Genomic DNA, 57,519 nt, shown 5'->3' with positions numbered 1-57,519 from the left:
GAACTCGTCGAGGTCGTGGACCTCGTTCTCGTCGTCCGGGTTGGCCTTGAGGGGGTTGGCGGTCACGAGTTCTCCGTTTCCTGCCTGGCGGCGAGAGAGAAGGGGAAGGTGGCGCCCTCGGCCACCTCGCCGGCGAGTTGCCGGCGGATGAGCTTTCCGGTGCTGGACCGGGGGATGCGGTCGGTGAACACGATGCGGCGCGGGAGGGCGTTGGCGGACACGACGGTTTTCAGGTGCCGGTAGATGCCGTCCTCGCTGCTGTTCGGTGACACCACCACGGCGGTGACGGTCTCGCCCTCCACGGTGTCGGGGACGGCGACGCAGGCCGCGTCCCGCACGCCGCCGATCTGGAGCAGCGCGCGCTCCAGCTCCTCCAGGGAGACGGCCTCGCCCCGCACCTTCGCCATGTTCTTGCAGCGGCCGGTGATGACCACGAAGGGGTCGGGGCTCTCCGGTGACTCGACCTGGTAGCCCAGGTCTCCGGAGCGGAACCAGCCGCCGCTGAACGCCTCCCGAGTGGCGTCGGGGTTGCCCGCGTACCGGGACATGACGTTGTGCCCGCGCATCCGGATCTCGCCGGTCTCGCCGGTCCGGGCGCGTTCGCCGGACTCGGTGAACACGGCGACCTCGTTGCCGTACATCGTGGTGCCGATGGAGGGGATGTCGGTGTCGAGCATGAGCCGCCGGTACTCGCCATCGGAGAGGTCCACCGGCACCGTGGCGGAGAAGTTGGTGGTCTCGGTGAGTCCGTAGCCCTGCACCACCCGGGTGCCGAACGTGCGCCGCACCTCGGCGCAGGTGCGTGCGGACAGCGGCGCGGCGGCGGTGAGGAAGTACTCGAAGCCGGCGGGGAGGCGGGGCTCGCGCCAGGTCTGCAGGAGCGAGTCGAGCACGCTGGGCACCGCACTGGCGAAGCGCGGGCGGTACCGCTCGACCTGGCCCGGGTACTTGAACGGGCTGAACGCGCGGGCCAGCACGGTGTGGGAGCCGGAGAACAGCGGGGAGAGCAGCGTGGTGTGCACCCCGTTCGCGTGGTGGATCGGCAGGAAGCCCAGGATGCGCTCGCCGGGGCGCACCCGGTGGTGGCGCACGAACGCCTCGGCGTTGGCGGCGGCGTTACGGTGGGTCTGCGCCACGATCTTGGAGGCCGCCGTGGAGCCTGACGTGCCGAAGAACAGGGCGTCGGTGTCGGGCAGCACCCCGGGCAGGGCCCCGTGCCCGTGGGCGTCATCCGCCAGCCGGGCCGGGTCGGGCACGGTGACGGCGCCGGGCGGCAGGTCCCGTTCCTCGGCCACCGCGGGCGGGCACAACACGACCGTGGCGGACTGGCTGTCGCTCTGCTCCCGTGCGCGTCCGGCGGGGTCGCCGGGGTTGAGCAGCAGGCAGCCGGCGCCGGCCCGCAGGATACCGAGGAGGGCGGCGACGGAGACGGGTTCGTTGACCGGCATGAGCGCCACCACGTCGCCGGGTGCCACGGCGTGCTCGTGCCGGAGCCAGCGGGCCAGGCGGGCGCTCCAGGTGTCGATCAGCCCGAAGGTGAGCGTGGTCTCGGTGCCGTCCGTGGCGACGGCGGTGAGGTAGGGGGCATGGGGCGTCTCACGGGCGCGTGCCGCGAGCGCCGCCAGTACCGTGGGGTGGCGAGCGATGTCCTGGCCCGGCGGTATGCCGAGGTAGGTGTGGACGGCTTCGTGGACGTTCGTCGTGTCGGTCATGCGTCGCCCTCGGTGAGGCCGTGGACGGCGGCGGCGACCGAGCGCACGGAGGCGAAGGTGTCGGCCGTGATCAGCGCGGCGGGGAAACGCACGCCGAGGGTGCGCTCGATGTCGACGATCAGGCCGACGATGCCCAGCGAGTCCACACCGCGGTCGTGCAGTCCGGTGTCGGGGTCCCCCGCCGCCCCGTCGGCCCCCGCCCTGACGCGCCGCGTGACCAGTTCCTCGATTACGTCTGTCAGATCCTGCTGCATGATAATGCCTGGTTTTCTCTCGGTCGAGTGACGGCGAATAAGACCGGGCTCAGCGGTCCAAGCGGTCCAGAATTTAGATAGGTCTGCCGGGAAAGACAACAGAGGCCCGGCGTTCACGGGCACGGCGACACCGGTCAAACACTGTTTCGGGCATTTTCCTCTAGTGACGCCCGGGCTGTTCGACCTACGATCCTCCGCAGTTGAACAGCCCTGCGGTATCGCCGCTTCCCGACAAGAGGACAAATGTCGTCACCATCACCACTGAGGCTTTACAATTCCATGGGCCGCGCGCTTGAGAAATTCGACCCGAAGGGGGAAGAGACCAGCATTTTCAGTTGCGGCCCGCTGGTCTTCTCGCATCCCCACCTCGGCATGCTGAGAGGCGCGCTCGGCTTCGACGTGCTGCGGCGTACCCTGCGCTGGAAAGGCTTCCCGAGCCGGCATGTCTTCATGATCACCGACGTGGACAAGGGACGGGCGGACTTCAGGCCCACGGTCCCCGACGAGCTGGCCTCGGCGTCCACCCCGCCCTCCCTGGGCGACATCGGCTCCTTCTACACCCAGGTCTTCCAGGACGACCTGGCGACGCTGAACTTCCTGCCGGCTGACCACTACGCGCGCTCCTCGCAGTACATACCCGACATGATCGACTACGCCCGGGTGCTGGCGGCGAAGGGGTACGCCTACCCGACGGAAACGGGCCTGTATTTCGACACCGCGCGCGCCGCGGGGTACGGAGTGCTGGGAAATCTGAACGTGTCCGCGCAGCGCGAGGGCATAAGCTCTGAACGGCCGGCCGGACTGCGCAACTCCACCGACTTCGCGCTCTGGCGGATCGCGGACCCCGCCCACTCCCGTATGGGCTGGGACTCACCGTGGGGCTGGGGTCTTCCCGGCGCGCACCTGGGCTGCTCCGCGATCAGCGCCACGCTGCTCGGGGACCACGTCGACATCCACACCGGCGGTAAACACCACCGCCAGCTCCACCACGTCAACGAGATCGCGCAGAGCGAGTCCTACCTGGGCGACGGCGAACCGTGGGTGGGTTACTGGCTCCACCACGACATGCTCACGTTCGGGGCGCTGCCCATGGTCCGCGGAAGCGCCCCGACACTCGGGGACATCACCGGCTCGGGCGTGCACCCGATGGCCTGCCGGCTGTTCCTGCTCGGCGGCCACTACCGCAGTCCGCAGGCGGTGACGGCCGACGCGTTCCAGGCGGCGCAGACCACACTGCGCCGCCTCGTCGCGCGTCTGGACCCCGACGACCTGCCGCCCCACGGCGTCGACACCTATGAGGAGGCGCTGGCCCGGATTCCCGCCGCTGACACCGCCGCGGTGCGGCTGCTCGACCGGTTCGACGCCGCCGTCTGTGACGACCTCAACTCCCCCAAGGCACTGGCCGCGCTGCACGAGGCTGTGCGCTCCGCCGACGTGACCCCGCAGGGGCGCCGGGTGCTGCTCGCCGCCGCCGACTCCGTCCTGGGGCTGCGGCTGCGGTCCCTCTCCCCGGCCGACCTGACTCCTCCGAAGCCCATGGTCCCGGCGGTAGCGCACGCCTGACGGCACCCGCACGCACCACCCGTTCCGCCGCTTCCCACACCCAAGGAGACATCCCATGGACATGACCCGAGCACTGGAAGACCTCGGAGTCACCCGCACCCCGCTGGACGCGTCGACGAGCCGGCAGCTGGACGAGGACGGCTTCGCCTTCCTGCCCGGCGTGCTGACGCCGGAACTGACCGGACGACTGCGCGACCGGCTGGACGCCCTGCTGGCGGCCGAAGGGGATCGCGCCGGCACCGAGGTCGGCCAGGAGGCGGGTACCGCCCGGATGTCCGACCTGGTCAACAAGGGCGAGGTGTTCGACGTCTGCTTCACCCACCCGCTGGTCCTGGCGGCCGTCCACCGGGTGATCGACGAGTTCAAGCTGTCCTCGCTCAGCAGCCGGGCGGCCCTGCCGGGCCAGGGCCATCAGGCGCTGCACGCCGACTGGCCGGGCGCCGATCTGCCGCCCGGCGACTACCAGGTCTGCAACACGATGTGGCTGCTGGACGACTTCACCGAGGAGAACGGTGCCACCCGGCTGGTACCGGGCTCACACCGCTGGGGCAAATCCCCCGCGGAGGGCATGGCCGACCCCACCGCGCCGCACCCCGACGAACAGCTCGTCATCGCCCCGGCGGGGTCGCTGCTCGTCTTCAACGGCCATCTGTGGCACGGCGGCACGCTGAACCGCTCGAACCGGCCGCGGCGCGCCATGCACGCCTACTTCACCCGCCGCACCAACCCCCAGCAGCTGGACCAGGCCGCGTTCGCCCGCCCGGAGACCCTGGCCCGGCTCAGCCTCGCGGCCCGGTTCGTGCTGGACATCTGAGGAGCTGCGTACCGCATGCGCATTCACCACCGCACCGTGGGCACGACGGCCGGCCACGCCCGCCAGGGGCCGCGCCAGGTCCACGCCTACAAACTGGACAACGGCAGCGGTCTGAGCGTGGAGGTGTGGACGTACGGCGCCACCCTCGTGTCCGTCCTCGTGCCCGACCGCGACGGCCGACGGAGCAATGTCGTACTGCGCCAGCCGGCGCTCGCCGACTACGAGGCCCGCAAGGGCAGCCCCTACCTCGGGTCGACGCTGGGCCGCTTCTCGCGCAGCGTCGACCGGGGCCGTTTCTTCCTCGACGGCGTGCCGCACCGGCTCGACCTCAACGACCGCGGCCACCACATGCACGGCGGCGCCTTCGGCTTCGACCGGCTGGTCTGGGACGCCGAGGCGGCGCACGACACCGGCTCGGTCGCCGTCCGGCTCCGCCTGCGCAGCCCGGACGGCGACCAGGGGTACCCGGGCGAACTGTCCGCCGAGACCACCTACCGGCTGTCCTCCGAGGGCGAGCTGAGCTTCGAGCACCGGGCCACCACGACGGCGCCCACCATCGTGGACCTCACCAACCACGCCTACTGGAACCTCGCCGGACGCGACCGCGTCGACGGCCACCGCCTCGCCCTGAACGCCGAGGGGATCATCCGGTACGGCGAGCGCATGGTGCCCGTCGCCGGCCCGCCGGACCCCGTCCGGGGGACCCCGTTCGACTTCACCCGCGCCAGGACCATCGGCGCGCTGCCCATCGACCGGTTCTTCGTGCTGGCCGACGCCACCTGGGCGGCCGAGCTGAGCGACCCGTCGAGCGGCCGGCACATGCGGGTGACCACCGACGCGCCGGGCCTGGGCATCTACACCGCCGACCGGCACGGCCAGTTCCGGGAGGGCGTCTGCATCCAGGCCAGCGCCCTGCCCGACGCCCCCAACCGGCCCGACTTCCCGCCGGTCAGGCTCGACCCGGGCGAGACCTATCTCAGCCGCACCACACACCGGTTCGGCATCGCCTGACCGGCCCGGACACCCCCATGGACAACAGACGAAGGTGACCCATGAAAGTTGGACTGCACATCCGGGACTACTCCTTTCCCGGCGGACCGGCGGCCACCGCACCGACCCTGGCCCGCATCGCCCGCCAGGCGGATCGGGCCGGATTCGCGTACATAGCGGTACCGGACCACTTCTTCCAGGTCAGCTCGGTGGGCCCGACGGAGCTCGACATGCTGGAGGCGTACAGCACGCTCGCCTTCCTGGCTGCGCACACCGAACACGCCCGTCTCCTGGCGCTGGTGACGGCCGTGACCTTCCGGGACCCCGGGGTGCTGGCGAAGACCGTGAGCACTCTGGACGTGCTCTCCGGCGGCCGGGCGATGCTCGGCGTGGGAGCCGGCTGGAACAAGGAGGAGGCGGCAGGGCTCGGCCTGCGCTTCCCTGAACTGCGCGCCCGGTTCGAGCAGTTGGAGGACCTGCTGCGGCTGTGCGCGCAGATGTGGGACGACGACGAGACCCCGTTCCTGGGCAGCCATGTGCGCGCCGAGCGACCGCTCAACCGGCCGCGCACCCTCAGCCGCCCGCACCCGCCGGTCCTCGTCGGCGGCGAGGGGGAACGCAGGACGCTGCGTCTGGTCGCCAAGTACGCGCAGGCGTCCAACTTCTTCTGGACGCCGCGCCTGCCGGGCAAGCTCACGGCGCTGCGGGAGCACTGCGAGCGCGAGGGCCGCGACTACGACGAGATCGAGAAGACCGTCTACTACGAGTTCGACCCGGGACCGCGCGGCGAACGGGTCGGCGTGATCCTCGACGACCTCGCCCGGATGGCCGACGCGGGCCTGTCCACCGTCTTCGGTCCGGTGCCCGACGCGCACACCGGGACGCCCCTCGACCTCATGGCCGAACACATCATCCCCGCCGCCGCGAAACTCTGAAACGGAGAAACCTCATGACCATCCACGCGGACACCGTGCGCTTCGGTGTCCACTCGGGCCAGCTGCACGGTAGTTGGGAGGCGTCGCTCGAACTGTGGCAGGCGGCCGAGGAACTGGGCTACGACTGGATCTCGCTCTTCGACTTCCTGCGCCCGCACGCCTACGCCCCCGACTGGCCCTGCTTCGAGGGTCCCACGCTGCTCGCGGGGCTCGCCGCCCGCACCAACCGCATCCGGTGCGCGATGCTGGTGTCCCCGATCACCTGGCGGCATCCCGCGATCATGGCGAACATCGCTTCGACCATCGACCACATCAGTGGCGGCCGGCTGGAGTTCGGCGTCGGCGCGGGCGGTACCGACCGGGGGTACCGGCAGTACGGCATCCCGTTCCCCGAGGGCCGGGTGCGCCTGAACATGCTGGAGGAGGCCTGCACGGTGCTGCGCAGCCTGTGGGACGAGGACAGCACCACGTTCCACGGCACGCACTACCGGCTCGACGACGCGCGGCTGGCGCCCAAGCCGCTGCAGGCGCACCTACCGCTGGTGGTCGGCGGGGATGGGGTGCGCCGCACGGCACGGATCGCGGCCCGCCACGCGGACACCTGGAACGCGCTGCCGGTCAGCCCCGAGGTGTACCGGGGCAAGCTGGACGCCTTCCTCAAGCACTGCGGCGAGGTGGGCCGGGACCCGGGCGTGGTCCGCAAGTCGATAACGTTCCGCGCAGTGGTCGGCGACTCGCCGGCGGAATTGCGGCACCGGTCGCCGGCTCAGATGGCCGGCACGCCCGACGACCTCCGCCGGCAGTATTTGAGCTTCGGGTCCCCCGACGACTGCTTCGACACGCTCAAGGTGTACGCCGACATGGGGGTGCGGGACTTCCTGCTCGCGGTCAAGGCGCCGGTCGACTGGAAGACGGTGACCCTGGTGGCCGAGCAGGTGGCACCGCGCTTGCGCGCGTACGTGGCCGGCGGCTGAGCACGCCCCGGACGGTCGATGGCCGTGTGTGCCGGGGTGTCCCGGCACACACGGCCATCGCCGGTTCAGGCGACCTCGACCCGGTACCTGGCGACCAGGTCCTCGTTGACCGCCAGCAGTTCCTCCTCGGTGTCCGCCCCCACCACCACCAGCACGCACCAGCCGGAGGGGTGCGAGACCTCGACGGTGTCACCGACGGCGCGGTACACGACGGCGTGCACCACGTGCGGGTGGGCCAGCAGCTCGTCCCGGTCGGGCAGCGCCACGATCTTCCCCGACTCGGCCGGCGTGATGGACAGCCCGCCGACGTAACGGAACGCCGGCCGCGACCAGGGCAGGTCCTCGCGCTCGCCGTCCAGCAACTCGTGCAGGACGGCACGCCCCTCGTGCACGCCGCACTTGGCCTCGGTGACCTCGGGGACGTGCGCGCCGCCCATCCGGGAGGCGACGTCGGAGACGACCAGCCGACCCGTCGACCGCTCCCGGAACACCTCCAGGTGGGTGGCGCCCCGGGTCAGCCCGACGGCCTTGTTGAACTGGGAGCTCAGGTCGCGCAGCCTGCCGTACAGCTCTGCATGGTCGTCCTCGGCCAGCAGGACCGAACCGTCGTAGGTGCTGTCCAGCCACGCCTTGAGCCGCGGCGCGACATAGCGGCTGACGTGGAAGAACCACGGCTCGCCCGCCCGCCACACGGCGTCGACGTGGTACTCGTCCCCGTCGATGAACTCCTCGGCGATGACATGGGGTGCGCCGACGCCCGGCTCCACGGTGAAGTCGGCCAGCACGCGCTCCAGCCGGGCGAGGTCGTCCACCTTGACGGTCGAGATCGTGCCCCAGCCGCTCGCCGGCTTGAGGACCAGCGGGAGACCGACGGCTTCGGCGATGGCCCGCGCGTCGCGGTCCCGCGGGTCCTGCGGCACGGCGACCCACCGCGCGACCTCCAGGCCCGCCTCCACCGCCCGGGCCTTGGTCACGCGCTTGTCCCGGGTGGCGAGGGCGATGCCGGGAGCGTAGTGGTCGAGGCCGAGTAGGTGCGCGGCGTACGCGGCGGCGTACTGGGTGAACTCCGCGAGGCTCACCACCTTGTCGATCCTGACGCCCCGGGTGGTCAGGTCGGCCACCACGGCGCTCAGCTCCTCCAGCGAGTCGTAGGACGAGACCCGGTACACGCCGGCGAACCGCTCCAGCGTCTGCTCGCTCAGGGCGCGGCAGCCCGGGGAGCCGTCCAGGACGGCGTAGACCTCGTCGGCCTGTTCCAGGACCATCTGATGCAGATTGTGGCGGAGCATCAGCACGTTCATCGGTGGTCGTTCCTTCTTCTCGGGTCGGTCTCGGGTGGTCGGGGGCGGTAGTCGGCGAGCGCGCGCAGGGCGGGTTCGAGGTCGTGCCAGCGGCGGGACGTGCTCAGCCGGACGATGCCGCCGGACAGGCAGAACGTGAGGATGCCCGGGAAGACGGACACGCCGGTCTGCCGCAGCAGATCGCGGAAGGCGAGGTAGGAGTCGTCGTGCCCGGCGACGGACAGCGCGAGGTTGATCGAGGACGCGGCCGGCGTCACGGTGAAGTGGGGCAGGCCGAGCCGCGCGGTGACCGTGTCCCGCAGCGCGGTGAGCGTGGCCTCGCGGTCGAGCCGGTCGGCGCGGTAGTTGTCGTAGGCGGCCTGGAGCGGCGCCAGCCGGAAGCCGTAGGTCGGCTCGAACTCCGCGAGGTGCCCGGGGCCGATCCGGTCCACGCCGCCGATCAGCCACGCCTCCATCCGGGCCAGCGTCTCGACCAGCGTGTAGAAGAACGAGGGCGGACCCCCGAACGTCGTTGAGGCGTACTCGTAGTACTCGTCGATGAACGCCTCGTCCGCGACCAGCCAGCCGACCTTCAGGCCGGGCGCCGACCAGTTCTTGGACAGGCTGCTGAAGCGGACGACGTTGGCTGCGGCCCGGGCGGGTGAGAGCCGGTCGCGGGCGCCGAGCCATTCGTGGCACTCGTCGAGGAGGATCATGGTGGACGGGGACGCGGCACGGATGAGTTCGGCCAGTTCGGCCTCGGGAACGACGGCGCCGGTCGGGTTCGCCGCCGTCTGGAGCAGCACGAACGGGGTATCCGGGCGGAGCGCCGCGATCAGCGGGCGCAGCGAGGAGACACCGCCGTGGGCGGTGAGCGGCACGAGCTGGACCGCGCCGCGGCGGGCGGCGGACTCCACCAGCGGGGGGTAGTTGGGGATGGCGCACAGCGCGGGGCCTTGCGGTCCGGTGCGGGTGAGCCGGATCTGGTCGATGACGGAGCTGATGGCGAAGGTCGCGCCCATGGTGATGGCGACGTTGCGCTCGTCGTAGACGGGGCGTCCCAGCCGTGCCGACTCGTAGCCGGCCACCGCCTGTCTGGCGGCCTCGCGTCCGCGGGAGTCGGAGTAGCCGTACCAGTCGCGGTAGAGCGCGTAGGAGAGGGCGTCCTTGAGCACGTCCGGCAGGCCCCACGCCTCCTCGTCCACCGAGCCGCCGGAGAGGATGACGCGTGCGCTGCCCGCGAGCCGGCCGTAGAGGTCGTCGCGGAAGTAGGAGTTGAAGAGTTCCTTGACGAAGCGCACGGTGGCGCGTGAGCCCAGCACGTCCTGCGGGGTCACATCCCGCCGCAGCCTGGCGGACCGCCAGCGTTCCGCGTGCTCGGGCCGGTCGCTGTACCGGCCCAGTTCGGCCTCCACGCGGCCCAGGTAGAGGTCGCGGAGTTCGAGCGGATCGCCGGGGTTCTCGGCCCGGCGGTAGACCTCCATCAGCCGCTCGTCGGGAGCGGGGTCGAGGGGCGGCGCCGTCATGGCGGGTTCGGTGGGCGAGGTGAGCAGGACGAGAGGCGGCACCGATCCCGATCCGGCGTCGAACGGCCGGGTTCCGGTGAACAGTTCCGAGGAGCCGGTGGCCGCCCAGTCGGCGGTGCGCTTCACGACGCCGTCACCCGCAGCCGCTTCAGGTGCCGGCGGCTGCCCGGCTCGAACCGTGCGCCTGCGGTACGGCCGTGGAAGTGGCGGGTGTTGTCGATGACGACGAGGGTGCCGCGCTCCCACTCCACGCCCACCGCGTGCTCGGCCGCGTAGAGGGCGGTGAGCAGGGACCGCAGGGCGTCGTCGACCTCCGCCCCGGTCACCGAGTCGTCGGAGCACTCCCATTCCAGCGTGTCGGAACCGAAGTCGCGGAAGGAGAGCACCGGCCGGCCGTCGACGTGGCGCAGCACGTGCGGGACGCCGGGGGCGTTGCGATAGCGGGTGGCGGCCAGGATCTGCCGCACGCGCGGGGTGAGGGACTCGGCCACGGCCGCCATGGGCACGAGGACGGTCTGCGCGCCCTTGCCGGGGCCCGGCTCGCAGCACATCAGGATGATGTAGCGGGGCTGCCCGGAGACGGGACGGCCGCTGCCCTCGCTGTGCAGCGTGAGCGCGCCCGCTGCGAACGGCTGGCGCGCGGGGTCGGGCGTGGCGGGCTCGGCGCTCACCAGGTTGAGGATGACGTCGTCCGTGACGAAGTCGCTTACGGACGGATCGGTCTCGGGCGTCGGCCTACCGAACGCGGCACCCAGGGCGCGGAACGCGGCGTCGTCCAGCGGCTCGGTCAACTGGAGCCGGCCGACGCCGTCCCGCTCCAGTTGCCGGGTGAGCCGGTCGACGAGGGCGGCCCGGTTGGCCGGCACCGGTCCCGGTGAGGACAGGGCGGGCAGTCGGCCACCGGATTCCAGGAGCGCCGCGCGCAGGGGTACGTGCCCGTCCGAAGCACGCTGAAGGAATGTTCCGATCAGTTCCAGGGCGACGGCCTCGGAGAGCAGGTTGACGACGTTGGCACGGGCCGAGGCGCCGACGACGGTGACGGTCCAGCTCAGTGCCGCTGCGGCGGTGGCGTACAGGGCCGGGGGCAGGTGTCCGTCGAGGGCGCTCTGGACGAGCACGCGCAACGCCACCGCGAACGCGCCGGTGGCCAGGATGTCGGCGCAGGTCAGGGCCAGGTAGGTGGCGACGGAGCGGCGGTGCAGACTCCAGGACAGCAGGTAGAGGTGGCGTAGCGCGCGGGTGCGGTTCATCGGGCGGCCACCTCGTCGGGGGTCGTGGACGGCTGCGGGGCGTCGGTGGCGAACCGGTCGGCCTGCACCCGGAACATGCGGGCGTAGGCGCCGTCCAGTGCCATGAGCCGGTCGTGCGTCCCGGACTCGGCGATGCGGCCGTCGGACAGCACGGCGATCCTGTCGGCCTGCCGGACTGTGGCGAGCCGGTGCGACACCAGGAGCACGCTCGCGCCCCGCGCCGCCTCTCTGACCCACCCCAGCTGCTCGGCCTCGGCCCGCACGTCGAGGTGGGCGGTCGGTTCGTCCAGCACGAGCACCCGGGCGCCGTGGGCCACCGCGTACAGGGCACGGGCCAGGGCGACGCGCTGCCACTGTCCGCCGGACAGGTCGACGCCGCCGCTGTAGGCCCTGGCCAGCGGGGTGTCCCAGCCGAGCGGCATGCCGTCGACCAGTTCGGTGATGCCGGCCTGCCGCGCGACGGTGTCGAGAACAGCGGGGTCGGGTGTGCCGGGGGCGCCCAGGGCGACGTTGTCGCGGAAGGTCAGTTCGTAGCGTGTGGACTTCTGGAAGACGACGGCGACACGTCGCTGCCAGGCGGCGCCGTCGAGGCCGGCGAGGGGGACGCCGTCGGCGCTGACGGTGCCCGCGGTCGGCTCGTAGAGGTTGGTGAGGAGCTTGGTGAGGGTGGTCTTGCCGGCTCCGTTCACACCCACCAGGGCCAGCACCTCGCCGGGTTCGAGGACCAGGTCGAGGCCGCGCAGCACCGGTCGTTCGACGCCGGGGTAGCAAAAGTGCACGGAGTCGAAGCGGATGCGTGGTGGGGTGGGTGACGGTTCTGCTCTCGTCGTCGTTGCCGTGGTTGCCGTCGGTGGCTTCGGTTCCGGGGCCGCGAGGGCGGTGCGCAGCCGGTCGGTCGCCAACAGTGCGGGCACGCCGGCGAACTCGACGTCATAGGCTTCGGTGTCCCATCGGCTCACCGCCATCATCGCCCAGAACGCGCCCAGGTAGAGGGCGAGCCGGCCCGGTGAGATCGTGCCGTGCACCGCGGCCACGACGAGTCGGGCGAGTCCGGCGGCCGTGACGACGGCCAGCAGCACGAACTGTACGCGCAGCCGCCGCAGCAGCCGCTTGCGCACGTCCGCCAGCGCGGACACCCGGGTGGAGACCAGGGTGCGGTAGCGGTCGGTCACCCAGTCGCCGAGACCGAAGACGCGCACCTCCTTGGCCGCCCACGGCGCGGTGGCGACCTCGGACAGGTACTCCTCCTCCCGCATGCCGGGGGTCAGTCGGCGTACCACCCGGTGCTGCCGCATCCACTCCCGGCGGGTGGTGGACCGCACCAGGAGCGCCGCCGCGAGCAGCGCGACCGCGGTCGGCCAGGAGAACCAGGCGAGCACGGCGGCGGCCACGCACGCGCCGAAGGTCCGTGTGGTGATGCTCAACTGCCCGACGACGCCGGTGCCGAAGGTGTAGAAGACCCAGTGCGGCAGCCCCTTCATCACGGCCAGGGACAGGTCGTCCCGCACGGTCGGGTCCTCCAGGTGTCCGATGCCCCATGGCCGGGCGGCCAGCCGGCCCACCGCCAGCCGGTGTCCGGCGTTCACCCGTTGGGACACCACGACGCGCAGCGCCGAGTGGGCGAACTCCAGGGCCTGCGAGGCCAGCGCCAGTCCTCCGACGGCCAGGGTCAGGAGGGCCAGACCGAGTCCGTCGGCCGCGTCGGTGATCAGCCGGGACACCAGCGCGCCGGTCGCGAGGCCGGTCACCGTGGGCAGCAGGGCGAGTCCCAGGTCGACGGCCCACAGGGCGGCGGTGAGGGGAAGGCCCGCGTACCGAAGGGCACCGATGAGCCGCCACCTGGTCTGGAGGCGGTGCACTGTCTCCCGCACCGCCTCCGGGACGTGGTCTGCCATTCTCTCTCTATTCCTGTCGCGTACGCCGACTGCGTACGAAGGGTGCTCGGGCGTCCGGTGGGCGGCCGGTCGTCTCAGACGGGTGTCGGCAGTGCCTCGCCCTCGATCACCACGGACGCGGCGACGGCGTCCAGCCGGGCCAGGCACTCGGCTCGGCTGTCGCCGGTGACGACGGCGAAACCGGCCCGCGAGCGGAAGCCGGCCGGCGGGAGCCGCAGTTCCGATCCCGGAGGGACAGTCGGTCCGAGCAGCCGCAGGCCGACCAGCTCCGCCGTGTCGACGGTCGGCCGCAGCCGGCGGAACGTCATGTCGTGCGGCGGGTAGAGCATGGTGACGGCGGCCGTGACGGAGCGGTCGGGGGTGAGGTCGGGGACCTCGCCCAGGGCGACCTGGGCCGTGGCGGCCGACAGGTCGATGCCCGTGGCGAGGAGTCCCAGGTGGGGAATGAGGTCACCGCCAAGCCGGACGTTGATCTCGATGATCCGCGGCCCCTTGCCGGTCAGGCGGAACTCGGTGTGCGTGACGAGGTTGTCGAGCCTGGCCGCCTTGTGCGCCGCGACGACCAGGTCGAGCGCCTCGTCGAACTCCGGCCTCGGCGACGCCGGTACGACATGGCCGACCTCCTCGAAATAGGGCGCCGGACCGAGCCGCTTCTCCGCCACGAAGAGCGGCCGGGTCTTCCCCTGCCAGGTCAGGCTGTCCACACTGAACTCGGGTCCGTCGAGATACTCCTCGACCAGCAGACCGGCGGGGCCCGACGGGTCGCCGTACCGGTCCCGCAGGCCCGCGGCCGTGTTGTAGTGCTCCCGCAACTGCGCCGCGTCGTCGACGCGCACCACTCCCACACTGCCGCCCAGGTCCCGGGGTTTGAGCACGACGGGCCAGCCGATGTCGGCAGCCGCGGACAGCGCTTCCTCCTCGGTCTGGACAACGGCGAACCGGACCGGGCCGAGGCCCGCGTCCGTGAGCCGGGCGCGCAGCGCCGCCTTGTCCTTGCAGAGCCGCACCGCGGCCGGGTCGGTGTGCGGCAGGCCGTGCTCCCGCGCGACCTCGGCCACCGTCTCCACCAGCGCGTCGTCGTAGGTCACGAGCCCGTCGGGGCGCTCCTCGGCGACGATGCGCGACACCGCTGCCCGGTCGTGCGGGTCGGCGTGCCGGTGGCCGCCGAGGTAGGGCTTCTGCCAGGTCAGCTCACGGGTGTCGACCAGGATCAGGTCCGCGACGGCACTCATCGCGGCGAAGTGGTATTCGCGGAACGGCCGCCCGGAGGAGGCCAGGATCATCAGGCGCTTCTTGTTCATCTCACACTTTCACTGTCGATCGACTGCGGGCGCACCACAGTCGAACGCGGGTGGGCCGCGGGAGGCGGTCAGGCGAGGTCGTACTGGAAGCGGACCCGGCGCATCCAGCCGTCGGTCTCGACCTCGCCGTAGCGCCGGAAGCCGTAGCTCTCCAGGACCTGTACGACGGCCCCGAGGTCCGGGTTGGTCTCCGCCCGGAGCGCGTCGGCGCCCATGCCCGCCGCCTCCTCCATCGCCTTCCGCATGCACATCAGGCCGAGCATGCGGCCGCCGGTGACGAACTCGGGCCGCACGGCCAGCCGTTGCAGATAGACCGGCCGCCGCGCGGGCGGGAACACGCCGGGTTCGGCGGTGAACGTGGGCTTCCAGGTGAGGGTGAACATCGCGGCCGGTTCCCCGTCGACCCGCAGCATCCGCACGACACCGGCTTCGACGAGCCCCCGGCTGCTGTCCATGTTCCGCCGCGGGACCGGCAGTCCGTGCCGCTCGGCGGCGTACGCGTCCGACGCGCCGAGCAGTGCGTGGACCTCTTCGGCGGATGCGGCGATCTCCCATTGTTCAAGCATCGATGGTGAGCGTGTCATGGGAAGCGAAAGTATGCGGGGCTGCATTTCGCTGTCAACGGACGTCATGTTTCCCCCACCGTAGGCTGATTGAGGGTTAGAGTGCGCCAGAACATCAGCGTTCCTTGAGCTGTTCGGCGAATCGCTGCCAGGCCCGTGCATTCATCATCGCCAACTGCATGACCGTTTCCACCTGATAGTCTGGAATACAGGAAACGGCGTGTTCCCCGGCTTCTCCGTGGGGGCGGGCGCTCAGCCAGTGCAGCAAGGTACGGCCGGCCTCGTTCAGCCGCAGAGAGGGGTCCTTGCGCAGTTTCCGCAGCGCGGCTTCGCTGTCGGGGCCGACAGCAGGGGTGGGTGCGGGCGCAGGGTTCGGCGCGGGCGATGTCCGCGAGGCCGGGCGGGGTGCCCCGGCCCGGCTTTCCTCCGTCTCGGTCCGGCCTTCCTCCGCCTCGATCCGCTTGCGCACCTTCAAGACGGTGGACGGGGCCACGCCCGCGGCTCTGGCGATCTCACGCAGCGAGGCGTCCGGCCGCTGCCGGAGCAGCTCGCCGATGAGCCGGCGCCCGAACGACGCGTTGATCGGGCGGACCCGCCCGTCGCGCCCGATACGGACCGACGGCTGCGCCACCAAGTCCGACACGCGCCTGCGCACGGCGCTCACCGACCTCGCCGACAGCCCGGTCGCCGAGCTGATCACCCGGTCCGACCACTGCGGATGACTGGTGATGATGCGCTCCGCCGCCTTCGTGCGGTCGCCCAGCGACAGTGGCAGCCCGTGCGCGATGTTCGCCTGCACCGCCAGCACGAACGCGTTGGCCGTGTCCCCCTCGAAGAACTGGGCCGCGATCTCGCTGTCACCGCGGGCCCGCGCCGCGCTCACCCGGTGCATTCCGTCGATCACACGCATCGTCGACCGCTGGACGATGATGGGCGGGAATCCGGTGTTCGACTGGGACAGGATCTTGATGTGGTCCACCGACTCGCCTTCGAGCCGTGGTGAATCCGCCGGTTCGAGCCACGAGAGGGGTATGACCTGTACGGAGGACAGACGCATGGCGAAATTGCCGACGAATTCTTCCTCGCGCTCCGGAGCCATTCCCGCGAACATGACGGCGTCCTTCTTCAACACTGTGCTCCTTCCGGCGGAGCCGCGTCACGGCCGCGGTCCTGATCTGCCGGACCGGAGGGGATCGGTGACGTGAACGCGGCGTCCCACATGACGTATTGGGTACACGTGAGCCGATCGGAGCCGTCGAATCCGGCTGCGCCGCTCCCCGCCTACCCGGAAGGAAAGCTAGCCACGGGGGCCATCACACGGCTTTATGGCCGCTATCACGCACGGATAGCCCGGTATGGATGGGGTATCGACCGGGCGCGGCCCACTATTGCGGGACCGGTCCGGCGGTGTCCACGGTGGCGACGGCCCCAGTGGGCCCGCTGTTCGAGTGCGTCCGGGGTGCGGTCGAACGGATGCCGCCAACGCGCCACGGGTGCTTGGATCCGGCCGACGAACGGAGGGGACGATGCCGGAACTGGACCGGTCCATGGCCCGCGTGCTCGCCCTGCTGCGAGGCGGCGGGGACATTCGGGACGTGTTGGCCGTGACCACGGAGCGCCGCGGTCTGGATCTCTCGGACCTGGCGCCCGAGGCACAGGCGGCGCTGCTGGCCGAGCGCACGGCAGCGCTGGAACCCTCCCCCGCTGCACTGGCCGCGCGGATCACCGACGCCGCGGCCACCGGCAGGCCGCTCGTCGCCAAGTTCACGGTGGAACCGTTCGGCAGGGACTTCCACCTCGGCAACACGGTGCCGCTGCTGGTGCTGGACCGGCTGCGCCGCATGGGGCACCAGGTGGTCTTCGTCCTCGGGACGGTGACGGCGAAGGTCGGTGACGCGTCCGGAGGAGTGACGCACGCTTCACGGGCCACCGACGACGAACTCCTCGGGAACTTCGCCGCCTACCGCGCGCAGGTGGCTCCGTTCGTCGACTTCGACGCCGTGCGGGTGCGCCACAACGCGGACTGGCTCGCCCACGTGCCGCTGCCACGCCTGCTGGCCCTGACGTCCCAGGTTCCGACATCGCTGTGGCGTGACGCGGCACCGACGACCGTCGCGCAGCTGCTGTACGCGGTGGCCAAGACGATCGACTCGATGGAGATCGGGGCCGATGTCGAGGTCGGCGGCACCTACCTGACCGACGCCATGGCCGTGTGCCGGCACGTGATGGCGGCCGAGGGAACCGAGCCCGAGATCACGCTGGCCACACCCCTGATCCACGGCATCGACGGCGAGACACTGATGAGTGCGTCCCGAGGCAACCACGTGCCGCTGTCGGCCCCGCCGCACGAGGTCTTCGCCCTCCTCTCCGCTCTCCCTCACCGTCTCGTCCCGTCCTATCTGCGGGCGCTGACGGAGTGGCGGGACGCCGAGATCGACGTGGCCGCTCACCGGCTGACTCCGGTGGCACTGCGCGCCCTGGCCGCCGCCGACATCACCGCGGCACTGCACGGACCCGAGGCGGCGCTGCACGCCTGGGAGGCGCATCGCGACGCGACGGAGGACAACATCAGTGCCTTCTGCTAGCGTCTCGAACATGCGGCTGTATCTGTCGTCCGTCGGTCTCGGACCGCGTCGGACCGAGTTGACACGCCTGGCCCAGGGCGGCAAGCGCGCCGGAGTCATCCTCAACGCCTACGACTTCCGCACTCCCGAACGGCGCGCCGCGTCGCTCGAGTTCGAGATGCGGGAGCTGGCGGATCTCGGACTCGAACCCGAGGAGATCGACCTGCGCCAGTGGTTCGGCCGGCCCGACGGACTGCGGGAGACGCTCAGCGGCTTCGACGTGCTGTACGTCCGTGGCGGCAGCGTGTTCGTGCTGGGCCGCGCCCTCGCCGCGAGCGGCGCGGACCGGGTGCTGCCGGAACTGCTCGCCGAGGACGCGTTCGTGTACTCCGGCTACAGCGCCGGCATCTGTCTGCTGGGTCCCACCCTGCGGGGCATCGAGGGCCACGTCGATGACCCGGCGTTCGTTCCGGACGGATACCCCGACACTCCGACGCCGTGGGACGGGCTGGGTGTGCTGCCCTACGCCATCGCCCCGCACTACCGCTCCGACCACCCGGAGTCGGCGGAGATCGACCACACTGTCACGTACTTCATCGACCACCACATCCCCTTCGTCGCGCTGCGCGACGGTGAGGCGATCGTGGTGGACGACGCGGGGACACGCGTCGTCTCCTGAGCCTTGCCCCGGCAGCTGTCGCGAGTCCCGCGTCGGTCGTCCCCTGCCGCAGCATCGTCGGCCGAACTCGGCGTGAACCACGAGACGCTGCGGCAGCGGATCAAGACCGCGGAGCATTCCGAGCGACCCGAGGCGGTCGCGCAGTCCGCGAGGGACGCGGAGATCGCTGCCCAGGTGTATTGACCACCAACGTTGTTGACAGCGTGCCACGTGACGTTCTGGTGCTCCGCCTGGGAATTGGGTTCTCAGGAGTCGGCGAGTCGGCGCATGATTCGGGAAGCCCGTAGGAGCGTCAGTCGCTCCTCTTCGGAGAGTTGAGCAAGCTTCCCCTCCAGCCAGCCCTGGCGTACTGCCAGTGCTTCGCGAGCGACTTCGGTACCGGACGGGGTGAGACAGAAGAGGACGCGACGCCCGTCCTCCGGGTCCTTGTGCCGCGTCGCGTGTCCGCCGGAGACGAGCCGGTTGACGGTCTGACTCATGGAGCTTGGTGTCACGCGGGCGCGCCGGCTGAGTTCGGTCAGGCTCTGCGGGCCGCGGTTGTAGAGCGCGGTGAGCACGATGACGGCCGCCTCGGCCACCTCGCCGTCGCCGCGTTCGGAGCGGAAGCGGCTGTAGACCCTGGCCACCGCGACCCGCAGCTCAGCGCCGAGGGTCGGGGTGCCCTCGCCTGAGAGGTCTTCGGGGTTTGCGTTCCGCCGCCGACCGGCAGATAGGTGATGTCCCCGACGTACTTGGTGTTCACCTCGGTGGCGGTGAAGTCCCGGCCGATCAGGTCAGGGGCTTTCGCCGTGGCCGGGTCCGCGACGGTGGTGCGGTGCTTCCTGCGCAGCCGGAACCCGGCGATGCCGGCGGTCTTCATCAGCCGGGCGACCTTCTTGTGGTTCACAGACTCGCCGCCGGTCTCGCGGAGCTCGGCGGTGATCCTGGGGACGCCGTAGGTGCCGTCCGAGGCGGCGTGGACGGCGGCGATCCTGGTGGTCAACTTCTCGTCGGCCGCCTGCCGGGCGGCCCTGGTCAGCACGGTGGCCTGCCAGTAGTAGAAACTCGATCGGGCGATCCCGAGGACCTGGCACAACCGCTTCACGCCGTGCTCGGCGCGCAGGTCGGCGACACACTGGAAGCGGTTCACCAGCGCGTCGCCCCGGCGAAATACTTCGCCGCCTTCTGCAGGATGTCGCGCTCTTCTTCCAGCTCACGCACCCGCCTGCGCAGGGCGACGAGCTCGGCCTCCATCCCCTCGGCCGCCACCGGCGCGGCCGGGCGCGGCGCGGTGTGGCCGCCCGTGCGCCGGCCGTCGGCCGCACGTATCCAGTTCCGCAGTGTCTCGGTGTTCACGCCCAGGTCCGCGGCGACCGACTTGATCGTCGCCCCGGGCCGGGACCGGTACAACGCGACCGCGTCCGCCTTGAACTCGGCCGGGTAGTGCTTCATCGCCATCAGTAAGGACTCCAGTCCTCAGATCCTCAAGATCCAAGTGTCTCTGGTGTCCAAGATCCGGGGTCAGGCTCCCCGTCCTGCGAGCCCGCCAGCTGGACACGGACAAAGCAGAAACGGATCCTCCCAGCTCATCCACCTCAGCCTCGCCGAAACACGACGGCTGATCACCCGCCTCACCGACCGCCGACCCACACCCGTCGAACACATCCTGCACTGGTCCACCTGGCGCCGCCCGACGACAACACCAGGCCCGCACCAGCCACTACAAACGACGCGGACACAGCCCCTGACCTGGCCATCAGCCACAGCAAGCACCGTTGCAGTACTAAAAGCAGAGGTCTGCGCCGGCTATCCCCCGCACGTGTCAGATCAGTTCGAGCAACCGCAGGTCCGCCGCGTACTTTTCGATCAACTCCGCTTCCACATGCGGGATTTCTTCATCCGCGAGCCCTGCTTTCCGCACCGCCTCCGTGAACCGCACCGCCGGGATCGCCGAACCGTTCAACGGCTCGTCGGGTCGGCGGACGGTGTGCAGCAACGGCAGCAGCGAGTACTGCCGTCGTGCCTCCGGCAGGGCACGCAGGGCGGTCTCGAAGCGGGCGAACCACTCGTCGTAGTCGGCTATACGACTGACCGGGTGCCCGGCGGCGATGAGCCAGTCAACGAAGGTGTCCAGCGAGACACCGTCGTCGTGCGGGTTGACCACGTTGTACGTCCGGTAGCCGGTGATGCCGGCGCTGCCGAGCGCGTTGACGGCCTCGGCGACGAAGTCACCCGGCAGCCCGTCGTAGTGGGCCCGCGCCCTCTCGCCGTCGGCATCGGGGCGGTAGAACGACGCCGGTGCGATCCCCGTGACCAGGATGCTGAACAGCAGCCGCGTGAACATGTCGGGGACGTTCAACTGGCCCGCGTGCCGGCGGTGGGCCAGGATCATGTCGGAGCGCAGGACGGTGACGGGGAGTCCGTACTCCTCGTGCGCGCGGCGCAGCAGTACCTCGCCGGCCCATTTGCTGGTGGCGTAACCGGAGGCGTAGCCGTCGGTCAGCGCGCGGGCGGTGCTCACCTCGCGGATGTCGGCGCTCTCGTCGAGCCGGGCCGGATCGAGACCGCCTGCCACGCCGACCGTGGAGAGGTAGGTGAACGGCTTGACCTTGCCGGTCAGGGCCAGCCGGATCAGTTCGGCGGTGCCGACGACGTTCGGGCCGAAGAGCTGTTCGTAGGGCAGGACGTGGTTGACGAGCGCCGCGGGGTGGAAGACGGCGTCGACGTCCTCGGCGAGCCGATTCCAGGTGTCCTCGTCGAGCCCGAGCCGCCCCTCGCTGATGTCGCCGGCCAGCACTTCGAGATGACTGTCCGCCAATTCTCGATATGTGGAGAGAAGTTGCTGGTCGCCGCTGTCGAATGCCGCGTCCAGTCGACGGCGGGCGTCGGCGTCGTCGCGGCCGCGTACCACGCAGATCAGCCGGCCGCCGGTCGCCGACAGGCGCTCCAGCCAGTCCAGGCACATGAACCGGCCGAGGTAGCCGTTGGCGCCGGTCAGCAACACGGTGTGCGGGGCGGCGCCGGAAGCGGGGCGGGCGTTGCCCAGGGACGTGACGTCGAGGAACTTCTCCAGCGTCAGCTCGTCCGCGCGCGCCTCGGCGGCGTCCGCGCCGTGCACCGACGCGGACGATGGGCGCCCGGCGCCGGTGCGGGCCGCCTCGATATGGTCCGCGACCGCCTGGAGGTTGTTGCCGGCGCTGAGCAGCACCCCGACCGGCACCTCGACGGCGAAAATGTCCCGCAGCAGTTGTGAGAAGGACAACGCCGACAGCGAGTCGACGCCGAGATCGGTGAAGCGTGCGGTGGGGCGCAGCTCGGAGGCGGGGCAGCCGAGCTGCACGCTCGCCGCCGCGCGGATCGCCTCGAACACCGGCTGATCGGGGCCCGCCGCACGCAGCGCGCGCAGCGCCTCCTCCCGGCCGCTGGCCAACTCTTCGTACAGTGCCTCGAGTTGATCGCCGTAACGGTCCTTGAGGCTGGGGCGCAGGTTCTTGCGGATGTCCGAGAGCAGTCCGTTCGCCGTGCTGAACGGCTCGGTCTCGACGAGGAAGTCGCGCGGGATCTCGTACGGCTCCAACTCGGCCTGCCGGGCCGTCTCTTGGAGGGATGCGGCGAGCAGGGGCTTGAGCTCCTCCACGCCGCCGGCCTGCGCGAGGGCGTCCTCGGTGGGGACGATGACCGCGAGGAGATACGCGCGCTCGCTGTTGCCGTAGACGTAGATCTGCCGGATCAGGGGGCTGGTGACGAAGGTGGTCTCCAGTTGAGAGACGGTGACGAACTCGCCCTGGGACAGTTTGAGTACGTTGTTGCGGCGGTCGAGGTAGACCAACTGGTCCGGGCCGGTCTCGGCCATGATGTCGCCGGTGTGGTAGAAGCCGTCCGCGTCGAAGACCGAAGCTGTCGCGTCCGGCCGCTTGTAGTAGCCGGGGGTGATCATCTCTGTGCGGAGCAGGAGTTCGCCGCGCGGATGCGGCACGTCCGAGGTGGAGTAGCCGAGTTCGGGTACGTCGGCCAGTTTGTACTCGATGACCGGGGGCCGCATGACCCGCCCGTCCATCAGGATGGGGCCCGTCTCGGTCGTGCCGAAGCCGTCCCGCAGTGACAGCTCCAGGCAGGACTCCACGAACCGCTTCAGCTCTGCCGCGATCGGCGCGCTGCCGCAGATGACGTCACGCACCCGGCCACCGACGAACTCCTCCCGCAGCTCCGCCTTGACGGCCTTGTCGAGCGCGTCGGGGTCCGCGAACTCCCCGGCCCTGCGCGCCGATCGGCTCTGGTACTCCTGGAAGAGCATGTCGCAGATCCGCGGCACCAGCAGCAGCTGGGTCGGACGGGCCTCGCGCATGTCGTCGAACAGCGTCGACATGTCGCTGAGTCCTGTGAAGTACGTCGTGCCGCCCCGGACCAGCGTCATGTACAGCAACGCTCGCCCCGCGATGTGGCTCATCGGCAAGTAGCCCATGGTGACCGGCGACGCGTCGTCCTTCGACGCGAACCAGCCCGCCCACAGGCCCTGGAGCATGCTGTCCGTGTAGATCGCGCCCTTGGGCGCGCCCGTGCTACCGGAGGTGTAGATCAGCAGCCGCGCCGGGTTGTCCTCCGCAGCCTCGGACGTGACCGGCGTCGGCAGGGTCCGGCCGCGCGCGACGACGGTGCCCAGCGCCTCGACGGCCGTGACCCCGGCGTCCGCGAGCCGCCTTCGGGCGGCCTCGAACCGTTCCCGCTCCTCGTCGGCCTCCGGGTGGAAGTCGAACACGACAAGGCGTGGCCGCGACGGCATGGAGAGGGCCAACTCGACGGCATTGTCGATGGATTCGATACTGGTGGCGAGGACGCGCGGCTCGGACTCGGCGACGATCGGCTTCAACTTGCCGAGTGCGGAGCTGTTCTGGAGCGGCACCGAGACCGCGCCGGCTCGCAGACAGGCCAGGTCGAGCACCGTGTAGTCGACGCTGGTGAACCCGTAGATGGCGACGAAGTCTCCTTCGCCCACCGGATGTTCTGCGTCCGCCGTCCACTCGGCCGCGACCGCTCCGGCCCGCTCCCACAGCTCGGTGTAGCTGACGGTCGTGTAGTGCGGCAGTAGCCGCAGATCGGTCCGGCCGGTCGCCGGGTCGGTCACCGGCTCGCGGGCCCGCTCACCGAGGGCGGGGCGGTCGGCGTACCCCTCCATCACGGCGGTGACAGCCCGCAGCAGACCGATGCTGTGGTCGCGCACGGTCGCCAGGATTGCGGGAGAGGCGAGGAGCTGGGTCTCCTGAGCGGGGGAGGCCGAGTCGTTGGTTCGAGGTGTCGAGGACACCGACTTCACCGACTTTCCATCAACTGTGTTACATCAGGACGAGTTGGTGCTCAGTTCAGGCACACGCCGATGGCCCGGCCCGGCCCGGTGCGATGGCGCGGCGGGGCAGTGGTCCAGGGAAGGCGTGGCCGGCCCGGGGTGGCGCTCGGGCTACGGGTGGAGCGGTATGTGCGGTCTGCCGGGCCTGCCGGCCACCGTCTCCATGGGGGAAGCTGACACGTTCCTTCTGATCAGACGTCTCCGTGTACTCGACAACTATCTTAAGTTGCGTTACGTGACTGTCAAGTAAAGCAACGGCAAGCTACGCTGACCGGATGCGAGACATGGCCGAAAAAAGCCCTGAGAACAGCGAAGAGGGCGCAGGGAAGAGCAGGACGAAACCCCCCTCCGGGGGCGGGCCCGGCAGACCCAGGGACCCTTCGGTGGAGAAGGCGGTTCTGCGCGCGACCGTCGACCGGCTCGTCAGTGACGGCTATTCCCGTATGACGATCGGTGACATCGCCGCCGATGCCGGCGTCACCCGGCCGACGGTGTACCGGCGCTGGTCCAACAAGCACGACCTGGTCGTCGACGCCCTCGACTTCAACTTCCAGGAGGAGCGTGAACGGCACCCCATCGGCCCCCTGGAGGAACTCCCGCCTGTCGAGGCCCTGCGGCAGGCCCTGCGCCACGCCTCTCCCTTCGGCCCGACAGGCCGGGGCATGACCGTCATCGGGAACGTTCTCAGCGAGGCCGAGCGCACACCTGGCTTGATCGAGCTCATGCGGGAACACGCGCTGGAGCCTCGGCAGAAGCCGCTCATCGACACGTTGCGGCGACTGGCGACACAGGGGGTGTTACGCGAGGGGGTCGACGCGGAGCTGGTCGCCGACATGATGATCGGGAGTTACTACGCGTCGTACATGCGGCAGGGCCAGCGGGAGCCGGAGTTGGGGGACCGGGTCGTGGAGATGGTGTGGCGGCTCGTGGGGGTCGAGGGCTGAGCTTGACTCTGTCGGGGATCCTGGTCGCCGACCCGTGCACCGGGTCCGCTGAAGGTCCTACGCGAGAGCGACCCGGACTTCGTGCCGCTGAACGGCACACTTACCGAGTGCGACCAGGTCGGCAACGGACGCGCCGACTACTCCCATAAGCACCGACGGCACGGCGTGAACGTGCAGTTGGTCACCGATCCGGACGGCAGGCTGCTGTGGATCTCCCCCGCGTTGCCGGGCCGAACCCACGACCTGACCGGTGGCGGCCGCCATCGACCTGGTCGACCAGTGGGTGGCGTTCTTCGGGGTTTCCTCGAGCGTCTTGACGATGACCCGCTCGACGTCCGCGTCGGTGATTTCGCGCGGGACGCCCGGGCGGGGATCGTCACACAGGCCGTCCGGACCGCGTTCGAGGAAGCGGCGCCGCCAGGCTGTTCCCCGCCCCTTGGACGCCGTTTTACCCGAGCAGCAACAGGAGCGGCGTGACCGGGCCACGTGAGCTGCCCCGATTTTCGTGGAGTCCGCGATCGTGTGATCAAGCGGTCCAGTTTCGTCCAGTGCGCCTATTCGTACTCGTCGGGTGGCATGTAGCCGGGGGAGCGTGAACGGCTGGCCGCCCTCGGCGTCACGCCCCTGCCCCGCGGCAGAACACCCCCGCCAGGGCGCCCAGGAGCGGTACAGGCGGCTTCGAGCGCGGGTGCGCCGCTCTCGCCCAGTACACCGCCCGCACCGGCACCACGGGGCCCGTCAGCCGGACCCACACCGAAACCGTCACCATCGACGGCCAGGGGCACGCGGTGAAACTGGGTGTGTTCCTGGCGAACACCAAGGCCCGGCGCGCCAATCTCACCACCGACCAGCTCCAGCAGCTCGCCGCCCTCGGACTCAACCGGGCCAAAACCACACAGACACAGACGGGGACCGCGTAACCGTCAGCACAGCATCACGTGCGCCCGGGAGACGACTGCCTGGGCTTACCTCGGCAATATGCCCTGCACGCCCTCAGCGAGGTCAAGTCGGTGAAGTGACCTTGTACTTGCGGCCGTCGTCGCCCAGGGACCAGAGAACAACTGTGCGCCCTTCCGGGAGGTTCTTCCGGCAGTAGGCCCAATGGCCATTCGCGCCGGCCCTGGATATGCATTGCCCTCTACGAGCGCCTATGTCCCACCAGGCGGTTGAGGGGTTCCCATCGCGGTCCAGGTCCTGCACCCAGAAATCGTCAGTGGCCCTGTTGTAACAGACCTCGCCGTTGTTGCTGGACACACATTTGCTGTACGTCCAGTCGGGGTGCCCGCCTTCGAGCTTCTCGGCGACGTCCACCTCCAGCTCGGGAGCAGCCGACGCGAGTGGCGTGGTGACACCAACGATTGCCGCGCTGACTGCCAGCGGGGTGAGGATCCTGACCAGTCGCCTCTTCATTGTGCTCCCTCGTTGTGCCGGTCAGTATGGAAAAGGGCGGATTTCACGGTAGTCCAACTCCCTTTCAGGCCTTGACCTTCGATCAGCTCGGTCCTGAGGATGCCGTTCAGCGCCTCGGCCAGCATTAAGTCACCAGGATGGCCAAGAAGCCCTGGAGTGACATTGGCAAACAGTCCTCAGTTCCTTGGCAGCCAGTCTCCCGGCAAGTGAAGGGGCAAGGAGACGGTAGCCCCTGGGTGAGATCCCGTAGGCGGCACGGAACGCCCGGCTGAAGTCGGCGGCTGGTGGGAGACCCCAGCGACTCGACTGGGCCAAGACCACGCAGACGGAGGCGGCGTAGGCACCGGACAGTACGACGCCGACGCGTACGGCCAGGAGGTGGCCCGCATCAGCCACCACCAGCACGAGGCCGCGGCGGCGCGGTTCACCGTCTTCCAGGCCCTGGCCGCCGCCGGTATCGGACATGAGCAGGCCGACGACATCGTGTCGAAGCTGGAGGCCGGGGCGGTGGCCGGCGCCCACACCTGGATCTCCGAGAGCAGCGCCCCGCACGGGTCCGAGCAGCGCTTCGAGGACGGATGGTCCGCCGGGGTCGGCGACGTCGCCGGCCACCTGCTGCGCATCGCCGACGCCACTGCCACCGCTCAGCGTGGCCGCGCAACTGGGCGCGCGCGAACGGCTACGACGTGCCGATACGCGGACGCATTCCCGCCGAAGTCCGGCACGCCTGGGAGCTGGCGCACGAGAGCAGCTGATCACCACGGAGTGGCGACGGTCAGAACGCAGCGGCTGCATCGGACGTGACCGCTAGAAGGGTCATGAAGATCTTGGTGGGGGCTGTCCGGCCGGAGGCCAGGCAGCCCCACTGGGATCTGACAGGGCAACGGTGTGCCCGGCGGGGCAGGTCACGAGGGCGGTGGCGGCGTCGATGGCGAAGTCGTCCAGGGTAGAACCGCCGACGGCATCCGCGGACTCCGCAGCCGGGGCGGCCACTACGGCGACCCCTACGGCGGCAAGCCCAGCACTGGATGATCAACGACAAGGAGAAGAACAAGAACCGGGCCGCCGTGTGCCCGAAGAATCCGCCGGCCGACATGAAGCGCGCGGGCCGCGCCTCCTGCGACGAGTACCCCTTCGCCCCCAGGGCAGTTGAGTCACCGGCATGGGGGCTGGGTCTCGTCACATGCCCGTCGTCCGCCCGAAGGCCGGGGTCTGCGGCGTCCGGTACGTGCGGTCGCAAGGGGACGGGGAGCCCTCGCGGGATCCCTCCGCTTTCCGTAGAGGTACGACCACTGTGGCCACGTGAGCATCTGAAACAGCCTGTAACACCTCGTTAACTGACGTCGAGTTAGGTAGGTCGTACTCCCCCCTCACATCCCGGGAGAGAGCGTCGACGCTCATGGGATCGCTCCCATCGGGGGAGCTACTGGAAGGAGTCTTGTGGCTACGAGCACAAGAACCCAGCGACAGAGGCTGGCCATACCCCTGCTCGCCTTCGTCCTGGCCGGCGGTGGCACGGTCGCCACAGGGGGGACGGCAACGGCGGCACCCGCCGAGCCGGACGCCTCGGTGGCCAGCGGTGTCAGCTCTGGTTTGCGACCCGAGGGAGATCGGGTCGACCTGACCGGGGGCGCCGGCCGGTTCAGACCGCGCCAGACCGATAAGTCCGATGCGAAACCCAAGCAAATGCCCTCCGGTCGAACTCCGTACATTGTGGAACTTGCCGAGGAACCGGTGGCGACGTACACGGGCCGGCTCTCGGGGCTGGCCCGAACCCGCCCGGCACCGGGCGAGCAGTTGGAACCGCAGTCGGGGGCGGCGAAGTCGTACCGGAAGCACCTGGGTACCCAGCGGACGGCCGTGGCCGAGGCAGCCGGCGTCACGGTCAACGAGGTCTACACCACGGCCTTCAACGGTTTCTCCGCCAGGCTGACAGCAGCTCAGGTCGAGGAACTGAAGGCGGACAAGCGGGTCCGTTCGGTCACCAAGTCCCAGGTGGTCAGGACCAGCCAGGCGTCCCTTGGTGACACCACGCCGCAGCCGACGACGGGCACGGCAACGGGCACGGCCGGAACAGCCAAGACCGGTGCATCGGCCACCGGCGCCCAGGCAACCGGCTCGCCGACGACCAGCGCGCAGAAGTCCGACGCGCGGAAGCCGGGCAGAAGCACCGGCGCCGGGGTCGTGATCGGCGTCCTGGACACCGGGATCTGGCCGGAAAGCCCGTCGTTCGCCAAGCGGATACCGGCGACCCCGGCGGGCTGGCACGGCACCTGCCAGACCGGCTACACATTCGCTGCCCAGCACTGCAACGGCAAGATCGTCGGCGCCCGGTACTTCGCCGACACGCTCCTCGCGGTGTCGGGCGGCACGCTGCCCGAGGGGGAGGTGCTCTCCCCCCGGGACATGGTCGGGCACGGTACGCACACGGCGTCCACCGCGGCCGGCCTGCCCGTCGACAACGTCACCATCTCGGGGCGGAACTTCGGTTCGGTCTCCGGTGTGGCCCCGGACGCGCAGATCGCCGTCTACAAGGTCCTCTGGGGCGGCTTGGGATACGACGCCGACATCATCGCGGGCATCGACGCCGCGGTCGCCGACGGCGTGCAGGTGCTCAACTACTCGATCGGAACGCAGTTGGGGGACAGCGAGCCCAACACCCCGATCGGCAAGGCCTTCCTCAACGCCACGCTGGCCGGAGTCTTCGTCACGGCCGCGGCCGGCAACAGCGGCTTCAGCAGCGCGGTCAGCAACACCCAGCCGTGGGTCACCACAGTCGGCGCGGCGGTGACTCAGGTGAACGAGGGGACCGTCCGGCTCGGCGACGGCACCTCGATCACCGGGGCCTCGCTGGACGTGCTTCCCGGCGGCCGATCCCTGCCGCTGGTCTTCGGCGAGCAGGCCGGCACATTGGAGGAGGGCTCGGCGTACTGCGAGCCCGGCAGTCTGGACCCGGCGAAGGTGAAGGGCAAGGTGGTCGCCTGCGCCCTGGACAGCCCCTACGGCGCGGTGGAGGAGCTCAAGGCCAAGCGCGCGGCGGCAATGATCCTCTTCGACCCCAATGGCAACTTCCGGGTCAACAGCATCTACGACTTCCCGGTGCTCTATCTGAACACCAGGGACCAGGCCGGCGAGATCTTCAACTACCTGATGAGGCACCCGGCCGACGGCACCGCACAGCTCACGTCGAGCAGCCACGGCTCCGGTGCCCCAGGCGTGCCGACCATCGCGGACTACTCTGCGACGGGGCCGGACAAGATGCACCCAGGGCTCATGAAGCCCGACCTGGTCGCCCCCGGCAGCGACATCGTCGCGGCCGTCTCCCCGCCGGGAAACTTCGGCCGGCAGTACGACGCGTACTCGGGGACCTCGATGGCGACCCCGCACGTGGCCGGTCAGGCCGCGATCCTGCGGGCCGAGCATCCCGACTGGTCACCCGGCGCGGTTGCCTCGGCGTTGCACACCACAGCCGACCCCGTGGGCAACACCAGCCCGCTGGCTCAGGGCAGCGGGCTGCCGTCGCTGAAACGGGCCGCCGATCCGGGTCTGGTCATCGAGCCGGACGCCAAGAGCCTGACCGCGTTCAGCGAAGCGGCTCAGCCCGACGGCCGCGAGCTGAACCTGCCGTCGATCGGGCTGCGCGAGTACGACGGCACCAAGCCGGTGGTGCTGACCCGCAAGCTGACCAACGTGGGCAGCAAGCGGGAGACGTACCATGCCTCGACGAGCGGGCTACAGGGCATGCAGGTGAGCATCGCACCGGCAACGGTGACGGTGGCACCGGGCGAGACCGCCTCGGTCACCATCACCCTGCGGCGCGGCAGCGCACCGTGGGACCGCTACGTCACCGGCACGATCACCTGGCGCGGCACCGCTCACCAGGTACGGATCCCGGTCGCCGCGCGCCCGTGGGGCATCACGCCCCGGCAGTACGACGACAACTTGGAAGAGTTCGGCCGGCTCACCGACGGCACCTACGGCATGTTCGAGCCGGGGTTCACCGGCCCGGTCTCCGGCCGGTCGACCGGCTACGCCCCCATGCAGCGGGAGTCGTACTCGATGCGGACCGGGGTCAGCGGCGGGGTCTTCGACCGCAAGGCCCTCGGGGTGCAGGCGCACTCTTTCAAGGTGCCGGCGGGCAGCGCCGGAATCGTCGTGGACACCGTGACCGACGACCCGGACACCAACCTCGACCTGTGGCTGTACAAGGGCGACAAGCTGGTCTACCGGAGCGCCGCCGGCTGGAGCAGCTCCGAGCGGGCCTGGGTCTTCATGCCGGCAGCGGGCACGTACACGGCGTACGTCTTCGCACAGGACTCCGGTAGCCCGGTCGTCAAATACCGGCTCGGACACATCGTCCTCAGCCGTAACGGCCACTACAAGCCGGCGACGCTGGAACTGCCGACCGCGGTGGAGCGCGGCACGACACCGCCGTACAAACTGCGGCCGGGTGCTCCGCTGAAGCCTGACGTCGAGTACTGGGCGTACACCGAGTTCCGCACCAAGGGGCAAGTGGTCCCAGGTCAGTTGGTGTCCACGAACCAGTACTCCTGGGAGTGACGCGGTAGTCCCCCGAGGGCCCGTGGCTCCCGAGCGAGCCGGTGGGGCGGGGCCGAGCGGCTCCCACCCCACCGGCTCGCTCACGTCCCGGACTCCATGGAGCCGGCATCCCGCTCCTCGGTGCGACGGCACAGCGAGTCGTGCGCCGCTGGCCCCTCCAGCCAGCCGGGCGGTACGGGCGGCGATTCCGCCAGGGCGCACTTCTCCTGCCGCACAGCGGGACCTGGACCTTGCGGGGGCTTCTCCGGTGATCGAGTGGAGCCGCAACTGTCCGGGGGCCGTCGCCCCACAGGTGCTGGGACACCGGCCGGGACCCAGCCCTTCCGCCGTGACGGTACGCCCGGGCCGGAGCGGCGGGGAATCATGCCACCCCGCCCCAGCAGTGGTCCGGGCCCGGGCCGTGTTCGGATGCGGGTTCGGGTTCGCGGGAGTCGTGCTCGATCCGCCATCGCGTCTTCGCCCACCGCACAAGGTCGGCAATCGGTGTGGGTGCAGGCAGGTTGCCGCCCCCACATGGCGACGAGCGCGCCGTGCGCCTGGGCGACGGCCGGGCGGAGATCGCGCTGCCGACCGCCTCGAACCGCTCCAAGGCCGGCCAGGACCCGTCCACGCCGGCGGCCTGCCCGACGATGCCCAGGTTCACCAGTGGGTGCCGACTACTTCGGTGCGAGTGTCCCGCCGACGCTGCCGGGAGCCCTCACCGTGCCCTCACGGGGCCCGGGACCGGGTGTGAGTAGGTGAAGTACATGCCGGACTCCGCGGCCCCTTGGTCGTCCACCGCGACAATGCCCTGTCAGGCGCCGACCGCCGCGGCGTTCTCGTCGACGCGGGCTCGCACCCAGCCGAGGAACGCCCGGACCTGCGGACCGGGCAGGGACAGCGCGGCGGCGCGAGGACGTTCGAAGCTGCGGACCGCGGCCTCGATCAGCGGACGGAAGTCCTCCTCCGCGGCGGCGACTTGACCGGCAGCGTCGCGTTTGGCGAACCAGCGCCCGGTGCGGCAGTAGACCACGGAGCGGCACCCGTTGAGAACCCGGTTGTCGGCGAGATGCCCCTCACCGTCGCCGTGCTCGCGCACCGAGGCCCGGATCGCGGTGTACAGGTCCGTCGGCCGGGGCGCCGCGATCACCTCCGGTGCGGGCGGCCCGTACAGCGCGATCCCGTCCTGATGCGCCACGGAGCGGTCGATGACGTACCAGAACGACGGTGCCCCGGCCGTGTCGAAGGCGGTCCGGCCCGGCAGCTGAGCACCAGTGTTGAGGTCCAGCAGGTAGCCGGCCTCCCCGGACGGGACACGGGCGAAGTCCGCCGCGTAGACGACCAGTTCCAGCCCCGCCGCCGGGCACGGCAGCCGCCGGTGATCGAGAGCGTCGGCCAGTTCCCGCAGGGCCGCGGCCGGAGGCGGGCCCTCTACGACGACCGTGACGTCGATGTCACTGCGGCCATGCCGGTAGTCGCCGAGCGCGAGGGAACCGACCGCGACCACTCCGGTCAGCCGGGAACCGCACACCGCGCGCGTGCGGCGTACGAGCTCCGTCAGGTAGGGCCGCACCTCGGTGGGAACGGCACGAAACAGCTCGGTGTTGGCGCCCATACCGCCAGTATGGAGCACCGCCGAGATCAACTCGAAGTCACCGGTGTCGGCGCCGGAAGAAACGCGGGGGTTCCCCGACCGCGGCGGCAGGAACAGCGCGGCAAATCGCCGCGGTCAGCGGCAGCTCCCCCGGTAGGCGCAGACCTGGGGCCGTCGGCGAGGGCCAGTGCTCCACGGCGGCGGCCGCTCAGCGGTCCGGCTCCACAGTGATCCCCGACGTCCCTCATGCTGCCTGCCCGCCGGCTTGCGCCTGTCGGAGAACCCGCCCCGCCGTCCCGGCCGACAGGACCGCCGACGTAGGCGCCGCGTACCTGGAGGGCCGCTCCATCGCCGCCCTTGCGCGCGACCACGGCGTCAGCCGCGGCGCGATCCGCACGGCCGTCGCCGACCTCATGCCCGACCACACCGCCGCTCAGGAAGACGCCCCGGACCTGGAGTTGCTGGTCGTCCTCGACCTGCCCGGCAAGGTCGCCGGCTTCGTCCGCGCCGCCGAACTGTAGCCCGCTGAGCGGGCCGCACTCGACCAGGGGTGGTCGTGCGGCGCGGCCAGGGGTACGCCCTGCGTGCCACCGCGTCCCGGCCGTGCACCGCCGGCTCCTCGCCCTCTGCCGTCCGCTCGACGGCGGCCGGGACACCCCCGGCGATCCCGGCTCAGCGCAAGGGCCACATCAAACACGACAGCGTCAGGGCGCCTCCCGAAGTGCTGGACAACCGCTGCCGAAAGTCCTGGACAAAGCCAGGGGGAGGCACCCCGGTGCGCCCGGCGCCGCGGGCGGGGGTGCCCATCCCCTACCGGCCGCCCCAGTTCGTAGGAGGCGGCTTTCAGACGTGTGCCCAAGGCAGGCGCAGCGCCTCGATTTCGGAGTCGTCCAGCAATGCGCTGATGAGGGCTGGTGAACCGACAACCTTGGTGGCCCACAGGTCGTAGTCGGTGCAGAGGACCCAGGAGCGGTCATCGGCCCAGAGATTGGACGGGCTGAAGTCTGCTTCGGACAGGTCGTACAGCATCTCGGCGTCGCCGAGCCGGCCCGCACGCACGTGGAGGTTGTCGAGGTCAGTGGCTCCAAGCGTCAGCGGGTTGTAGTAGGCAAGGCAGCGGGTATCCGCGCCTGCGGGGCTGTACCGGGTGAGGGTGGCGATCAGCCGATTCCAGGTCTCCCGGTCCAGGCTTCCTTCGGTCGGCGGGATCATGCCCAGTGGCCAACTGCCCTCCTTTTTGGCTGAGGGGAAGCAGCGGTAGGAGGGCATCAGCCCGTCGGGCACCATCGGGTCGCCGGTCCGCCGGGCGAGCTCGGTCCATCGCAGCCGCCGCCAGCCGGGGCCGGGGTGCCGGGCACGGCCCAGACCTCCCCCCGTGGCGATGCCCACGGCGTCGAGGTCGAGGCCTCCGACGATGTGGGGCCGGCTACTCCCGTCGGCAACGCGTGCCTGGTGGTACTCGTCGTACGACATTTCGCCTGGCCCCTGTTCGTGCTCGTACATGGCGTTGAGCACCCACACCGCGTCAGGCATCGCAGGAGGCATGAACCCGGTGAGGCCGTCGCCACACAGTTCCAGCAGCCAGTCGGTGGCCCCAGGCGGTACGAGCGGCCACAGGCCGGACATCGGGTTCGGTTCCTCGGACATCCGCTCATGGTCCCAGCTGCGAATCCGCCCTTCTGCGAGGGGCCGGCATACGCCACCACCGTCAACCAGCGCACACTTCGCTGAGGCCGGTCGGGAGGGCGAAGTCGGGGCGGGCGCGCGGGTACGCAGTGCGGCGGCACAGCAACCAGCCAGGGGGCCTGTGCCCCGCCGCACTGCGGCCCGCGAGGCGCTCAGTCGTCGAGCAGGTGGGGCAGGTGGGCGCCCAGGCGGTTTTCGAGGTCCCCCTCCTGCTGCATCCCGCGCTTGAACAGGGCGGTGACCCGCTGTTCGGTTTCCGGCCAGCGAAGGGCGGTCGCGAAGGTGGTCTGACCGTCGACGAGTCGGTCGACGGACGGCAGGGTGACCTGGTTGACGAGGTTCTTCACCGCCTCGATCGGGCGACGGTCGAATGTGGCGATGCGTCGTGCGAGCGCATCGACGAAGCCGTCGAGTTCGCCGTCCGGGAGGGACCGGTTGACCCAGCCGTACCGTTCTGCGGTATCTGCGTCGAAGTCGTCGGCGCCGAGGATGATCTCCAGAGCGCGGCCGCGGCCGGTCAGCAGTGGAAGACGCTCGGTGCCGCCGGCTCCCGGGTTCAGTCCCACGCCGACCTCGGGCTGCGCGAGGATGGCTTTCTCGCGGGATGCGAAGCGCATGTCACAGGCCAGAACGATCTCGCTGCCCAGCCCGCGGGCGCGGCCGCGGATCTTCGCGATGCTTGCGACGGGGTGCCGGGTGAGGCGGACGAGCGGGTCCATGGGGTGGGCCAGGCCGAACCGGCCGGCCGTCCGGGCGATGCTGTGGCTCTCGCCGGACATGTCGTAGTGGGCGAGGAAGAACTCCGGGTTCGCGCTTTCGAAGACGACGACGCGGAGGTCGGGGCTCTTGTCCATCCGGTCGAGGAGGTTCTGCAGGCCTTCGAGCACGGTGCTGTCGACCACGTTGATGGGTGGGTTGTCGAAAACGACCCGCCAGTAGGCGGGCGATTCCTCGACGGTGTGCACGGCTGTCGTCGAATGGGTCGGGCTGTCGCTCATCGCTGTTCTCCTGTCACCGGAGTTGTGCCGAATCTTCGTGCAGGCGAGTCCGTAAGACCCGCGCGCCGTAGCCGGCGATCTGGACGCTGCCGTCAGGCAGTCAGGATGTTACGCATCATCTTGGTGGAGGATAAGTATCATCCAGAAATCGGGCGTTGGATGGCGCGATCCTGCCTGCCGGCCGGCGCGCATCCGACGATTCACCGCCCGAGGTGGGCTGGGTGCCGGGGAGGCCCGGCGACGCGAGCCGTCACCGGGTCGGTGCGAGCAGCCCGGAGTGGTTGACGCTGTCAACGGTATGATGGAAATCATCTTGACGCAGGAGCGGCGTCCGCCCTCCTCGAAGGGAGGCCGACATGGGGCACTCGCAGGCGGAGAAGGCGGCGAGCCGCGAGAGGGTGCTGCGTATCGCGGCTCGCAAGATCCGGCAGGACGGCATGTCCGGCCCCGGTGTCGCCGAGATCATGCGAGAAGCGGGGCTGACGCATGGAGGCTTCTACAAGCACTTCGCATCCCGTGACGACCTGATCGCGCAGGCCGCGACCGCCGCCCTGACCGAGGTCTCCACGACGGTCGAGCAGCTCGCCGAGAAGAGCGGACAGGAACAGCGCGCCGGCATCATCGACGCTTACCTCGCGAAAGAACACCGCGACAACCCGGCCACAGGCTGCGCCCTCGTCACACTCGGCAGTGCCGCCGGGCGGGGCGACCCGGCCCTGAAAGAAGCGTACGAGAAGAGGGTCCGCGGCTACCTCGACCGCTTCGGCGGCAAGGACTCCGAGGAAGCGCGCGCCGAAGCGTTGCTCACCCTCAGCGCTCTTGTCGGTGCCACACTCCTCGCGAGAGCTGTCGCAGATCCCTCGCTCTCCGATGAGCTACTGGATACCGTGGCCAAGCAACTGAAACAGCGCTGACCGCTCCCCCTCCAACGCCTCCGCCCCATGACGCGTTCAGCGTTCAGTAAGACCAGGTAGGGTGCGGCCGGACCTTCGGACCTCCCCGGACCCGTCGTTCTGCCATTCGGCCACGGCGACGCCGAGCGCCGGACGACCCCCGGCCGGCCGTACTGCTCGTCGCCGTGCTGGAGGCCAGGCAGACGTCCTGGACCGCGATCCTGGACGCGGTGCGGCTGGAGTCCGGTGCCGACCCGGCCGCCGCCACCGACCAACTCCGCGACATGGTCCGGCCGGCCGGCACTGGGCAGGGGAAAGCGGGTGGGTGAGCCGGTGCAGGGTCGTCGTCGTCACGGTCATCCGGTAGCCCACGTTCGACAGGCGGCGGGCGCGGTCGTGGAAGGCAGCCTCCCTCGTGTTCGGGGCCGTGGCGAACAGCCATACCGGCCCCATGGAGAGGTGCTGCCGGGGTCGGCCGCGGTTCAGCTGGACTCGCGGACCACGAGTTCGTTCGGCATGATCACCGGCTTCCTGGGGCCGCCCTCGATGAGCGCCAGCAGCAGGCGCACCGTCGCGGTGGCCTGGTCGGCCATGGAACTGCGCACCGAGGTCAGCGCGGGAGTGGTGTAGGCGGCGGCCTCGATGTCGTCGAACCCGACCACGGCCACGTCGTCGGGGACCCGGCGGCCCGCCTGGTGCAGGGTGCGCAGCGCCCCGATGGCCATGAGGTCGTTGGCCGCGAACACCGCGTCGACGTCCGGGTCGTCCTCCAGGAGCTGCCGCATGGCCTCCGCGCCCGACTCGCGCGTGAACTCGCCCAGCGCAACGATCGAGCGGCGGCCGGTGTCCCGCAAGGGCGCGCGGTACCCCTCGAGCCGTTCGCGGGACTCGTACAGGTCCAGCGGCCCGGTGATCGTCGCGATCCGGCGTCTGCCCCGCTCCAGCAGGTGCCGTACGGCCAGCTCCGCACCGCCCGCGTTGTCCAGCGCCACGTACGGGACGTCCGTCGCGGCGGTGCGGTTGAAGGACGCGACGGGCAGGCCCATGCGGGCGAGCGCGGCCGGCAGGGGATCGGCGCCGTGCAGCGCCACGAGCATCACGCCGTCCACGTGACCCCCCGCCACGTAGCGCTCCACCCGGGCCCGGCTCTCGTCGGACTCGGCGAGGATCAGCACCACGCGTCTGCCGACGGCCTCCAACTCCCGGCTGACGGTGCGCACCACGGTGGAGAACAGCGGGTCGTCGGACACCACGCCCTTGGGCGGGTCGGACACGACCACGGCCACGGCGTCCGTGCGGCGGGTGACCAGGTTGCGGGCGGCGGCGTTCGGCACGTAGCCGAGTTCCCGCACCGCCCGCATGACGACGTCCCGGATCTCCGGCGCGACGGTGGTCTCCCCGTTGACGACCCGGGAGACGCTCGACTTGGACACGCCGGCCCGGGCGGCGACCACCGCGAGCGTGGGTCGTTTCATCGCCTTCCGATCACCGGTGCCCGGTCGTCGAGTCCAGGGAGCGTTTTCCCCCAGGATGACCACGGCCCGATCCGCCTGTCAACGACGCCTCCCGTGCACCTGGTTGACGGTCGCCTCGACTGGCCGGTCTCCGGCGCCGGTCGGCCGGCGTCGCGCGCCCCGCCGCAGTGGATCTCAGGAACCGTTCCCTGAGACGCAGCACGTGCGTCGGGGATGTCACGGGCCTGTCGCCGACAGCCTTGACAGGCCACCGACACCGGCCCATTCTCACCCATCAGGGAGCGCTCCCTCACCCTTCCCCCCACTGAGGAGTCGCCCGTGCATCCCCTGCTCCGCCGCTTAGGCATACCCGCCCTGGTCGCGGCCGTCCTGCTCACCCTCGTCAGCCTGCCCGCGTCCCGCGCCCACGCCGCCGAAACCCTGCTGTCCCAGGGCCGGCCCGTCGTCGCGTCGAGCACCGAGGACCCGTTCACCGCGCCGGGAGCCGTCGACGGCAACCCGGCGACGCGCTGGTCCAGCGCCTTCTCCGACCCGCAGTGGATCAGGGTCGACCTCGGGGCCCCGGCCCGGATCAGCCGTGTCACTCTCCAGTGGGAGGCCGCCTACGGCAGGGCCTTCCGCATCGAGGTGTCGGACGACGCCGAGACCTGGTCCACCGTCCACGAGACGGCGGACGGCACCGGCGGCACCCAGAACCTGACCCTCTCGGCCACCGGCCGCTACGTCCGCATGTACGGCACCCAGCGCGGCACTCAATACGGCTTCTCCCTCTGGGAGCTCCAGGTGTACGGCACGGCCGGCACCGGCGGCGACCCCGGCGGCAGTGGCGGGGACACCCTGCTGTCGTACGGGAAGACCGGCGCGGCCTCCTCGTCACAGAGCGACGGCAACTGCTGGGAGTGCACCCCGGCCCGGGCCTTCGACCGCGACCCGGCCTCCCGGTGGGCGACCAGCTCCACCACCGGCTGGACCGACCCCGGCTGGATCTCCGTCGACCTGGGCGCGACCGCGCAGCTCACCAGGGTCGTCCTGCAGTGGGACCCCGCCTACGCCAAGTCCTTCCAGATCCAGGTCTCGCCCAACGGCACCGACTGGACGCCGATCTACTCGACCACGTCAGGCACCGGCTTCAAACAGACCCTGGCCGTCTCGGGCACGGGACGCTACGTCCGCATGTACGGCACCGAACGCGCCACCCCTTACGGTTACTCCCTCTGGGAGTTCCAGGTGTACGGCACCGGAGGCGCCCCCGTCCCGGCGCCGCCGCTGCCGCCGGACCCGGCGCAGCCGCCGCGGCTGGTGTGGAGCGACGGCTTCGACGGGGCCGCCGGCAGCAAGCCCGACCCGGCGAAGTGGCGCGCCGACCCCGGCACCGGCCAGAACGGCGAGCTGCAGTACTACACCGACCAGCAGAACGCCGCGCTGGACGGCGACGGCCACCTCGTCATGGAGGCGCGCAAGGAGGCCAGCCCCGGCCGGGCCTGCCCGCCCGACCCGCTGACCGGCAGCACCACCTGCCAGTACACCTCGGCCCGCATGAACACCGGCGCCACCTTCCAGTTCACCTACGGACGCGTCGAGGCCCGCATCAAGGTGCCCAAGGGCAACGGGCTGTGGCCCGCCTTCTGGATGATGGGCGCCGACTTCCTCACCGGCCGTCCGTGGCCGTACAACGGTGAGGTCGACATCATGGAGGTCCTCGGCAAGGACGTGCGGACGGCCTACTCGACCGTGCACGCCCCTGCCTACAACGGTGGCAACGGGATCGGCTCGCCGTACGGGCTGCCCTCGGGCGCCGACTTCTCGGACGACTTCCACACCTGGGCCGCCGACTGGAACGGCAAGGGCATCGTCTTCAGCCTCGACGGGCGCACCGTGTTCACCCTGGACAAGGACCAGGTGGAGCGCACGCGCGGACCCTGGATCTTCGACCACCCGCACTACATGATCCTCAACCTCGCGGTCGGCGGCGACTGGCCCGGCCCGACCGACGCGTCGACACCGTTCCCGTCCCGGATGCTCGTCGACTACGTGCGCGTGTACCAGTAGCGCAGCCGGCACCGGCCCCTTGTCCGGTCCGGCCCGGACACCTCGGTCCCCGGGCCGGACCGCAGCCGCACCACGCCCCACCCCCTCCGATGAGGAAGTGACATGCGCAGACACCCCTTACACCTCTATCCCGTGCTGGTCGGTGCCCTGGCGATCGCCCTGGCCGCCGCCCTCGGCATCACCTTCGGCGCCCCCGCAGCGCGGGCCGCCACCGTCACCGTCCCGGCCGCGTCCTACGCGGCGCAGTCCGGCGTCGCCCTGGAGACGACCGCCGACACGGGCGGCGGGCAGAACGCCGCCTACCTCGCCGACGGCGACTGGATGCGCTTCGACCAGGTCGACCTCGGGCCCGCCGGCCGCCTGACGGTGTCGGCGCGCATCGCCGCCGCCACGGGCAGCGGGTCCGTCGAACTGCGCACCGGTTCCCTGACCGGCCCCCTGCTCGCCGTGATCCAGACCGGCCCCACCGGGGGCTGGCAGACCTGGGCGACGCGCAGCGCCGACGTCATCACCCACCCGACCGGCGCCCAGACCGTGTTCGCGGTGCTGCGCAGCACCACGCCCGGCGACTTCGTCAACATCGACTGGTTCTCGTTCCTCAGCGGCGGCGACGAGCCCGCGCCGGGCTGGGTCGACGTCGACCAGACCAAGTGGCAGGCCCAGCTGAGCCAGTTCCGGGCGATGACTCCGGCGCCGGTGCCCGCCAACGCCGTGCGCGTCCCCGAGTTCAACGCCACCTGCACCTACAGCCACTCCAAACCCGACGACCCGATCGTCGCTCCGGGCCTGCCCGGCGCGTCCCACATGCACAGCTTCTTCGGCAACAGGAGCACCGACGCATTCACCACCACCCAGAGCCTGCTGGGCAACACGGGCACGACCTGCACACCCGCCAAGGACCTCTCGGCGTACTGGATCCCCACACTCTACGAGCGCGGCAAGGCGGTCGAACCCGACGGGATGATCGTCTACTACGGGTCGCGGCTGCCCGACCCCACGGCGACCGTGCCCTTCCCACAGGGCTTCCGCATGATCGCGGGCGACGCCAAGTTGCAGGTGGCCACCCCGGCCGGCTCGCCCAACCAGTTCTGGTGCGCCGGACCCGGCGGCGAGACCGGCCGCAGCGCCGACGGCAACTGGCCGCTGTGCGCCCCCACCGCCAAGCTGGTGTACCAGCTGGTCTTCCCGGACTGCTGGGACGGCAGGCACCTCGACAGCCCGGACCACAAGTCGCACGTCGCCTTCACCTACGACGGCAAGTGCAGCGGCGCCTATCCGGTCGCCATCCCCTCGGTGTCGTTCGTCATCAGCTACCCGACCAGCGGGAGCGCCGACGGGTTCAGCCTGGCGTCGGGCATGGCCTCGTCCATCCACGGTGACTTCTTCAACGCCTGGGACACCGCGGCCCTCGGGCAACGCGTGAAGGACTGCATCGTGCAGAGCGCCAAGTGCAACTCCGCCGGAACGTTCTGACCCGGCGGACGGCGGCCGCCCTGCTCCTGGGCCTGTCGGTCGCCGGCTGCACCCCGCAGCCGTCGGCCGGCAGGCCCGCGCCCGCCACCTTCAACGACACCGACACGGCATGGATCCAGTTGATGATCCCCATGGACGAACGAGCCTCGCTGCTCACCGACTTGGTGCCCGCCCGCGCCGGTCGCCCGGCCCTGGCCGGCTGGGCCGAGGAGGCAGGAAGGAGATTGAAGGACGAACTCGTCGACCTGCGCGAGCTGTTGGAGGACTCGGGTGTTCCCGACACCCGTCCCCACGAGGGGCACAACATGCCGGGCATGGTCACGCTCGACACGGTGCGCAGGGCGAGGACGGTGACGGGGGAGAGCTTCGACCGCCTCTTCACCGAGAGTCTGCGGGCCCATCTGGTCCAGGTCCGCATGCTGTGCGCGAGTGAACGCACGTCAGGGAGCGCCGAGCGGGCGAAGGACCTCGCCGCCGTCATCGAGAGGAGCGTGGCCCGGCAGATCACCCGCCTCGACGCGGTCACGTGAGGCCGCCGGCGCCCGGCCGTCGCCGTCGGGCAAGGAGGGAGCCACCGTCACGCACGGACGTGAAGAACTCGATCATCCGTTCCCGTCCCTTCTCGCCGAACACCTTCTCCAGGCTGACGGCGGACTGGGCGGCGGACGCCTCGCTGCGGGAGGAAGAGGGCCTCCCCGCACGCGGCGAGGGCCGCCTCCGGGTCGCCCGGGCGGGCGTCGACGGCCTCGGCGAGTTCGGCGCCTCCCCCCATCGCCAGGTTGGCGCCCCCGCTGGCGAAGGGGGACATCAGGTGGGCCGCGTCGCCGAGCAGGGCCACACCGGGGACGCGGTCCCAGCGGTGTCCGACCGGCAGGCCGTGGATGCGCCGCGGGACGAGCGCGCCGTCGGCCTCGGCGACGAGGCCACGCGAACCCTCGTCCCAGCCGTAGACACGTTGGTGCCTCGTCCCTCCGCGACGGACAAGGGTGTGCCCGGCTCGTTTGCGGGCGCCCCCCCACTCGTACACGCCCGAGGTCACCGCCATGTGGATCGCCCTGCGGCAGCACGGTGGGAACGTCCGGGCGGCCGCCGCGACGCCCGGCACCGCGTGGAACGCCGACCTCTCGACGGTGCGCCGCTCCTCCGGGAACAGGTGGCCGACTGGCAGCGGGTCGGCCCGGTGAGGATCTCCCCGTACCCCTACGCGTTCCCCGACGAACCGAACGGCCCGCCCGTCCGGCCGAACCCCGCGCCCGTACGGCTCCTGGCCGGCGGCGGAGACCGACAGCTGGTCCTTCCGCCCGCGAGGTGCCCTCGCCGAAACGCTCGCCGTTTCCCCGGTGCCGCCGTGCTCGCCGGGCCCTGCGCGACGTGGTGGCCGAACACCCGGTCCACCGAGCCGTCAGGGATCGCGGACGGTCAGGGACCGCGTGCGCGCCGGCCGGTGACCGGCCACAGCGCCCTCCCACCGCTCCTCGTCAGGCAGGGCGCTCGCTCACATACCCCCGACAGGTGGCCCCACCCCGCCGGTCGTCCTGGCAGCCGCTGATCGTGCCGACGCGAGGGTGCCGCTCCGGGCGGTGCCGGGCCGGCCGGGACGGCGGAGCGGCCGGGGCGCGGGGCACTCTTCGGGACGCCGTCGCTCCCGCCTCGTACCGGTCCCGCCGTGGCACCGCGGCGGAGGGCCGGCGTGCCCGCCGCCGGGCCGCGGTCACGGGGCGGCTCCCTTCATCCGGCGGCAAAACGGCGTCGGTCAAATGGCTGATGGCCGAAACCGGGGGCGGCGCCAGACTCAATACCGTCCCTGTGCTCGTCGCGGACCGGTGAGCACTTCTTCCGGCGCAGGAGCCCACATGTGCGTTGAAACGCCGAACCGCGCGGTCGGGACGGCCGATGGCATCACCTGCGCCTGCCGCCGGTGCGGCCCCGGGAGCGCCCGGCCTCCGCTGCTCCTCCTCGGGCACTTCCGCGGCACGCTCGACTGCTGGGACCCGGCGCTGGTATACACGCAGGCGGCAGGGCGCGATGTCATCGCCTTCGACGACGCCGGCGTGGCTCTGAGCACCGGCAGCACTCCCTGCACCATCCGGGACACCGCACTCGACACCATGGCTTTCCTCCCGGCCGTCGAGGTGCGCCACTCGGACGTGCCGGGGACGCGCTGCGCAGACTCGCCGCGAGCGAGCAGCCCGCACTGGTCGCGGGCGGCGACAGCGATCTGGTCGATGTGTACCCGGAGGCGGGACACGGTTTCCTGTTCCAGCACCACGTCGAGTTCGCGTGCGAGGTCCTGGGCTTCCTGCCTTGAGGCCGGTGTCCTGGGCCCAGCGTGGTGGCGCGGGCCGTGCAAGGTGCGCCGGGCGGGCGGGACGGCGGTGAGAGCGCGGGCCTCCGCCGTGACGGCGACCAGCGGCGCGGGTTCGGGGCTGCGGTCCCGCTCGGCCGCTGCGGAACCGCCCGGTCCTGGCATGCCAGGGAATTAAATGGACCACGATTAACTTGTGCACGAGGAATCGCACGCCGGAGTCACACATGTCACCCTGGGCGAAACCGCCCGTGGGAGACACCTTTCGTCACATCACACTGCCAAGGAGCAACACCATGGATCTGAGCACTGTCTTCCGCCCCACCCGCAAGCACGCCGCCGTACTGGGTGCCGTCGCCGGGGTCTCGGCCCTGACGCTGGCGGCCACGACCCCTGCCAGCGCGGCACGGGCCGAGCACCGTGCGGCGGACAAGAAGCCCACGGTCGTCCTGGTCCACGGCGCCTTCGCGGACGCCTCGAGCTGGAACGGCGTCATCAAGCGGCTGGAGCACGAGGGCTACCCGGTGGTCGCGCCCGCCAACCCGCTGCGGGGACTCGGCAGCGACGCGGCGTACATCCACAGTGTCCTGGCGAGCGTCAAGGGACCGGTCGTACTCGTCGGCCACTCCTACGGCGGTGCGGTGATCAGCGAAGCCGCGGTCGGTGACCCGCAGGTCAAGGCGCTGGTCTACATCGCCGCCTTCCTCCCCGAGAAGGGCGAGAGCGCGCTGGAACTGTCCAACAAGTTCCCCGGCAGCACGCTCGGCGAGACCCTCAACTCCGTCAGCTTCCCCCTCCCCGACGGCGGCACCGGGACCGACCTGTACATCAAGAGCGACAAGTTCCACGGCCAGTTCGCCGCCGACGTCCCGGGGCCGACCGCCGCCCTCATGGCCGCCACCCAGCGCCCTGTCACCGCGGCCGCCCTGGCGGACAAGGCCACGGCGGCAGCCTGGAAGACCATCCCGTCCTACGACCTCGTCACCACCCAGGACAAGAACATCCCGCCGGCCGCCCAGCGCTTCATGGCCGAGCGTGCCCACGCCCACACCGTCGAGGTCAACGCCTCCCACGCCGTCTCCGTCTCCCGGCCGGCCGCCGTCACCCACCTGATCGAACAGGCCGCCCGCGCGACCCGCTGACCTGGCTGACCTGGCGCTGGCCCACCGGAACGTCCGGTGGGCCTCCGCCGTTCCGTAACCCCGGCCGCGCGGGTCACCGCGTGGCCGGGCACGGCCGTACGGCGGCGCTACCCGGCCACCGGCACCGCTCCGTCATCGCGCGGTCCGAGCGGCCCAGGCGGTCCGGCGGCCCAGACACCATCGTCGGCTGGGGCCATGGAGGCCGGGGCCGCCCCCGGTGGCAGCCCGGCCCGTATGTGCGTCAGGGGCAGGAGGGTGTGCGCACGAAGCGGCCCGACGGCCCTCTCGGCCGCGAGCGCGGTGGCGGCCCGGCGGACGGGACCTCGCCTGGCGGCCTTGGGATCGGCGTGCGCCCACGCCCTGTGCTCTCCAGAACCGTTCTCCTTCCGCGTGGCAGGCCGGGCCACCCGGTTCCCGGCCCGGGAATGGAGTGAGCCTCGCCGTCATTTAATTGCGCACAAGGTAATCGGACGCTGGACAGTGTGGTCCATCGGTGCGGAGCGGGCACCTCGGCGGAGCCCCGGCCGACGGAACCGGAAGGGAGACGCGGCAATGCGTACGGAGAACAGCGGCACCACGTTGGAGGACACCTCCGCGCAGCCTCCTCTGCGCCTGGAGGACCACCTGTGTTTCACGCTGTACGCGGCCTCACGAGCGGTCACGAGTGCGTACCGGCCCCTGCTCGATGCGGTCGGCCTGACATACCCCCAGTACCTGGTCATGCTGGCGCTCTGGCAGCACGGTACGGCGCCAGTCAAGGACCTGGTGAACACCCTGCAGCTCGACTACGGCACTCTCACCCCGCTCATCAAGCGCCTCGAGGCGAACGGCCTGCTGCGCCGGCAGCGGCGCACGGAAGATGAGCGCGTGGTGGAAGTGGCGCTCACCCCCGAGGGCACGGCGTTGCGCGAGCGCATCCTGACCGTGCCCCCGGCGATCGGGGACGCCATGAACCTCACCTCCGAGGAGATCCAGACCGCGCAGGAACTGCTGCGCCGGCTCACCGCCAACGTCACGGGCCGGGCCGGAGCCTGACACAAGTCCTGACACACGGCCGACGGCCGTGAGCCCCGGCCCGGGGCACGCTCCCCCGCAGGCGCCGAACGGCCGTGTCCCCTACCGGAAGGCACCGGTGACGCGGCGGCCGGGCACCGAGATGGACGCCGGCGCGTGCAGCCCCGCGTAACCCCGCCGCGCACCGCCATGCGCTTGCGGCACGACCGAGTCGACGACGTCGATGACACCGAGTCGGTCGCCGGGGTCCGTACACCGCCACCGCCAGCAGGCCACCGCCCTCCCGTCCGGCTCCCGGTACAGCCGCCGGGAGCCCGCCGCACCGCCGTGGACTCGGGCCTGCCGGCGGCGGACATGTCAGCGGCTCCCCCACGGTCGCCACGGCGTCGTACGTTCCCAGCGGGCTCGGCGGGGCGGCGACCGCAGATCCGCCGCCGAGGCCGCGACAGGACCGCCACGCTCCACGCCGCAGCACCGGACGTGTCCCAGTGCGCGTCGATTCCTCGCATGGTCGTGACACGTGTGCCGCTGCCGAACGCGGCGCCACGGCCCGCACGGTCCAGGGCGCCGGGCGGGTGACCGCGTGGCCCGGCGGCATCCGGGTGCGTCGTGGCCGGACGGTCGGGCGGGTCACACTCCTGTGGTGAGGACCATCCGGAAGCGTGCCTGGTTGGCCATCATGCGCGCGTAGGCGTCGGCCGCCCGGTCGAGGGGCATCTCCTCGATATACGGGCGTACGCCGGTCAGGGCGGCGAACCGCAGCGTGTCCTCCGTGTCGGCGGAGGTACCGCTCGGAATGCCGTGCACGCTCTTGGTCTTGTCGATCAGTTGCAGGGGACCGATCCGCATGGGTTCGGTGTCGACGCCCAGCACCACGAGCCGGCCGCCGGGTCGGAGCCCGTCCACGGTCGCGGCCATGGTGTCCGAGTTCCCGGCGGTGGCGAGTACCGTACGGGCGCCGCCGAGAGCTTGCAGGGCCGGGCTCGTCTCCTCGGCCGTGGAGTCGATGTAGTGGTGGGCGCCCAGCTCCGCGGCAAGTGCGCGCTTCTCCTCGCCCCGCGCGATGACGACCGTCTCGAAGCCCATCCTGACCGCGAACTGCACCCCCAGGTGGCCCAGGCCGCCCAGACCGAGAACGGCCACGAGGTCCCCCGGCCCGGCGCCGGAGCGGCGCAGTCCGTTGAAGGTGGTGACACCGGCACAGGCCAGGGGTGCGGCGTGCACCGCGCTCAGGTCGTCGGGGATGCGGGCCAGCGCGCTCGCGGGCACCACCACGGCGTCCGCGTAACCGCCGGGGTAGGCCACGCTGGGAACCTGTAGCTCGGTACAGTGGATGAAGTCGCCCCGCCGGCAGAACCGGCAGTGCCCGCAGTGGCCGCCGAACCAGCCCACGGTGACCCGGTCACCCACCTCCCAGCCGGCCACGTGCTCACCCACCGCGTCGACACGGCCGGCGATCTCGTGCCCAGGGGTCACCGGGAAGGTGAGGCCGGCCATGTGGCCGCCGACCATCAGGGAGTCGGTGTGGCACACACCGCATGCCTCGACCGCGACACGAACCTGGAAGGGCCCGGGATCGGGGACGTCGCGCCGGCCCATACGGAGCGCACCTGCGGGCTGGTCCACCAGGACCGCTCGAGCTGACGTCATGACAGAACCTCCTGCGAGAATGGAGAAGCCGGACCCATGGCGAGCGGGCAGCGCTCAACGGGGCGGCGGGCGCCCGGCCCTTCGGCAGGGCCGCAACGGAAGCGCTCAACGGGCAGAGCCGGGGAAACAGAAGGGCCACTCGTGCCCTGGGACGACCGGGCGGACGCCGACAGCGCACGGCACGACAGCGCACGGCAATTCGATCCGCCCGGACGACATAGGGCGCGTTCTGGCCAGAGCCCCAGGTGTGCGTCGCCCGGCGCGGTCGGCAGCGCCCCGGGCCGCCCGGCGCACGGTCGGCCGGAGCGGGCGGTACTTGTCAGTCGAGCTGCTTCATCGTGCCGGTGACGGCGAGCGGGGTGCCGTCCGGCAGGGTGAAGCGCCCGTGGATCTCCCATCGCTCGAAGTCCCAGACCTCGACGATGACGGCCCCGGACTTCTCCTTCCAGGACACGAGGAGGAGCTCGGGCCGGATCTCGGCCGTGGTGAGGGTCACGGTCTCGACGTAGCCGTCCGGTACCAGGCCCCCACCCTTGATGACCCTGAAGGTCATCCGCTCGTCGGACTCGTACTCCTCCTCCAGCGTCAGCCGGCCGAAGTCGACGAAATAGCGGCGGTTGGTCATCCGCTCCAGTGACATGACGTGCACACCTTCCTGTGGAGACTCGCGGCCGTCTGACCAGCATGGCATTCCGCGCGCCCTCCGGCCATCTGTCATGCGACCTAACGCACCGCGGCGGCGAGATGACACGTGTGCGTTCCGATCCTCGAACGGCGTCGGCACGGCCGGGGGCCCTCGGCCGGGGGGCGCCCTCGGCCGGCCGTGAATTCGCACCCGCGCTTGTCCGCGCGCTGCGGTCACACCACCAGCTCCATGATCCCAGGAGGAGGGCGCCGGCGCCTGCTACACCGACGCTGCCGGGATCACCTGCTGTCGAGCGCCCTGGCCGGCCCGCCCGTTACAGGCCCGGCGTTTGTTCTGCTCTCCCAGGACCGACTCAGTCTGCTCGAGACCATCCCGCGGCCATCGACGGGCTCACCTCCGGCGGCGGCAACGAACTCGCCCTGGTGTGCACCCTCCGTGTAGCCTCCACACGTGTGTGCCTTCCCGAACCCGGTACGCACGGTGCCGCCGTTCTCGTTGCCGCCGCCGTCCGCGGCGTTGACCGCCGGGGCGGCGACCCAGGTCAGCAGGCCGAACAGCAGCGCCACGGCCGATGGGGCGGCAGCCGCCCTCTTGTTCGTAGGCACCGTCCGTTCTCCTTCATGGCGAAATACGTGATGATCGGTCGCCGGATGGAGACACGAGGCACTGCGGAATGACGTACTCACACCTTTCGCCTGTCAGGATCACAGTCATGAGCGACAATCTCCTCGAAGTACGAGGCCTCACCAAGGTGCTGCCTGCGGGCCCCGATCAGACTCCGGCCACGGTGCTGAAGGGCATCTCGATCGACGTCGCCCGTGGCGAGTTCGTCGCCATCGTCGGTCCCAGCGGCTCCGGGAAGTCCACTCTGCTGTATTGCATGGCCGGACTGGAGCTGCCCACGGAGGGGAGGGTCAGCCTGCTCGGTCAGGACCTGGCCCGCCTCGACCGGAAAGCTCAGGCCCGGCTGCGACGGGATCACATCGGCTTCGTTTTCCAGTCCTACAACCTGATTCCCTCGCTCACGGCATGGGAGAACGTGGCGCTTCCCGCTCGTCTCGCCCGCCGCAAGGCCGACCAGAGCACGATCGACGCGGCCCTGGCAGCGGTCGGCCTGGACACGCAGGCCCGGCAGAAGCCCGCAACGCTGTCCGGCGGCCAACAGCAGCGGGTTGCCATTGCTCGGGTCCTCGCCGTGCGCCCCGACGTCGTGTTCGCCGACGAACCGACCGGAGCGCTGGACACCGAGGCAGGAACGCAGGTCCTGAATCTACTGAGGGACACCGCGACCGACGGCTGCTCGGTGATGATGGTGACTCATGACCTACAGGCGGCCTCGCGCGCCGACCGGGTCCTGGTTCTCAGGGACGGCGCCGTACAGAGCGAGTTGCACCACCCCAGCGCCACCGAGGTCTTCGACGCCGTCGCACACCGCGAAGTCAGGGCGGCCTGAGGTGTTGAGACTGGTCCTCGGCGATCTCATCGAAAACCTGCGGATCTGGGTGGGGGCCGCACTGGTCGCCACCGTGGCCGCCGTCGTCGGCGCAGTCGTCGCCTGCGACATCCAGACCGCCCTGGCAGTGGGTGGCACCGCGGGTCTGGCCCTGTACGGGATCAGCGGCACGGTGATCCTCTTCGCAGCGGTGTCGACGGTGGTCGTCCTCGGCTCGGTCACCAATCTGGCCGTTGCTCTGCACCAGCGCTCCTACGCCTTGTGGCAGTTGGTCGGCCTCGGGCCGGATCAAGTCCGTACGGTGGTACAGGTACAGATCGCTCTCATGGCTCTCCTCGGCGCTGCCGCCGGGTCCGTGATCGCAATACCCCTGTTGAGGCCGATGTTCGCGTTCTGCTTCGCCGACGTTCCCCAGCTGCGCGACCTGACGCCCGTCTACAGCCCGGCCGCGGCCATGGCGGTCATTGCCTACGTCCTGCTCACGGTACTCGTCGGGGGTACGCGCGGTGCCCGCCGCGCCGGCCGGACACCCGCCGTTCAGGCCTTGCGCGATCCTGAGTTGCCCAGCCGGGGAATGAGCGCGGCGCGCTGGATCACCAGCTCCGCACTCGTCCTCGTCCTGTTCAGCGTCATCATCGGCCTGCCCGGTAAGGATCCCGACGAGGCGGCGACGCCGCTCATGCTCATCGGGCCGTTGAGCGCGGCAGTCCTGTCCGCCCTCAGCCCGGTGTTCATGGCACCACTGCTGCGTGCCTGGACCGCAGTCGTCCCCGCGTCGCTGTCCAGCTGGTGGCACGTGGCCCGTCAAGCCACTGTGCACCGCGCCACCCAGAGCGCGGCGGTCATCAATCCCCTCGTCCTGGCCATGTCCCTGGCTGGAGGTCTCTACGCCTCGCAGTCCACGGCGTCGAGCGGAGACACCCTTTCGGCCGGGGGGGTCGTGCTGCTTCTGGGAGGGCCGGTCGCGCTGTCCCTGACGGGGGCGACAGTCACCCTGTTCATGGCGGGCCGACAGCGCAATCACGAGGTTGCTCTTCTCCTCGTGGGCGGTGGAACGCCCACTACGGTGGTGGCTGCCGCCGTCGCCGAAGCGGTGATGTACGCGGTCACGGCCACCATCCTCGCCGTTCCGACCGTGATCGCCACCGGCCTCGCCGGTGCCTGGGCACTGCACGTACCGCCTTCGTTCGGGCTCGGCGCGGTCGCCGTGGTCGCGATGGCGGGGCTCGTCCTGATCCTGTGCGCTGTAGTGCTGTCGGCGCACTTGGCCCTACGCAGGAACGTCGTACGCACGCTCGCCGCGGAATGAGGTGCTACCCTCGGCGGACAATGCCGGGCGCGCACCGTTCCGGCCACACGCGCCGAGGTGCCTGCTGACCGCACGAAGGACAAGCTTCGGCGTCGCGCCCCGCGAACCCGGCGGGATCAGCGGTCGAGGACGTTGGGGCCAGGTGGAGGGACCTCATGGCAGCGGTGGCGTCGTCTGTCGCCTTCCCGCGCAACGGGAGACACGTGCTACGTCCTCCTCAGCCTGCACAGGGGAAAGTTCTCCCTGCTGGTGGTCACTTACCGCGTGACGCAGAACAACTGAGTCTCTCGTAAGGCATGACATTGGTGCACGTCACCACAACTGACGTGCACCAATGTCATACCGGACGTCTGTGAGACGTGTACCCGGGCTGATTGTGCGGGGGAGAGGTATGCCTCCCGGTGCCCGCTGGTGTCGGCTTGTGGCCGCTGACGGATTCCTCCGTCAGATCACCGGGGAATGGGGTCCCCCGGCGGCTGGCAGTTGACGGGGTCGCAGCTGCTTGCGCGCGGCATGGGCGCGGGCGGCGTGGGGTCGGTGCCCCACGTCTGCACCGTGAACGACGGGTTGGTGGTGGTGCCCGTGGCACGGATCAGGGTGGCGGGGGAGTCCGTCGACACGTCGGTGCCGCCGGCGAAGAAGCTCTGGTCCGGGTGAGTGTTCCAGATACCGTAAAGCTCCGCCAGGATGTTGTGCGCCGGGACCGCGAAGGTCTGGCAGGTGCCCCTGGCCACCGTGGCGCTACGGCCCTGCGGCTGGTAGTCCTCGTCGTACCACTTGAGGTAGGAGGCGTAGTTCCCGTTCGAGCACAGTTCGATGTGACCCGTACCGATAGTCGCCGAGGCACTTCCGGAAGTGGCAACCACCGCGGCCAGGGCGAGCCCCGCTCCGGCCGCGCCCAGCACCGTTCGTCGTGCACTGCTCCGCAACACCATGTGATCTCCCATTTCTTTCGCACGTCGAGATACGACGCCCAGAACCGATCGTCCCGCTTGTGGGACCCGGTACAGGCCGATTGCGGTGTTGAGCGTAGCCGACTTCCGGCAAACGTATGTCGATCCGTGTGTGCATCAACTACTGAGGTTTCCAAGCGGAGTCGGGTCTGTGCGGGTGAGTCCGGCGGCGGTGGGGCAGCCGTCGGGTGCGCGCGCTCGTGCTGATCCGGTGCGGTGGTGGAACGGGTGATCGTCCTTCCCGGTGTGTGTACCGGCCGGGGCACGTGTGCGCGGTCTGGTGGTGGGCGCGGGTGAGCGCCGTACTCCCGGAGCCCGTGGTAGGTGATCCGCTCGGCCGGTTCCTCCCCATCGCGCGGACGGCGGCGGGCGTCACACGCTCGCCGTACTGGTGAGCACGGGCGCCGGGTCCACGTTCCTCGGGATCGTCCCGAAGGGGTCGAGGCGGTCCTCGCCGATGCCGGCGCGGCGGCCGGGATCGGTGACGCCGAGTCCCGGGCGTGGGGCCATGCACAGGACGGCGGCCTTGCCGACGTGCTCGTTCAGCTGCACCGTCCTGGCAGCTTCCGCGACCTCGTCCAGCGGATGGACGGAGGACACCATCGGCATCAGGTGCCCGAGGTCGAACAGGCGGATGCACTCGGCCTTCTCCTGGAGGTTGGCCACATGACTGCCGATGATGCGCTTGAGGTGCATCCAGAGGTAGCGGTTGTCGAACTCGTGCAGGTACCCCGTGCTGGAGCCGCAGGTGACGACGGCTCCTCCGCGCCGGGCCACGAAGACGGACAGCCCGAAGGTCGAGCGGCCGATGGGGTCGAAGACCACGTGCGGGTCCTCCCCCACCTCCTGGCGGATGCGGCGGCCGAGCCGCTTGCCCGCCTCGGCGATCGATTCCCCGCCCGATCCGTCGAGGCCGATCTCCTGCCGGTTGATGACGAAGTCGAAGCCGAGCTGCCGCAGGATCCCGGCCTTGTGCTCGGAGCCCACGACCCCGACGGGGACGCCCCCGCCGTTCTTGACGAGTTGCATGGCGTAGAGGCCGAGGCCGCCGGTCGCGCCCCAGACCAGAACGACGTCCCCCTGCTTGATGCGTGCGCCGTGCTCCCCGACCAGCATCCGGTAGGACGTGCCGGCGCACAGCGTGATCGAGGCGGCTTCCTCCCAGGTGAGGTGGGCCGGTTTGGGAAGCAACTGGCTGGCCCGCAGGACGCCGTAGTGGGCGAGCCCGCCGAAGTTGGTCTCGAACCCCCAGGCGAGCTGGGTGCCGCTGAGCATGCTGTCGCTGTGTGTGGCGGGGTCCTGGTCGTCCACGTAGGCGCCGCTCAGCACCACCCGGTCGCCGATCTTCCACCGTCGGACCGCCGCCCCGACGCGGACGACGATGCCCGAGCCGTCGGAGCCGATCACGTGGTACGGCTGGTCGTGTCGTGCCGCGAAGCCGCCCTGCCTGCCGAGGCGCCGCAGGAAGGTGAAGGTCGGCATCGGCTCGAAGGTGGCGGACCACACCGTGTTGTAGTTGATGGAGCTCGCCATCATGGCCACCAGCACCTCGTCCGGTGCGAGGTCCGGCATCGGCACGTCCCCGACGCGCAGGGATTCGCGTACGTCCTTGTCGCTTCGGCCGGCGAACATGCCGACGTCCTCGGCACGCAGGTGGGCGGCCCGGTAGACGGGCGGCAGCGGGGTCCGCGCGAGAACCTCGGGGGGTGCGTCGGCCAGGACGGCCCGCATCAGTGCGTCCATGAGTCATCTCTCCTTCGGGTCAGGCGGTGCGGCCGCGGTCGTCGGCCGGACCGGCCGCCAGGGCGTCCCGCAGAAGCGCGGCCAGCCGCTCCACCGCGGGCCGGCGCATGATGCTGTAGTGGTCGCCGGGCACGCTCACCCGACGGCAGCCGGGCAGCAGTTCCGCGGACCACCGGCGGGCCGCTTCGCCGTGCGCGGAGCTGCCGTCGTCGGCGAGGACCAGCAGGGCGGGCAGGTCGGCCGGGGAGGGGTCGTGGGCCGCCAGGGCACGGGCGTTCCGGCCGAACCGGGCCACGATCCCTTCCAGGTCGTGGAGGTCGGTGTCCGCGGGCAGGGCGCCCGCCTCCACCGCGCGCCGGTGGAAGAGCGCCAGCCGCGCGGGGCCCTCGGCGCGGCGGAACTCCGCCGCGTCGGGCTGCCAGCGCTCCCCGGCGAGCCCGGCCAGGTCCCTGCCGAGCCAGGCGAGCAGGGCGGCCTCGTCGGGCGCGTCCCCGCCCGTGCCGGGAAGCGGTGGGTCGATGAGCGTCACCAGGTCCGCTCGGCAGCCCTCTTCGGCCAGCCGCCGGGCCACTTCCACCGCCACCACGGCGCCCATCGACCAACCGGCGAGCCGGCAGGGGCCCTCTCCCGCCGTCTTCCGCACGACCTCCGCGTAGTGGGCGGCAAGCTGCGGGACGGTGTCGCAGGGCGTGCCGTCCTGCGGGGTCTGGAGGGCGTAACAGGGCTGCTCGGGGCCGAGGAGTTCGGCGAGCGGCGCGTAGCCCAGCACATCACCGCCGACCGGGTGGACCAGGAAGAGCGGTGGGCGGTCGCCGTCCGCGCGGATGGGTACCAGGGCCGTTCGGACGTCGTCCGCCCCCGCGGTGGACAGGGCCTCGGCCAGCCCGGCGATGGTCGGCGTGCGGAAGAACTGGGAGACCGGCAGGGACACGCCGAAGCGTGCGCGCACCTGCCCCATCAGCCGTACGGCCAGCAGTGAGTCGCCGCCGAGGTCGAAGAAGTCGTCCCGGACTCCCACCGGCCGCGGCGCGAACTGAGAGGCCCACAGCTCCAGCAGGGCGCGCTCGAACGCGTTCGACGGTTCGGCCGGGGGTGTCCGGCCGGCCGATGCGCGGTGGGCGGCCGCCAGCGCCGGCCGGTCGATCTTGCCGTTGGGCGTCAGCGGCATCCGGTCGACGACGATCAGTTCCCGGGGCACCAGGGCCTCGGGAAGGATCGCGCGCAGATGCTGCCGCATCGCCCCGGGGGTCGGGTCCACGTCCGCGTCGTCGTCCAGGACGGTGTACGCGACCAGCCGCCGCGTGCCCCCGGGGCCGTCCGCGGCGGCGGCCACGGCCTGCCGGACGCCGGGCAGCCGGGTCAGCGCGGACTCCACCTCGCCCGGTTCGATGCGGTAGCCGGCGATCTTGACCTGGTGGTCCTCCCGCCCCAGGAGTTCGATGGTGCCGTCGGGCAGGTACCGTCCCACGTCGCCGGTGCGGTACAGACGTACGCCGGTGAGGGGGTGGGTGACGAACGCGGCCCGGGTCAGCTCCTCGCTTCCGAGGTAACCGCGGGCGAGCCCGCGCCCGGCGATGTGCAGGGCCCCCGGCACCCACGACGGCCGGGGCCGCAGCGCGTCGTCGAGCACGTGGAAGTGCTGGTTGCGCAGGGGCCGTCCGTACGGGATGCTCGCCCATCGTGGATCGACGCGGTCGATGTGGTGCGCGATCGACCAGATGGCCGCCTCCGTCGCTCCTCCCAGGCTCCACAGCTCGGCCTCGGGGAACACCTCGCCGATCCGTTCGGGCAGGGTGAGCGCGATCCAGTCGCCGCTCAGCATCACCAGTCGCACCGAGGACAGCACCGTGGGCTCCTGCGTCCGCAGGTGTTCGATGAACAGGTCCATGAGCGCCGGCACGCTGTTCCAGACCGTTATCCGGTGCTCTCGCACCAGTTCGAGCCAGTGGCCGGGATCGCGCGCCGCGTCGGCCTCCGGGACGACCACGGTGCCGCCCCTGCCGAGGATGCCGAAGACGTCGTAGACCGACAGGTCGAAGTGGAGCGCGGACAGTGCCAGGACGCGGTCCCGCGCCGTCACCCCGAAGCGTTCACCGATGTCGTGGACGGTGTTGACGGCGGCACGGTGCTCCACCATGACGCCCTTGGGCGTGCCGGTCGATCCCGAGGTGAAGATGACGTAGGCCAGGTCGTCGGCCGCCGCCCGCACGGGGGTGACGCCGGACGCCGGGTAGGTTCGGCCGACCTCCACGCGGTCGGCCTCCCGGGTCCACAGCGCGTCGCCGGGTGTGCCGGGGCCGGTCAGGACGATGGCCGTCCCGGTGAGTTCCACCAGCGTCCGGAGCCGCTCCGGGGGTGCGGCGGGGTCCAGCGGCACGTAGGCCGCGCCGGACTTGAGGACGGCGAGGACGGCGACGATCTGCTCCCAGCCCTTGCCGACGCAGATGCCCACCAGCCGGCCCGGACCCGCGCCACGCGCCGCCAGCTCGGCGGCGAGGGCGTCGGTACGGCGGTCCAGTTCGCCGTAGGTGAGGCTGCGGTCGGGGGCGACCACCGCGAGCCGCTCCGGCTGTGCGGCCGCGCACTGTGTGAACGCGTCGTGCAGCAGCCCTTCCGGAGCCGGGCCCGCGGTCGCGTTGGCCCGCTCGCGGACCGCCAGGTCGGCGGCCGGGACGTGGGTGCCGGCCGGCCGGTTCCAGGTGTCCGCTTCCCGGCACAGTCGCGCGAGGAGTTCCTGGTAGGCGGCGAACATGGCGTCCACCAGACCGGCCGGGAAGCGGGCCTCGACCACGTCCCAGTTGATCCGCACCCCGTCGGCCTCCTCCACCACCTGGTGGTCGAGGAGCACCTGCGGGGTGCGGACGGAGGCGTGCACCTGCCGTCCGCCGGAGCCCCACCGGGCGAGCGGTGCCGTGTGGTCGAAGAGCCCGGGGCCCGCTCCGGCGCCCGGGGCGCCCAGCGCGCTCGCGAACACGAAGGGCAGCGTGGCGCGGCCCGAGGCCCCCCGGGAGGCGTTGAGCCGGCGCAGCACCTCGACACCGCTGACCTGGCTGTGCTCCAGATCGCGCGCGAGCTGCCCCTGGAGGCGTCGTGCTCGCACCGCGAACGGGTCGGCCGCGCGGTTGTCGGTCTCCAGCAGCACCGTGCTGCTGCAGTTGCCGACGATGTCGCGCACATCGGGATGGACGGGGCTCCGGTTGAGGAACAGCAGCGTGAGGGTGAAGCGCTCGGTAGCGCTCCACTCCGCGAGTATCTGGGCGTAGGCGGTGCACAGCGCCGCCGACGGCGTGACGGAGGCGGCCGCGGCGTTTCGCCGGAAGGCCGCCCACTGTTCGGCGGACACGCGCGCGGTCCGGTGGGTGAACACCGCGCCCGCTCGCGGCCCGGCCGGTCGCACCAGGGGCAGTTCGGGTGCGGGCGGCAGCGTGGGCAGACGTTCCTGCCAGTACCGCCGCGCTTCCTCGTGGACCGGGCCGGTTCCGGTCGCTGCCGTGGCGAGGACGTAGTCGCGGTAGGTGAGGCTCAGGGGCGGCAGCGGACGGCCGGGCTCCTGGTAGAGCGTGGCCCACTCCTCGAAGAGCAGGGAGGTGCTGCGCGCGTCGACCACCAGCCCGTCGAAGCCCAGGTGCAGCCGGGTGCGGTGCTCGTCCACGAGTGTCGCGCGGACGTCGAACAGCGGCCACCGGGCGCAGTCGAGCACCTGCTCCCGCAAGGTCTCGTGCGACTCGCGAAGCGCCCGTTCGCGTTCGGCCGCGGTGCAGTCCCGCAGATCGGTGACCGCGATGCGGTAGTGGGGGACCTCGGGCAGGACACGCTGCCCGCCCTCCGGCAGCATGACGGCGCGCAGCATGCCGTGCCTCTCGACCAGGGTGTGCAGCGCCCGCTCGAAGCGGGGCAGGTCGAGGTCGGTGACGTCGACCTCGGTGTACAGGTGGGTCGACGTGCCGCCCAGTTCGAACGCGTCGGTCCTGCCGAGCCGGTACGCCTCCTGGAGATCGGTGAGCGGGAACGGGTCGTGTGCGGACGCCTCGGGCGCGGACGCCTCGGGCGCGGACGCCTCGGGCGCGGCGGGAACAGGCGCGGACCGGACGGATGCTGCGGGAACAGGCGCGGACGGGGCGGGCGCGGCAGAAACGGGCGCGGCGGGAACGGGCGCGGACCGGACGGGCGCGGCGGGAACGGGCGCGGTGGGTCCGGGCGCTGTCCGGGGCTCGGGCGGGAGCGGTGCCGGGGGCGGGGCCGCCGGCGTCGCTTCGCCCGGCGCCGCCGCCCGGTCCGCCGGCATCCCCGCGGTCGGCGCTGCCGCGCTGCGCGGCGACGGGGCCGTGGCTGCGGCGACCTCGTCCGCCAGAGCGGCCAGGCTGTGGCCGTCCAGGAGGGAGGCCAGGGGCACCGAGACCCCGCACCGGGCGGCGAGGCCGTCGCGCAACTGGAGGGCCATCAGGGAGTCGATGCCCAGGTGCTGGAGGGGCTCGCCGACGTCGACCGCCGACTCGGGCATGCCGAGCACCTCGGCGGCCGCGCGCACCAGCGCCGTCCGCAGGTCCGGACCGGTCGTGGCGGGCAGGGCGGTCCCGGGCGGTGCGGCGGCGGGGGCGGGTCCGGCGGCCGCTCGGCCCGCAG

The 57,519-nt window shown here is 71.0% G+C and carries 46 protein-coding genes and 3 pseudogenes (1 of these 49 only partly in view); 21 read left to right on the top strand and 28 right to left on the bottom strand.

The window, feature by feature from the left end:
- The 3 genes in view from IF37_RS0128820 to IF37_RS0128810 are tightly spaced (each overlapping or abutting the next) and all read right to left on the bottom strand, a layout consistent with a single transcriptional unit that may run on beyond the window.
- A protein-coding gene (locus IF37_RS0128820) for a hypothetical protein (RefSeq protein ID WP_037857231.1) crosses the window boundary here: on the bottom strand, window positions 1-66 show its 5' portion. The gene continues 663 nt to the left of window position 1, outside the view; the window shows 66 of its 729 coding nt (coding positions 1-66); its start codon is at window positions 64-66; its stop codon lies beyond the left edge, outside the window.
- A complete protein-coding gene (locus tag IF37_RS0128815; protein WP_052845422.1) occupies window positions 63-1,712 on the bottom strand; it encodes a class I adenylate-forming enzyme family protein in 1,650 nt (549 codons plus the stop codon). Before IF37_RS0128815 ends, IF37_RS0128820 begins: the two co-directional genes overlap by 4 nt.
- Window positions 1,709-1,966 carry an acyl carrier protein gene (locus IF37_RS0128810; protein WP_052845421.1) on the bottom strand — a complete coding sequence of 86 codons (258 nt, stop codon included), beginning with the start codon at window positions 1,964-1,966 and terminating at the stop codon, window positions 1,709-1,711. Before IF37_RS0128810 ends, IF37_RS0128815 begins: the two co-directional genes overlap by 4 nt.
- Before the next feature lie 279 nt (window positions 1,967-2,245).
- Between IF37_RS0128810 and IF37_RS0128805 the strand changes: the two genes are divergently transcribed.
- From IF37_RS0128805 to IF37_RS0128785, 5 genes are read left to right on the top strand one after another with little or no spacing between them, the layout of a single operon-like run.
- Window positions 2,246-3,529, top strand: coding sequence for a DALR domain-containing protein (locus IF37_RS0128805; RefSeq protein ID WP_052845420.1), 1,284 nt, complete (start codon window positions 2,246-2,248; stop codon window positions 3,527-3,529).
- Window positions 3,530-3,584: 55 nt separating this feature from the next.
- The gene (locus IF37_RS0128800) at window positions 3,585-4,343 is read left to right on the top strand and encodes a phytanoyl-CoA dioxygenase family protein (RefSeq protein ID WP_030748782.1); all 759 of its coding nucleotides are present in this window, start codon (window positions 3,585-3,587) and stop codon (window positions 4,341-4,343) included.
- 15 nt (window positions 4,344-4,358) lie between these two features.
- Window positions 4,359-5,354 carry an aldose epimerase family protein gene (locus tag IF37_RS0128795; RefSeq protein WP_030748779.1) on the top strand — a complete coding sequence of 332 codons (996 nt, stop codon included), beginning with the start codon at window positions 4,359-4,361 and terminating at the stop codon, window positions 5,352-5,354.
- A 41-nt stretch (window positions 5,355-5,395) separates the two neighbouring features.
- Window positions 5,396-6,268: an LLM class F420-dependent oxidoreductase gene (locus IF37_RS0128790; RefSeq protein WP_030748777.1), complete on the top strand. Its 873-nt coding sequence runs from the start codon at window positions 5,396-5,398 to the stop codon at window positions 6,266-6,268.
- A gap of 14 nt (window positions 6,269-6,282) precedes the next feature.
- Window positions 6,283-7,242, top strand: coding sequence for an LLM class flavin-dependent oxidoreductase (locus IF37_RS0128785; protein WP_030748774.1), 960 nt, complete (start codon window positions 6,283-6,285; stop codon window positions 7,240-7,242).
- Between the two features lie 65 nt (window positions 7,243-7,307).
- Here the strand turns inward: IF37_RS0128785 and IF37_RS0128780 are convergent, their stop codons facing one another.
- The 7 genes from IF37_RS0128780 to IF37_RS0128750 all read right to left on the bottom strand — a co-directional run bounded on the left by IF37_RS0128780 (window position 7,308) and on the right by IF37_RS0128750 (window position 16,186).
- Entirely contained in the window at window positions 7,308-8,543 is a 1,236-nt protein-coding gene (locus IF37_RS0128780) for an ATP-grasp domain-containing protein (protein WP_052845419.1), read from the bottom strand.
- Complete coding sequence (locus tag IF37_RS0128775) at window positions 8,540-10,174, bottom strand: pyridoxal phosphate-dependent aminotransferase (protein WP_253915875.1); 1,635 nt, start codon at window positions 10,172-10,174, stop codon at window positions 8,540-8,542. The genes IF37_RS0128780 and IF37_RS0128775 overlap by 4 nt, the downstream gene beginning before the upstream one ends.
- Window positions 10,171-11,298, bottom strand: coding sequence for a TauD/TfdA family dioxygenase (locus IF37_RS40975; protein ID WP_052845418.1), 1,128 nt, complete (start codon window positions 11,296-11,298; stop codon window positions 10,171-10,173). Before IF37_RS40975 ends, IF37_RS0128775 begins: the two co-directional genes overlap by 4 nt.
- Complete coding sequence (locus IF37_RS0128765) at window positions 11,295-13,193, bottom strand: ABC transporter ATP-binding protein (protein ID WP_052845417.1); 1,899 nt, start codon at window positions 13,191-13,193, stop codon at window positions 11,295-11,297. Before IF37_RS0128765 ends, IF37_RS40975 begins: the two co-directional genes overlap by 4 nt.
- Before the next feature lie 74 nt (window positions 13,194-13,267).
- Window positions 13,268-14,494 carry an ATP-grasp domain-containing protein gene (locus IF37_RS0128760; protein WP_030748760.1) on the bottom strand — a complete coding sequence of 409 codons (1,227 nt, stop codon included), beginning with the start codon at window positions 14,492-14,494 and terminating at the stop codon, window positions 13,268-13,270.
- A gap of 68 nt (window positions 14,495-14,562) precedes the next feature.
- Window positions 14,563-15,060 carry a hypothetical protein gene (locus tag IF37_RS0128755; RefSeq protein ID WP_052845416.1) on the bottom strand — a complete coding sequence of 166 codons (498 nt, stop codon included), beginning with the start codon at window positions 15,058-15,060 and terminating at the stop codon, window positions 14,563-14,565.
- 112 nt (window positions 15,061-15,172) lie between these two features.
- The gene (locus tag IF37_RS0128750; RefSeq protein WP_216725856.1) at window positions 15,173-16,186 is read right to left on the bottom strand and encodes a ParB N-terminal domain-containing protein; all 1,014 of its coding nucleotides are present in this window, start codon (window positions 16,184-16,186) and stop codon (window positions 15,173-15,175) included.
- 397 nt (window positions 16,187-16,583) lie between these two features.
- Between IF37_RS0128750 and tyrS the strand changes: the two genes are divergently transcribed.
- Together tyrS and IF37_RS0128740 are read left to right on the top strand one after the other, a co-directional pair.
- Window positions 16,584-17,642: a tyrosine--tRNA ligase gene (tyrS, locus tag IF37_RS0128745; protein WP_052845415.1), complete on the top strand. Its 1,059-nt coding sequence runs from the start codon at window positions 16,584-16,586 to the stop codon at window positions 17,640-17,642.
- A gap of 10 nt (window positions 17,643-17,652) precedes the next feature.
- On the top strand, window positions 17,653-18,300 hold the full coding sequence (locus IF37_RS0128740) for a Type 1 glutamine amidotransferase-like domain-containing protein (RefSeq protein WP_030748748.1): 648 nt from the start codon (window positions 17,653-17,655) through the stop codon (window positions 18,298-18,300).
- Between the two features lie 245 nt (window positions 18,301-18,545).
- Here the strand turns inward: IF37_RS0128740 and IF37_RS0128730 are convergent, their stop codons facing one another.
- From IF37_RS0128730 to car, 4 genes are all read right to left on the bottom strand, one after another.
- On the bottom strand, window positions 18,546-18,857 hold the full coding sequence (locus IF37_RS0128730) for a MarR family winged helix-turn-helix transcriptional regulator (protein ID WP_158727407.1): 312 nt from the start codon (window positions 18,855-18,857) through the stop codon (window positions 18,546-18,548).
- On the bottom strand, window positions 18,818-19,429 hold the full coding sequence (locus tag IF37_RS42655) for an IS3 family transposase (protein ID WP_158727406.1): 612 nt from the start codon (window positions 19,427-19,429) through the stop codon (window positions 18,818-18,820). Before IF37_RS42655 ends, IF37_RS0128730 begins: the two co-directional genes overlap by 40 nt.
- Window positions 19,426-19,737 (bottom strand): IS3 family transposase, encoded by a 312-nt coding sequence (locus IF37_RS0128715; protein ID WP_030748739.1) that lies wholly within the window; start codon window positions 19,735-19,737, stop codon window positions 19,426-19,428. Before IF37_RS0128715 ends, IF37_RS42655 begins: the two co-directional genes overlap by 4 nt.
- Window positions 19,738-20,101: 364 nt before the next feature.
- A complete protein-coding gene (car, locus tag IF37_RS0128710) occupies window positions 20,102-23,590 on the bottom strand; it encodes a carboxylic acid reductase (protein ID WP_030748736.1) in 3,489 nt (1,162 codons plus the stop codon).
- Window positions 23,591-24,003: 413 nt separating this feature from the next.
- On the opposite strand from car, the gene IF37_RS0128705 reads away from it, so the two are divergent.
- Together IF37_RS0128705 and IF37_RS42650 are read left to right on the top strand one after the other, a co-directional pair.
- The gene (locus IF37_RS0128705) at window positions 24,004-24,564 is read left to right on the top strand and encodes a TetR/AcrR family transcriptional regulator (RefSeq protein WP_052845413.1); all 561 of its coding nucleotides are present in this window, start codon (window positions 24,004-24,006) and stop codon (window positions 24,562-24,564) included.
- Between the two features lie 33 nt (window positions 24,565-24,597).
- Window positions 24,598-24,813: pseudogene (locus IF37_RS42650) on the top strand (transposase family protein); the annotation flags it as partial.
- Here IF37_RS42650 and IF37_RS42645 read toward each other — a convergent pair.
- Window positions 24,811-24,984: pseudogene (locus IF37_RS42645) on the bottom strand (helix-turn-helix domain-containing protein); the annotation flags it as partial. The pseudogenes IF37_RS42650 and IF37_RS42645 overlap by 3 nt on opposite strands.
- Window positions 24,985-25,352: 368 nt before the next feature.
- Here IF37_RS42645 and IF37_RS44635 point away from each other — a divergent pair.
- Window positions 25,353-25,484 carry a helicase gene (locus tag IF37_RS44635; protein WP_158727405.1) on the top strand — a complete coding sequence of 44 codons (132 nt, stop codon included), beginning with the start codon at window positions 25,353-25,355 and terminating at the stop codon, window positions 25,482-25,484.
- An 82-nt stretch (window positions 25,485-25,566) separates the two neighbouring features.
- Here IF37_RS44635 and IF37_RS44630 read toward each other — a convergent pair whose 3' ends face one another.
- Window positions 25,567-25,974: a hypothetical protein gene (locus IF37_RS44630; RefSeq protein ID WP_158727404.1), complete on the bottom strand. Its 408-nt coding sequence runs from the start codon at window positions 25,972-25,974 to the stop codon at window positions 25,567-25,569.
- Between the two features lie 578 nt (window positions 25,975-26,552).
- On the opposite strand from IF37_RS44630, the gene IF37_RS43855 reads away from it, so the two are divergent.
- Both IF37_RS43855 and IF37_RS0128690 read left to right on the top strand, forming a co-directional pair.
- Complete coding sequence (locus IF37_RS43855) at window positions 26,553-26,729, top strand: histone-like nucleoid-structuring protein Lsr2 (protein ID WP_253915874.1); 177 nt, start codon at window positions 26,553-26,555, stop codon at window positions 26,727-26,729.
- A gap of 685 nt (window positions 26,730-27,414) precedes the next feature.
- Window positions 27,415-30,534, top strand: coding sequence for a S8 family peptidase (locus IF37_RS0128690; RefSeq protein ID WP_030748725.1), 3,120 nt, complete (start codon window positions 27,415-27,417; stop codon window positions 30,532-30,534).
- An 80-nt stretch (window positions 30,535-30,614) separates the two neighbouring features.
- Here the strand turns inward: IF37_RS0128690 and IF37_RS46450 are convergent, their stop codons facing one another.
- The 4 genes from IF37_RS46450 to IF37_RS0128670 all read right to left on the bottom strand — a co-directional run bounded on the left by IF37_RS46450 (window position 30,615) and on the right by IF37_RS0128670 (window position 34,791).
- On the bottom strand, window positions 30,615-30,749 hold the full coding sequence (locus IF37_RS46450; RefSeq protein ID WP_301540356.1) for a hypothetical protein: 135 nt from the start codon (window positions 30,747-30,749) through the stop codon (window positions 30,615-30,617).
- Between the two features lie 578 nt (window positions 30,750-31,327).
- Window positions 31,328-32,128 carry an aminoglycoside adenylyltransferase domain-containing protein gene (locus tag IF37_RS0128685; RefSeq protein WP_030748722.1) on the bottom strand — a complete coding sequence of 267 codons (801 nt, stop codon included), beginning with the start codon at window positions 32,126-32,128 and terminating at the stop codon, window positions 31,328-31,330.
- Between the two features lie 822 nt (window positions 32,129-32,950).
- On the bottom strand, window positions 32,951-33,754 hold the full coding sequence (locus IF37_RS0128675) for a hypothetical protein (protein ID WP_030748719.1): 804 nt from the start codon (window positions 33,752-33,754) through the stop codon (window positions 32,951-32,953).
- Window positions 33,755-33,945: 191 nt separating this feature from the next.
- Window positions 33,946-34,791, bottom strand: coding sequence for an enoyl-CoA hydratase/isomerase family protein (locus tag IF37_RS0128670; RefSeq protein ID WP_052845412.1), 846 nt, complete (start codon window positions 34,789-34,791; stop codon window positions 33,946-33,948).
- A gap of 356 nt (window positions 34,792-35,147) precedes the next feature.
- Here IF37_RS0128670 and IF37_RS0128665 point away from each other — a divergent pair, with 356 nt between their 5' ends.
- Both IF37_RS0128665 and IF37_RS44625 read left to right on the top strand, forming a co-directional pair.
- Window positions 35,148-35,705 carry a TetR/AcrR family transcriptional regulator gene (locus IF37_RS0128665; RefSeq protein WP_030748713.1) on the top strand — a complete coding sequence of 186 codons (558 nt, stop codon included), beginning with the start codon at window positions 35,148-35,150 and terminating at the stop codon, window positions 35,703-35,705.
- Between the two features lie 164 nt (window positions 35,706-35,869).
- Window positions 35,870-36,013 carry a hypothetical protein gene (locus IF37_RS44625; protein WP_158727403.1) on the top strand — a complete coding sequence of 48 codons (144 nt, stop codon included), beginning with the start codon at window positions 35,870-35,872 and terminating at the stop codon, window positions 36,011-36,013.
- A gap of 153 nt (window positions 36,014-36,166) precedes the next feature.
- On the opposite strand, the gene IF37_RS0128655 is transcribed toward IF37_RS44625, so the two are convergent.
- Window positions 36,167-37,159: a LacI family DNA-binding transcriptional regulator gene (locus IF37_RS0128655; RefSeq protein WP_030748710.1), complete on the bottom strand. Its 993-nt coding sequence runs from the start codon at window positions 37,157-37,159 to the stop codon at window positions 36,167-36,169.
- Between the two features lie 318 nt (window positions 37,160-37,477).
- On the opposite strand from IF37_RS0128655, the gene IF37_RS0128650 reads away from it, so the two are divergent.
- The 3 genes from IF37_RS0128650 to IF37_RS39805 all read left to right on the top strand — a co-directional run bounded on the left by IF37_RS0128650 (window position 37,478) and on the right by IF37_RS39805 (window position 41,211).
- The gene (locus tag IF37_RS0128650; RefSeq protein ID WP_106981868.1) at window positions 37,478-39,208 is read left to right on the top strand and encodes a discoidin domain-containing protein; all 1,731 of its coding nucleotides are present in this window, start codon (window positions 37,478-37,480) and stop codon (window positions 39,206-39,208) included.
- A gap of 102 nt (window positions 39,209-39,310) precedes the next feature.
- On the top strand, window positions 39,311-40,681 hold the full coding sequence (locus IF37_RS0128645; protein WP_030748704.1) for a DUF1996 domain-containing protein: 1,371 nt from the start codon (window positions 39,311-39,313) through the stop codon (window positions 40,679-40,681).
- On the top strand, window positions 40,657-41,211 hold the full coding sequence (locus IF37_RS39805; protein WP_052845411.1) for a DUF305 domain-containing protein: 555 nt from the start codon (window positions 40,657-40,659) through the stop codon (window positions 41,209-41,211). The genes IF37_RS0128645 and IF37_RS39805 overlap by 25 nt, the downstream gene beginning before the upstream one ends.
- Here IF37_RS39805 and IF37_RS0128635 read toward each other — a convergent pair.
- Window positions 41,204-41,624, bottom strand: a pseudogene (locus IF37_RS0128635) (FAD-dependent oxidoreductase); the annotation flags it as partial. The gene IF37_RS39805 and the pseudogene IF37_RS0128635 overlap by 8 nt on opposite strands.
- Window positions 41,625-43,282: 1,658 nt before the next feature.
- On the opposite strand from IF37_RS0128635, the gene IF37_RS0128625 reads away from it, so the two are divergent.
- Window positions 43,283-44,128, top strand: coding sequence for an alpha/beta fold hydrolase (locus IF37_RS0128625; protein WP_030748690.1), 846 nt, complete (start codon window positions 43,283-43,285; stop codon window positions 44,126-44,128).
- A gap of 552 nt (window positions 44,129-44,680) precedes the next feature.
- Window positions 44,681-45,163, top strand: coding sequence for a MarR family winged helix-turn-helix transcriptional regulator (locus tag IF37_RS0128620; RefSeq protein ID WP_037857224.1), 483 nt, complete (start codon window positions 44,681-44,683; stop codon window positions 45,161-45,163).
- Window positions 45,164-45,772: 609 nt separating this feature from the next.
- Here the strand turns inward: IF37_RS0128620 and IF37_RS0128610 are convergent.
- From IF37_RS0128610 to IF37_RS45030, 3 genes are all read right to left on the bottom strand, one after another.
- The gene (locus tag IF37_RS0128610) at window positions 45,773-46,792 is read right to left on the bottom strand and encodes an alcohol dehydrogenase catalytic domain-containing protein (RefSeq protein WP_030748684.1); all 1,020 of its coding nucleotides are present in this window, start codon (window positions 46,790-46,792) and stop codon (window positions 45,773-45,775) included.
- 319 nt (window positions 46,793-47,111) lie between these two features.
- Complete coding sequence (locus IF37_RS0128605) at window positions 47,112-47,432, bottom strand: hypothetical protein (RefSeq protein ID WP_030748681.1); 321 nt, start codon at window positions 47,430-47,432, stop codon at window positions 47,112-47,114.
- A gap of 284 nt (window positions 47,433-47,716) precedes the next feature.
- The gene (locus IF37_RS45030; RefSeq protein WP_030748678.1) at window positions 47,717-48,043 is read right to left on the bottom strand and encodes a hypothetical protein; all 327 of its coding nucleotides are present in this window, start codon (window positions 48,041-48,043) and stop codon (window positions 47,717-47,719) included.
- Between the two features lie 107 nt (window positions 48,044-48,150).
- Here IF37_RS45030 and IF37_RS0128595 point away from each other — a divergent pair, with 107 nt between their 5' ends.
- Both IF37_RS0128595 and IF37_RS0128590 read left to right on the top strand, forming a co-directional pair.
- Complete coding sequence (locus IF37_RS0128595) at window positions 48,151-48,891, top strand: ABC transporter ATP-binding protein (RefSeq protein ID WP_030748675.1); 741 nt, start codon at window positions 48,151-48,153, stop codon at window positions 48,889-48,891.
- Window position 48,892: 1 nt separating this feature from the next.
- Entirely contained in the window at window positions 48,893-50,200 is a 1,308-nt protein-coding gene (locus tag IF37_RS0128590; RefSeq protein WP_030748673.1) for an FtsX-like permease family protein, read from the top strand.
- A 449-nt stretch (window positions 50,201-50,649) separates the two neighbouring features.
- On the opposite strand, the gene IF37_RS0128585 is transcribed toward IF37_RS0128590, so the two are convergent.
- From IF37_RS0128585 to IF37_RS39800, 3 genes are all read right to left on the bottom strand, one after another.
- Window positions 50,650-51,135, bottom strand: a complete 486-nt coding sequence (locus tag IF37_RS0128585) for a hypothetical protein (RefSeq protein WP_158727402.1) — start codon at window positions 51,133-51,135, stop codon at window positions 50,650-50,652.
- Window positions 51,136-51,525: 390 nt separating this feature from the next.
- Window positions 51,526-52,896 carry a crotonyl-CoA carboxylase/reductase gene (gene ccrA / locus IF37_RS0128580; protein ID WP_030748667.1) on the bottom strand — a complete coding sequence of 457 codons (1,371 nt, stop codon included), beginning with the start codon at window positions 52,894-52,896 and terminating at the stop codon, window positions 51,526-51,528.
- A gap of 19 nt (window positions 52,897-52,915) precedes the next feature.
- Window positions 52,916-57,519 (bottom strand): non-ribosomal peptide synthetase (locus IF37_RS39800; RefSeq protein ID WP_158727401.1); only part of this gene is annotated, 4,604 nt, incomplete at its 5' end.

It is taken from the genome of Streptomyces sp. NRRL S-31, from assembly GCF_000718775.1.
In the GTDB taxonomy this organism is placed as follows: Bacteria; Actinomycetota; Actinomycetes; order Streptomycetales; family Streptomycetaceae; genus Streptomyces.
This window is presented reverse-complemented; position numbering and strand designations above follow the sequence as displayed.

What these genes read in the sequence shown, in the direction of transcription:
- IF37_RS0128675 (WP_030748719.1), bottom strand. Translation starts at nt 33,754, where the DNA reads ATGTCCGAGGAACCGAACCCGATGTCCGGCCTGTGGCCGCTCGTACCG.
- IF37_RS0128810 (WP_052845421.1), bottom strand. Translation starts at nt 1,966, where the DNA reads ATGCAGCAGGATCTGACAGACGTAATCGAGGAACTGGTCACGCGGCGC.
- IF37_RS0128605 (WP_030748681.1), bottom strand. Translation starts at nt 47,432, where the DNA reads ATGTCACTGGAGCGGATGACCAACCGCCGCTATTTCGTCGACTTCGGC.
- IF37_RS0128610 (WP_030748684.1), bottom strand. Translation starts at nt 46,792, where the DNA reads ATGACGTCAGCTCGAGCGGTCCTGGTGGACCAGCCCGCAGGTGCGCTC.
- IF37_RS0128595 (WP_030748675.1), top strand. Translation starts at nt 48,151, where the DNA reads ATGAGCGACAATCTCCTCGAAGTACGAGGCCTCACCAAGGTGCTGCCT.
- IF37_RS0128785 (WP_030748774.1), top strand. Translation starts at nt 6,283, where the DNA reads ATGACCATCCACGCGGACACCGTGCGCTTCGGTGTCCACTCGGGCCAG.
- IF37_RS0128760 (WP_030748760.1), bottom strand. Translation starts at nt 14,494, where the DNA reads ATGAACAAGAAGCGCCTGATGATCCTGGCCTCCTCCGGGCGGCCGTTC.
- IF37_RS0128795 (WP_030748779.1), top strand. Translation starts at nt 4,359, where the DNA reads ATGCGCATTCACCACCGCACCGTGGGCACGACGGCCGGCCACGCCCGC.
- ccrA (WP_030748667.1), bottom strand. Translation starts at nt 52,896, where the DNA reads ATGGACGCACTGATGCGGGCCGTCCTGGCCGACGCACCCCCCGAGGTT.
- IF37_RS44630 (WP_158727404.1), bottom strand. Translation starts at nt 25,974, where the DNA reads ATGAAGAGGCGACTGGTCAGGATCCTCACCCCGCTGGCAGTCAGCGCG.
- IF37_RS40975 (WP_052845418.1), bottom strand. Translation starts at nt 11,298, where the DNA reads ATGAACCGCACCCGCGCGCTACGCCACCTCTACCTGCTGTCCTGGAGT.
- IF37_RS43855 (WP_253915874.1), top strand. Translation starts at nt 26,553, where the DNA reads ATGGTCCGCCGGGGTCGGCGACGTCGCCGGCCACCTGCTGCGCATCGC.
- IF37_RS0128805 (WP_052845420.1), top strand. Translation starts at nt 2,246, where the DNA reads ATGGGCCGCGCGCTTGAGAAATTCGACCCGAAGGGGGAAGAGACCAGC.
- IF37_RS0128685 (WP_030748722.1), bottom strand. Translation starts at nt 32,128, where the DNA reads ATGGGCGCCAACACCGAGCTGTTTCGTGCCGTTCCCACCGAGGTGCGG.
- IF37_RS0128740 (WP_030748748.1), top strand. Translation starts at nt 17,653, where the DNA reads ATGCGGCTGTATCTGTCGTCCGTCGGTCTCGGACCGCGTCGGACCGAG.
- IF37_RS0128665 (WP_030748713.1), top strand. Translation starts at nt 35,148, where the DNA reads ATGGGGCACTCGCAGGCGGAGAAGGCGGCGAGCCGCGAGAGGGTGCTG.
- IF37_RS0128645 (WP_030748704.1), top strand. Translation starts at nt 39,311, where the DNA reads ATGCGCAGACACCCCTTACACCTCTATCCCGTGCTGGTCGGTGCCCTG.
- IF37_RS0128585 (WP_158727402.1), bottom strand. Translation starts at nt 51,135, where the DNA reads ATGGTGTTGCGGAGCAGTGCACGACGAACGGTGCTGGGCGCGGCCGGA.
- IF37_RS0128780 (WP_052845419.1), bottom strand. Translation starts at nt 8,543, where the DNA reads ATGAACGTGCTGATGCTCCGCCACAATCTGCATCAGATGGTCCTGGAA.
- IF37_RS0128815 (WP_052845422.1), bottom strand. Translation starts at nt 1,712, where the DNA reads ATGACCGACACGACGAACGTCCACGAAGCCGTCCACACCTACCTCGGC.
- IF37_RS0128755 (WP_052845416.1), bottom strand. Translation starts at nt 15,060, where the DNA reads ATGCTTGAACAATGGGAGATCGCCGCATCCGCCGAAGAGGTCCACGCA.
- IF37_RS0128715 (WP_030748739.1), bottom strand. Translation starts at nt 19,737, where the DNA reads ATGGCGATGAAGCACTACCCGGCCGAGTTCAAGGCGGACGCGGTCGCG.
- IF37_RS0128625 (WP_030748690.1), top strand. Translation starts at nt 43,283, where the DNA reads ATGGATCTGAGCACTGTCTTCCGCCCCACCCGCAAGCACGCCGCCGTA.
- IF37_RS0128790 (WP_030748777.1), top strand. Translation starts at nt 5,396, where the DNA reads ATGAAAGTTGGACTGCACATCCGGGACTACTCCTTTCCCGGCGGACCG.
- IF37_RS0128765 (WP_052845417.1), bottom strand. Translation starts at nt 13,193, where the DNA reads ATGGCAGACCACGTCCCGGAGGCGGTGCGGGAGACAGTGCACCGCCTC.
- tyrS (WP_052845415.1), top strand. Translation starts at nt 16,584, where the DNA reads ATGCCGGAACTGGACCGGTCCATGGCCCGCGTGCTCGCCCTGCTGCGA.
- IF37_RS0128670 (WP_052845412.1), bottom strand. Translation starts at nt 34,791, where the DNA reads ATGAGCGACAGCCCGACCCATTCGACGACAGCCGTGCACACCGTCGAG.
- IF37_RS0128655 (WP_030748710.1), bottom strand. Translation starts at nt 37,159, where the DNA reads ATGAAACGACCCACGCTCGCGGTGGTCGCCGCCCGGGCCGGCGTGTCC.
- IF37_RS0128800 (WP_030748782.1), top strand. Translation starts at nt 3,585, where the DNA reads ATGGACATGACCCGAGCACTGGAAGACCTCGGAGTCACCCGCACCCCG.
- IF37_RS0128620 (WP_037857224.1), top strand. Translation starts at nt 44,681, where the DNA reads ATGCGTACGGAGAACAGCGGCACCACGTTGGAGGACACCTCCGCGCAG.